Source organism: Cardinium endosymbiont of Oedothorax gibbosus (assembly GCF_936981045.1).
Classification (GTDB): Bacteria; Bacteroidota; Bacteroidia; order Cytophagales; family Amoebophilaceae; genus Cardinium.
Genome location: NZ_OW441264.1, coordinates 980,415 through 1,038,085, shown reverse-complemented (window position 1 = coordinate 1,038,085; position 57,671 = coordinate 980,415). Strand labels below are relative to the sequence as shown.

Genomic DNA, 57,671 nt, shown 5'->3' with positions numbered 1-57,671 from the left:
TCCCTATTTTGTAGTTGAGAACGTTCTTGCTGACATTCTACTACAATACCAGAGGGAAGATGCTTCACACGAACAGCTGTTTCTACTTTATTTACATTTTGCCCTCCGGCTCCACCAGACCGAAAAGTATCCCAGCTTAGATCTGCAGGATTTATTTCAATTTTTATGGAATCATCGATAACAGGCGCTGCATATATAGAAGCAAACGAAGTATGTCGTTTACCTGCAGCATCAAACGGAGAAAGACGGACCAGGCGATGAATACCCACCTCTGCTTTTATATATCCATATGCATAGGAACCGATTATTTCCAACGTAACAGCCTTAATGCCCGCACTATCTCCTGGTTGGTAGTGAACGGTTTTAACCGTATAACCCTTTTTGGTGGCCCACATCGTATACATACGCGCCAACATATAGGCCCAATCCTGGCTTTCTGTACCACCTGCACCCGGCTTTATATCTATGATGGCATTTAAATAATCCTCCTTGCTATCCAGTATTTTTTTTAATTCAACTTCCTCTAACAATTTAGCAAGAGATGAGGCTGCAAGCGCCAACTCATCTTGCACTGCAGCATCTTCTGAAAATAAGGCTTCTAATAAAAGGAGCTCTTCCCATTGAGCCTGTAGGGTATTGAATTGATCAATTGCTTCTTTTAAGATTTTAACTTTTTGGATGGTTTGTTGGGATTTTGCTGGATTAGACCAAAATGAAGGGGCTGCAACTGCTTCTTCTAATAGCTGTAGTTGTCTATTTTTACTAGCATAGTCAAAGACAGTCCTTTAAGGCCTCTATTCTTTCTTCTAGGTAAGCATATTTGGTTTTCATAAACTTATTTTAACAACAACTATTTATTTTACAAAATGCACACGATTCCCTATAGACTCTGTTATTTGATCGGGAGCGAAGACATAGTGAGCAATACGTATGGTCTTTCTATCCTTAGTGAGTTCGCTTAATGGATTGCTATAATCTTCAATTTCTTTATAGAAAGTATAGATAGTCGTATAAGTGGTTTCCTTAAAAAAGGAGGCCAAATCTAAACTTTTAACCAGACAGTTATCATATTGTTGGTAAAAGAGTATCTTTTGTGTGATGCCATTTACATCCTGACGAACAAAGAGCCCATCATCAAGACTAAAATAGGTAATTTTCAAAGGATCCAAACCTTTATTAATTTTTCGTATTGCTTTATTAAGTGCTTGAATAGTATTAAATCTAAACATTAGCTGGAAGCTAAGCATCTTCTCATCATAGCCGACTCGGATCTGGCTGATATCAGATATTTTTTCAAGACGTGCTTGGGCCTTACTAAAAGCCTTATAACCAATAGATTTAGTTATACCTTGATACTTATAATCTTTATTTAAGCATTTAATGACCGAAATCAACTTACTGGTCTTAGTTAAATCTACTTTAATGCTAAATTGACCAGATCCATCTTCCTTAAAATAGGCCCTTTCTATAAAATCTACACCTAAAGCAAGGCTACTAGAAACAGATTGAAAAAAAAACAGCAATACAAAAACTATAAACCCAACTTTTCTTGGCTGCATCAGCATAAGGATTAGAGCAATAAAATCAAAAAAAATATAGAATGAAGTCTTACATTCAAAACCTATTTTGCATTAACAATTGCATATAACGATATAATTTCTTTTAAACAATAGGTATATATAATTTCTTTTAAAATAAAGAGTTAGCACTTTTCTAATTTAGATGTAATCAAAAATGCAGGTATAACGTTTGATTGATTTAAGTGGCCGATGGGCCAAATTTATGAAATTTTTATTTTACTTATAAAATTTAATTAAGGGAATTTATATCATACTTTTTTCTTGATAAAAAAGTGTGCAAAAAATCAGGTTCTGTCGCGTTTATTCTAAAAAATGATTATTTTAGTATCGGTATTTAAAAAAGTAGTTATTATGTTTAATATTTCTCCCGAGTTATTACCATATTTTAAAGGTTATTGTTCTTCATCAGAAGTCATCCTGTTATTTGTATACATGAAGTGTCGTTTTTCCTTGAGCTATAGAGATTTGGAAGAGATGATGCGTATGAGAGGCGCAAGAGTTGATCATTCTACGCTACAGAGATGGGTTATTAAGTTTGTTCCTCTGATAGATAAAGCAGTAAGAAAAAGAAAACGACCAATTGGTAGTAGTTGGAAAATGGATGAAACCTATGTTAAACTAAACGGGAAGTGGATCTATTTATATAGAGCAGTAGATCGTTATGGTGATACAGTTGACTTTTTTCTATCTGATCATAGAGACAAGTCTTCAACGCTTTCTTTTTTTCGCAAGGCGATCACAGAAAATAATATTCCTAAGAAAGTAGTAATTGACAAAAGCGGTAGTAATAAAGCTGCCCTTGATGCGATCAATACAGATCTTGATCAAGATCATACCATTCAAATATTTCAAAACAAATATTTGAATAATAGAGTTGAACAAGATCATAGGTTTATCAAAAAACGGATAAAACCTATGCTGGGTTTTAAGAATTTTTATTCTGCTTCCATTACTATTTCAGGGATAGAAAACATTCGTATGATTCAAAAAGGACAAGTAAGAGGAGCTAAAAATCATCTTTCTACTTTTGAGAACTTTGCTATCTTAATGGCCGCATAATATCCAAAATTTGACTTAAACGAAAAACCTATACTAAGAAAACTATAGACGCGACAGAACCGCCTATCATTAGTTTTACCTGTGGTCAGTCGAAAATTCATGATTTCTCCTAAATAATTGACTATCAAGTGCAACTTTAATCCAAAAAACCAACCGGTGCTGGTTTTACCTTTAGTAGCAATCGATTTAAAAACCCTGTGCGTATAGGCTCTTTTGATATGGCAAACCTTGATGGCTGTTGCATCCATAAAATAACAACCTGTTTTTGTTTTAGAAAGACTTTGTGTAAAACAGTACAAGGGAACTAACGTTCTTTGGATCAGTTCTATAAATCTATTCTAGCTTACTAACTTTCCAAATTCACTAGAATGAAATTGCTGTAAATGAATATAATAAGACTTAAAATTTCTAAAACCAATCACATGAAAGGCAATAAGAACAGTCATTATTTCACTCAAAGTTAATGAACAAGTTCTAGTGGGTTTTCTTTTAGAGTTGGTTAACAGTTGTTTTTCCATATACGGCATAAACTTTATGAGAAATTCATCAACAGCATAATATATTTCAACTAACTTTTCTACATTCATAACTGGCTCCTTTGGATAATCTGGTTAGTATTTTTTTATCTCCAAATTTAAAACACAAAGGAGCTTTTTAAAGCCATTTTTTAACAAGCTAATCCCGAACTGAGGTTAACAAGGTTTTTGCATCAATTGCTACTAAAGGTAAAACCAGTACTGGTTGGTTTTTTGGCATCAAATTACATTTGATAGTCAACGATTTAGGCGAGGTTATGAACTTTCAACTCACTACAGGTAAAACTAATGATAGGCTTCCTGTAGAAAATTTGTGTAAACGCTTGATGGGTAAAATGTTTGCCGATAAAGGTTACATAAGCAAAGATTTATTTGAAAAACTGATGGAAAAAGGCGTGGAACTCATTACCCAGATCAGAAAAAATATGAAAAATGCTTTTATGCCACTCTGGGATAAACTGATGCTTAGAAAACGATCTATAATTGAAACTATTATAGATCAGCTCAAAAATATTAGCCAGATAGAACATGCCAGCCATAGAAGTATACCTAATTTTTTGGTCAATTTGATAGCTGGAATTACAGCTTATGCACTAAAAGAGAAAAAACCTTCCATAACTAATATATATATGACTGGTTCACAATACGTCTAATCCCAAATTCAGGTTAAGAATAAGTAGAAGAGCTATTCCTTAAGCCCCCACCATCGACCGAACGGATACTTTCCATTTAACGTATACTAGGACCAAGGGTGAAGTGATATTCAAAAGAACTTTTGATACTGCGAATATCCTTTACAGGATCCAATCTATAGCCGAAATCCAAGCCAAGCATTGGTACAATAGATATAGGCAAAATAAGACGAATGCCACCACCTATAGATTTTTTTATATTAGATAGGTTGAAATTTTCATAATGTAACCAACTATCCCCTATCTCTACAAAGCCCAATAGATAGCAACAAACCGGTGCCAGGATAAGCGGATAACGCAACTCTGAAACGAACTTATTAAATAAAACGCCCCCTTTTATCTTTTTTGTATAATCTTCCGGTGTAAGGCTATCATCTGGATAACCACGTAGTGAAACAAAATTCACGCCTAATAATTTAGTTAGTATACTTGATGTCCCGCCTAAATAAAATCGCTCAAAAGGTCCTATTGCATTTTTAGACAGGCTGTGTAAAAATCCAGCATGGCCACGAAAATGTAAGACCCAATTGCCTAGCAAACGTTTAAAGTAATAAACATCTGTCATAAACTTTCCAAATTCCTTAAAACGTGGTATAGCTGTTGCTGCAGAAGGAGCATAGCCCAACAAAGTGTAGGGAGGCGTTAAGGTTAAAAAGTTAGACCAAGAAGATCCACTAGTAGGATAATTTGGATTATTTATACTGGAATATATCAATGAAAGGTCTACAGTAAAATCATGCAAAAGTCCTGATCTTCTTTTGTGATCTTCTAATAGTTCATAATGCTGATAATCATGGCGATGGTAATCTATACCCAAATGGCCTTCCCAATATCTAGCAAGCTTTTTGCCTAGGCTTATTCGGCCACCACTTGAACAAATTCCTCCTTTTTTATCTTGTTTTGCAAATGGAAATGTAATTAAGTGCAGCCAATCGTCTAATGCATTCTTTTCAGTACAGGAGGCCTTTTCATGCGCAATATTGAAACCTATGGAAAATATATAACGGCTTTCCTTCAACCACAACCAAGGTTCTTGAAAGGAAAAACTAAAATTTTTGTGATTTTTACCATTCAATTCAGCTACTAAATGCAATTGCTGAGCAGCTCCTAGGGGAATTTTGCTTGTAAAGAGGTTTTGTAAAGAAACATTATTAGAACCCAGTTCAATCCCAGCCATTATCCTATTACTATAATGCGCATTTAGCTTAAAGTCGAACCGAGGTTGTTCTTCTACCGAATAAATAAGATCTACTTGACCTGTAGCTTCATCTGGATGTATATCTGGGATTAATTTTTCTGGCTTAAATAGGTTCAACATGGCTAATCTTCGTAAAGATTCCCGCAAAAGGCCTTGGTTATATTTCTCCCCAGGTAATGTCAGTAGTTCACGGCGAATAACGTAATCATGGGTTAATGTATTGCCTACAATATCTATCTGGCGGATAGTCACCTGCTTCCCCTCTTGAATTCTAATTTCTAGATCTACTTGGTTATCTTCTATACTAGTTTCAACAACTTCTGCACGGAAAAAAAGATATCCATTATTGGTATACAAGTCACTAATAGTTAAATCTGTAATCCCAGGACTCAATCGACTTTTAATATAGAGAGGGTCATATATCCTGTCTTCCTTCAAGTTTAACAACCTATTTAGGTCTTGATCACTATAGACATAATTACCAACCCATTTAATATGACGGATCATATATGGTTTGCCTTCGTTAATTTTTAAATAAATATCCAGTTTTCCATCAGTAGAAGGGTGCAAACGTTCTGCTGCAATATATGCATCTCGAAACCCATGTGACTGATAAAAAAGAATAAGATTTTCTTTAGCTTTTAAATATTTGTCTTCTGTGAAAACAGATGGGAAAAAGGAAACATGATTAAAAAAATAACGCTTGACCTCACCCATTTTTTTAGGCAACTGTAAAAATATACCGCCTTTGCGAATGGGTATCAGGGTGATACTTTTTTTGAAAATATCCTTGAAAAGTGTAAAATGAGGTGCTTCTTGTAGCTCTTTCATATTATATCTTAAGAGATCGGCATCCAAATAGTCATTCCCTTCAAAAATTATTTTTTGAACCCTACTTGTCTTGCCTTTATTTACTTTAATTTTTAGGGTAGCTTTATGATCCATTTTTTGATTTGGAATCAACTCTGTAGAAACCTGAACTTCCCTAAATCCTTTTTCTAAAAATATTTTTTTAATCTTAGCAGTTATTTTTTGAAGAAAAAGCGGCGATAGCGCAACATTATTATTATTATCTACGTTGACTTTGTCAAGCAGCGCTTGCAGCGCTTTTTCATCTTTTTTGGTTAAACTTTCTAAAAGACAACTGGCTAACTGGGGATATTCTTCTACCTGAATAACAAAAGTTGCCAAACCATTTACTTGATCAACCTCAGATAGGTAGACGGCAACAGATTTGATACCATCCTGTTTGGCTATTTTTCGAATAGCATTACGAATTTGTCCAGCGGATGGGTCAACACTTGCTCCTTCTTGTAAACCAGAAAGTGCAATCAGTAGGTCAGACGCTACCAAAACATTACCGACCACCTGAATCTTGCGTACAACGTAACCAGTTGCACCAAAGGTGGGCTGTGCCCATCCTATACATAGACAGAAAAGGCATAACAAACGTTTCACTTTTTTGATATTTGTATCTATCATTATTATAATAAATAGAATAAATTTATAGCTGGATAAGCTACTCCACATCCATCCAAAAAGAATGGAGCAACCATTGCACCCCTCCGATACGTAGCGCCTTTTCAAGCATTAAAAAATATAGCCTACATAGACGATACCTTTTTCCCAATATAGGAAAATATGAACGGTATAACCTACTGTTATGATCTATATAATCAACATAGAGTCGCCATATAAGAAAAATCGATAACGTTCCTTTATTGCTTCGGCATAAGCAGTTAAAACCAATTTCTCGCCTCCAAAAGCAGCTACACTGACCAAAGAGATAGAAGAGGGAAGATGCAATGTGGTCAACAATGCATTGCACACTTTGAAGGAACAAGAAGGTAAAATAAATTTATTGGTCCAGCCACTGGCTTCTTTTAATTCGCAAGAGACTGAAACAGAAGATTCCATAGCCCTTAAAACCGAAGTGCCTACGGCACAAACTTTTCTTTGATGATGTAGGCTGCGGTTTACTACCTTTGCAGTTTCTTGGGTAATCATAAAACGTTCAGAGGAAGCTCTTACCTTGGTTAGATCTTCCATATCAATCGTACTTAGTTCACCTAAACCAATATGCAATGTAACCGGCACAACAGAAATGTTCTGTAAGGCTAAATATTTCAACAAATAAGGAGTAAAATGCAACCCGGCAGCTGGTAATACAATACTACCTATGTTTTGCGCAAATAGGGTCTGATAGTATTCTCTATCTTCTGGCTTGGAAGGACGCCCTATTTGATGTGGCAAAGGCATATGGCCAATTTCGTTAATCAATGCATAGAATGCTTCTTCCGTTCTGTCAAACAATAATTTAAGGGTGCGACCTCTTGAAGTAGTATTATCTATAATTTCAGCCACCAATTCGCCATTGCCAAAATAAATTTTATTGCCTATTCGGATTTTACGTGCTGGCTCCACAATAGTATCCCACAAACCGTGCTCATCATTCAATTTTCGCACTAAAAGTACTTCTACTTGAGCATTTGTTTTTTCTTTACAGCCATAAAGCTTACAAGGCAACACTTTAGAGTCGTTGACCACTAAAGTATCCCCTTCACTAAAATAAGTAGGAAGATCTTTAAAAGTTTTATGCTCTATTTTGCCACTATCTTTATGGACAACCATTAAACGTGCCTCTTCTTTTACCTCCATCGGATATTGTGCAATGCTATGCTCTGGTAGCTCAAACTTAAAATTTGACAACTTCATAGTATATAATTAAAAAAAAGATTTGCCCCTTTTTGAAGACTGCTTGGGGAACAAGCCATTGGTTTTCCATCTACTATGTCTGGTATTCAGGTGTTTATTCTATATTTAGAACGACTCATATGCTATTAGAATAAACAACAGAGATCAAGGCAAACGAAATTATTATGACAATAACAGTTCATTGAATCATTATTTGGATCTTTTTTATACATTACGCCAGGCACATCCCAGCAATAACTTAACCCTACAAACAGGCTATTGGTTAGACTAAAATCATATTTTATGCCGCCACCTAAAAGGATAAAACAGCCCAACGGGCGTTTTGTTAAAAAAGGGGGTGCGCCTGAATGGAGTGGTGCAGTGGCTCTAAGAGGCAGATGGATAGAGGGTATGATACCTAGTTTACAATAGATACTGGTATCAATCATCACCTCACTGGTATACAATCTGCATAGGACAGGCACCCACACATAATCTAAAACATAGGCCTCATCTATAGCGGATACCGATTCACCAGCTTCACGAGCCAATGCAATACGGCCAAAGGCATAGGAAAGACCTAAGCTAAGACTACAGTGCTCCTGTAGCACAAAATGATAGGCACCACCAAAGTGTATCCTTATAGCACCTCCTTGATCATAGGGGGGCGGTTGCATTTGGTGGCTATACATCCTATTGGTAGCGTAAGAAGGGGAACATTCAACACTAAAACGACCAGGCAATGCCATAGCATTACTATGCCTGATTAAAAAATACAAAGCTAACATTACAACCCTCCTCATAGGGGACTAAGTTACAGTTATTTTATGGTAAAAATAAATTTATAGTTATCTAATTTGTTAAATTTTTATTTAAACTGTTGTATCTTTTGAGCGTTATAATAACGCCTAAAAGGTATCTGCTCAAATCAGTGGTAAAAAAGGAATTTTTACCGGTTCTGTCGCGTCTATAGTTTTCTTAGTATAGGTTTTTCGTTTAAGTCAAATTTTGGATATTATGCGGCCATTAAGATAGCAAAGTTCTCAAAAGTAGAAAGATGATTTTTAGCTCCTCTTACTTGTCTTTTTTGAATCATACGAATGTTTTCTATCCCTGAAATAGTAATGGAAGCAGAATAAAAATTCTTAAAACCCAGCATAGGTTTTATCCGTTTTTTGATAAACCTATGATCTTGTTCAACTCTATTATTCAAATATTTGTTTTGAAATATTTGAATGGTATGATCTTGATCAAGATCTGTATTGATCGCATCAAGGGCAGCTTTATTACTACCGCTTTTGTCAATTACTACTTTCTTAGGAATATTATTTTCTGTGATCGCCTTGCGAAAAAAAGAAAGCGTTGAAGACTTGTCTCTATGATCAGATAGAAAAAAGTCAACTGTATCACCATAACGATCTACTGCTCTATATAAATAGATCCACTTCCCGTTTAGTTTAACATAGGTTGGTTCTGTCGCTTCTATATTTTCGTTAGTAACGTCTTTTCTTTTAAGTGAAGTTTTGGATATATATTGGTTATTATTCGGCCATTAGCATAACAAAATTCTCAAAAGTAGAAAGATGATTTTTAGCTCCGATTACTTGTCCTTTTTGAATCATAGGAATGTTTTCTATCTCTACAATGGTCTAGAGTAAAGAAATGGTTGGACCACTTAAAATTAAGCATATCTATTGCTTCTGATTGCTCGCAATACAGTAGCTGACTAACTTGATTCTTCATTGTTTACCCATTCCCTTCTCATCCTAAGGTACGTTCAGTTTTCCCGAATAGGGCGGTCCGACAGTCTTCTTCATAAACTTTGCACAACTCTCTCAGGATACTTAATCATTCCACTACCAATGTACAACATCCCCATTGTATAGAGTTTGCTATTGGGATAGCTTTGCCACCCACACCCACGGCCTTTTCTTCTATGGGTTAAGTATCTGCGAAATCGGTTATTAATAAAGTCCTGCAATCTAACAAAAGCTTCACTCGCATTCGTATGTTTAAAATAGTTAACCCATCCTAACACTACTGGTTTTATTTGCTCGATGAATGTTTGAGGTTTGATTAGTGCTCTTCTACAAGTCAGGTATTTTAGTCTGTTACGGATGCTTTGTTGGGATTGTTTCGTTGGAAATACATAAATGCTATTTCTGCCACTTGTTGGACTCTTTCTTTTTACAAAGTAAAAACCTATGAAGTTAAAGCCTTCTTTCAGTTTCGTTATTCGTGTCTTTTGGTGGTTAATAATGAGCGATAACCTCTTTACTAATTCTGTGAATTTCTCCAGCGCTAAGCTAGCACTCTTACGACATACCAAAATTGCATCATCACAATACCTATGCAAGGTTGCGCTTAGCTTTTCTGGATACCCCCTTGAGTGCCACACTTGGTCTATAACATTTAGGTAGATTACTATACAACGGTGATATTGGTGATCCTTGCGGTACTCCAACTTTCTTGCATGTAATTTTACCTTGTTTTACTATTGACGTTGTTAGGGTTTGTTTAATTAGCTTCAACATACTGCCATCTGCTATCCTTTTACTAATAACCTGAGTTCGGGATTAGATTATTTTTTCATTTGATAATCAATATTAATAAAAATTCATAAAATTTGTTTTATAGACAGTTAAATAGGTAGTTGAATAACAAATAATTGTGATAATCAGTTTATTATATATATTATATTTATAAAATTAGATATAAAAACTTGTTAAATAGGTGCAAATATTAACTAAATAATTGATATTAAATTGTTGTAAATCAGTCAAATAAATCCCGAACTAAGGTTTATACAATAAAGTTTCCAGTGGCCTACTGGATTCATATCAGATCTCCCGGACTACGATGTGAAACATTCATAGCGTGCAACCCCTAACACCCCGGCACTTGTATGATGGTCATGGTCTATTTTTTCCATCCTACTATCAGCCTTCCTGTAGCCACTAGACAGTCGGCAAATGCGCTTAAACGGCTTAACGAGGCTAATTTGGGTTCACTTTTGTTGCAGCCCGCTATTTTGCAGATTCATTTAAAGGTAACTTAAACCTGTGAATCACCCCACAAATCCAACCTCCTGCTAGACTCCCGAAATAGACAAATTAGAGTCAGGGGACTTACACCCCATTTGTTGCACACCTGTGCCGGCGTGCAATGGCTGCAGACTTAAAACACTTAAAACTAAGCATAGGTTTTAGCCGTTTTTTGATAAACCTATGATCTTGTTCAACTCTATTATTCAAGTATTTGTTTTGAAATATTTGAATAGTATGATCTTGATCAAGTTCTGTATTGATCGTATCAAGGGCAGCTTTATTACTACCGCTTTTGTCAATTACTACTTTCTTAAGAATATTATTTTCTGTGATCGCCTTACGAAAAAAAGAAAAAGCTGCAGACTTGTCTCTATGCTCAGATAGAAAAAAGTAAACTGTATCACCATAACGATCTACTGCTCTATATAAATAGATCCACTTCCCGTTTAGTTTAACATTAGGTTTCATCCATTCTCCAACTACCACCAACTGGTCGTTTTCTTTTGCTTACTGCTTCATCTATTAAGAGGAACAAACTTAATAACCCATCTTTGTAGCGTAGAATGATCAACTCTTGCGCCTCTCATACGCATCATCTCTTCCAAATCTCTATAGCTCAAGGAAAAACGACACTTCATCTAGACAAATAACAGGATGACTTCTGCTGAAAAACAATAGCCCTTAAAATAAGGTAATAATTTGGGAGAAATATTAAACATAATAACTACTTTTTTAACTGCAGATACTAAAAACCTGAGTTCGGGATTTATTTGACTGATTTACAACAATTTAATATCAATTATTTAGTTAATATTTGCACCTATTTAACAAGTTTTTATATCTAATTCTATAAATATAATATATATAATAAACTGATTACCAGAATTATTTTTTATTCAACTACCTATTTAACTGTCTATAAAACAAATTTTATGAATTTTTATTAATATTGATTATCGAATGAAAAAATAATCTAATCCCGAACTCACGTTAAAATAATGATTTTTTAGAATAAACGCGACAGAACCCGGTCTCCTATTGATTAATAATACTTCAGGGACGACTAATTAAATAAAATCATAAACCTTAAATGCTCTAGGGGTAAAAAAGGTTATGATTTGCATAAATATGGAACTATAACCGTAGCAGAAAGTTATCAAAAAGGCGTAAACGCAGAAGCCAATTGAACTAAAAAAGGTGATAAACTATATTATGGCTATAAACGTTATATCCTCGTGTAAAGTCAAGAAGGTTTGGTGCTAACAGTCAGTATTACAAAAGCATCTAGCCATGATAGTGCGCATTTACAGGTCTTATTGGATAAAGTAAAGCTGCAACCAGGAGTAGGCTCTACGCAGATAAGTAGCATATAAACTCCTTTTATAGCTATCTATCTTCTAGGATGGTATTACTCTAAGTCTATAAGTTTTTTATACTTTTTAAATGCCCGTATTAGCTGTTCCATTCTTCTCTGTTGATCGCTGCTCCCAATCCACCCCTTACCATCCGGTTGTGGCAATAGATAATGGGCAGCGATCATAGCCAAGGCATTGGCTGCTAAAGGAATAATTTCTATATAAGGAATAATTTCTATATCACCTATATCTATTGCAGGTGTACCCCACTTTTCAAAAACCAAATAGACCAGTATACCTACAGTCATTCCAATCAAAGCTGTATAAGCACTGCCCCGAAAACCCAAAATAGCTAAGATAAAAGGAGGTATTACTGCAACCATAAAAAAAGATGTAAGATAGGTCCAAGCAAACTTGGTTAATTCAAATAGATCAGGATAGTAAACCGTTACGATCATAGCCAATAGGCCAAGTACTAATGCAGTTAATTTAGCCAGTCGAATCTGGTACATACAGGAGCCTGCTTTTACGCCTCGAATGCTTTCTACCACATCATGGCTGGCCATAACTGCAGCAGTGTGTAAGTTGGAATCAGCTGTGGACATGGTCATCCCTAATAAACCAATGACTACGCATCCTTTATAAGGAGGTGACATAGCAGCCAGGATGTATGGCCAAATTTCTGTTACTGATAGCGTTGGATCCCATACAAAAACAAGCAGGCCAATGGATATGATATACCCCACTATAATGACCCTAAAAAGCGTTACACGCAACAAAACCTTACGGGCTTGAATTGGGCCAGAAGCCATATATACCCTTTGTAGAAGTACAGGAGACAGCAAAAATGGAGTCAATAGAACCCACAAAACAAGTTTCAATAGCTTTTTATCAAATTGGAAGAGGGTACCGAACTGAAATTTTTCTTGCTTTTTTAAAAGCAATATAACTTCTAAAAATGATTTACCTGTTTTTACAAATACAAACTTAATAACGAGTGGAATAATAACAGTAAAGGTTGCGAATTGCAATATATCGGTAACAGTAATGGCACGAACACCCCCAAGCATAGCATAGGTAATAAGGATTAAGGTTGCCAGCACGGTCACAATACGAGGGTCAATCGAATCTATACACATGCCGATAGCAGAAGACATTACACTGATTTGAATAGCAACAACACCAATAGAAAAACAGATACCCAATAGAGCGGCAATAGCTCTTGGGTACTTGCCATATACACTACCTATCGTCTCTGCAACAGAAAGGTGCCCCATAAATGGACCCATACGCAGCCCCAGCAGACTGACTGTCCAAAAACCCACTGGTATCATTAATAAAGTGACTATGTGATGCAGGCCAAGGCTATAAATATTGGGCATCTCACGCATCAGGCTCCCTCCTCCAAAAACCGTAGCCAATGCTGTAACCACCAAGGTAGTCGTGCGAAACCGCTTATTACCCACAGCATATTCGCGAAATGTAGTTGCTTTTTGGTTAACGTAAAGGCCTGCCACTAGGGTCAATCCTAAAAAGGCCAATGCCATTAAAAGGGGAGTATTATATAGTATCATAGATAGAACAAGATTTGATAAGCGCTGTTCAGGGATTAAACGTATAATAAAAACAACCAATTTATATAAATGTATAAAAATATATGCATACAATTATTTCGTTTTTATACCATAAAAAATAATTGCTAAAAGCATCAGTGGATGGATAGCTTTATGCAATCGAGGATCCATTATAAAATATAATCGAGTAGCAAACGCACGTAAAAAATTCATATGATACATGCCAAAGAAGAGAAAGGGTCCCATTTTAAAACAATTTTTATTGTACGTACAAATAATTCAGCTGATGTCAAAAAAGATTATGCTTAATTTTTTATACTATTCAGGATTAGATCACTATCCACGGGGTCTTTTGTTTTAAGTGTGTAAATATTTTTTAGGATTTATCTTTACCTAAATCATAACACTTAAAACAATGAAAAGAAAAGAGACAGTTAAAGATGGGATAAGCAAGGCCATAGATGTACTGATAGAATCAGGTGTAGACCTTTCCAGACTTTTTGATCAAGACGGCTTACTCAAACAATTAAGTAAGCGTCTTGTAGAAAAAGCATTACAGTCAGAAATGGATGACCATTTAGGTTATAATAAGTATGCACGTAGTGATTCAGAGAATGCACGTAATGGATTATCCAGTAAGCAAGTTATTACTGATAATGGCGTTATATCGGTTGAAGTACCCAGAGGTAGAGCATCGACTTTTGAACCTATTTTATTGCCTAATCGTCAAACAAGAATTTCTGGTTTGGATGATAAGATCTTATCTTTATATGCTAAAGGTATGAGTCTGTCAGATATTCAGATTCAAATACAGGAATTATATGGCGCAGAAGTAAGTGAAAGCGGTTCTGTCGCGTTTATTCTAAAAAATGATTATTTTAGTATCGGTATTTAAAAAAGTAGTTATTATGTTTAATATTTCTCCCGAGTTATTACCATATTTTAAAGGTTATTGTTCTTCATCAGAAGTCATCCTGTTATTTGTATACATGAAGTGTCGTTTTTCCTTGAGCTATAGAGATTTGGAAGAGATGATGCGTATGAGAGGCGCAAAAGTTGATCATTCTACGCTACAGAGATGGGTTATTAAGTTTGTTCCTCTGATAGATAAAGCAGTAAGAAAAAGAAAACGACCAGTTGGTAGTAGTTGGAGAATGGATGAAACCTATGTTAAACTAAACGGGAAGTGGATCTATTTATATAGAGCATAGATCGTTATGGTGATACAGTTAACTTTTTTCTATCTGATCATAGAGACAAGTCTTCAACGCTTTCTTTTTTTCGCAAGGCGATCACAGAAAATAATATTCCTAAGAAAGTAGTAATTGACAAAAGCGGTAGTAATAAAGCTGCCCTTGATGCGATCAATACAGATCTTGATCAAGATCATACCATTCAAATATTTCAAAACAAATATTTGAATAATAGAGTTGAACAAGATCATAGGTTTATCAAAAAACGGATAAAACCTATGCTGGGTTTTAAGAATTTTTATTCTGCTTCCATTACTATTTCAGGGATAGAAAACATTCGTATGATTCAAAAAGGACAAGTAAGAGGAGCTAAAAATCATCTTTCTACTTTTGAGAACTTTGCTATCTTAATGGCCGCATAATATCCAAAATTTGACTTAAACGAAAAACCTATACTAAGAAAACTATAGACGCGACAAAACCAAACTATTTAGAAATGAGGGAAAATACCTATAAGCCTATTAAAAAACACACTTTATTTGGTCAGTTAGAAAAGAGATTACATTTAAATGGTATCTCTCTAAATACTCCTTATTACTTATCTTGTTTGTTTTATCTTTTATTTTTAGGCTTACTTTACATCTGGAATACACATTATCATGAAAAGATGTTGCATAAGATCCATCAACTTCAGCCCATAGTAGATGACCTTCGCGTAAAACACATGCGGTTGCAATCCAGTTATATGTTTGACAGTAAACAATCAGAAGTAGCTAAAAGGGTTGCCCAGTTAGCCATTTATGAAAGCAAGGTTCCTCCTTATATCATCAAATCTAACCAGTAAAGTGACCTTTACTAAGGCCATTTTATTACGTGCCAGAATAATTTTTCTTTCTGCTATATTTTTTGTAGCGCTTATTATATGGAAAATAGTTCACTTACAGTTTGTAGAAGTAGATAAATGGCGCAATTGTGCTAAAGTGGCACAGTTAGAATATAAACCTATTGTAGCATCCAGAGGTAATATTTATGCTTATGATGGTGCTTTATTGGCTACTTCTCTTCCCTTTTATAGGGTTGCTTTAGATCCTGTTGTGGCTTCAGATGCCTGCTTTAAAAAAGGAATAGATCCACTTAGTCAAGCATTATCTGACTTTTATAAAGATAATCCTCCTAAATACTACAAGAAGCGGATTATGGATGCGCGTGCTAAAAAACGGAGGTATCTATTGTTGCATGCAGGGTACATCACCTATGAAGACAAGAAAAAAATGAGTCATTGGCCCATTTTTAATCAAGGTAAATTTAAGGGAGGTGTGATTTTTGAAGCACAATATAAACGCTACAACCCCTTTAAGGAGTTAGCTAGACGTACCATTGGTATACATAGGGAAACATATGGATACGGGCTAGAATATGCTTTTAACAAAGCATTACAAGGAGTAGATGGAAAAGCACTTTACCAGAAAGTTGTAGGTGGCAATTGGAAAAAAGTTCCAGAAAGTACCATGATCCCTCCTATACATGGGTCTGATTTGTTTACCACACTGGATATCAACTTACAAGATGTAACCCAAAGTAGTTTGTTAACTGTTCTAGAGCAAACCAATGCGGAAAATGGTTGCGCTATTGTAATGGAAGTGGCTACTGGAGCCATTAAAGCAATTGCTAATTTAGCGCGTACAGAATCTGGAAAATATATAGAATCTTATAACTATTCTATTGGCAGCCAGGGTACTGTCGAACTAGGTTCTATTTTTAAGTTGGCATCCATGTTGGCTTTATTAGAAGAAACAGGATGGCCGCTTACTAAGCCAATAGATACTGGGCATGGTGCGATTCAGTTTTATAATAGATGGATGAGAGATGTAAAAAAAGGAGGTTATGGGGTGCTTACCTTGCAAGAGGTATTTGAGAAATCTTCTAATGTTGGTATCTCCATGGCTATTCAAGAAACCTTTGGTACAAACCCTCAAAGATTTATTAACTATATGGAGCAATTAGGCATGAACCAACCCTTAGGCGTTGAATTAGCTGGAGAAGGAAAACCCTATATGATCACGCCGAAAAGCAAAATGTGGAGTGGTGTGGCACTGCCATGGCTTTCTATTGGCTACAACTTGCAGATCACACCCCTTCAGATGTTGGTACTGTACAATGCAGTGGCCAATAATGGTAAAATGGTGAAGCCTATGTTTGTACAGCATATAAAATCAGCTAATGGTATGGTTAAAAGTTTTCCGACCACTATTTTAAAAGAAAAGATCTGTTCAGATGAAACTTTGTGTAAACTAAAAATGATGTTAGAAGGAACGGTAGAAAAGGGGTTGGCACAACGCATTAAGCATGGATTTTATAAAATAGCTGGAAAAACAGGTACTGCCCAAAAGTTGGTAAGTGGGAAATATACAGACCATCACCTTACTTCATTTGCTGGTTATTTTCCAGCAGATCATCCTCGCTATAGTTGTATTATTGTTGTAGACAGCCCACAAGGAGCAACTTTTCAGTTTGGTTCAGAAGTTTCTGCTCCCATATTTAAAGATATTGTCGATAGAATAGCTGGAAAAGATTTGCATGCAAGAAAACCCATTAATGGATGGTCTCATCCATCTAAACTTTCTAATGTTAGTAATACCAACGAATTAAAGTTTTTATATCAATGCCTTCAGCTCTCTATACCTGAAAGTGTAAATGTAGAAGAAAACTGGGGAAGTCTGGAAATCAGCTCTGAAGGAGAAAAATTTCAGCCATGTAAGCATCAGTCTTCAAAGGCAGTGCCGAGTGTATTGCATATGAAACTACGTGATGCGTTTTTTTATTAGAAAAAAATGGCCTAAGAGTTACGGTAGAGGGAAACATATATGGTGTGGTATCTACACAATCTAACGTAACTTCTGATCAGATTACTATCCTGTTAAAGTAATGATGAAAAATCTTCAAGCACTTCTAGTAGACATACCTGTACAAAAAGTATTGGGTCGAACTGATCTGCCTATACAAGTTCTTTGTTTTGATAGCCGTAAAGCAGTAGTCGATTCTTGTTTTGTTGCCATAAATGGTAGTCAGGTAGATGGACATCACTATATAGCAATGGCTATAGAAGCAGGTAGCAGCGTTATTGTATGTGAGCGCCTCCCTCACTCCATTCAGGCAGCTGTAACCTATATAGCGGTTGCCTCTACTCTTAGCGCACTGGGGATTATGGCTGCCAACTTTTATGACCAGCCTAGTAAAAAACTAAAAATAGTAGCAGTTACCGGTACAAATGGTAAAACTACTGTTGTACACCTACTGTATAACATGGTGATGAAGATGGGCTATAAGGTGGGTATGTTTTCTACTATATACAATAAAGTACTAGATCAAACCTATCCAGCTAGCCATACCACTCCAGATGCATTGCAGTTACAGTCACTTTTGCACCGTATGGTTGCAGTGGGTTGTAGGTATTGTTTTATGGAAGCAAGTTCGCATGCCATCGTTCAAGAACGATTGGCAGGTATAGATTTGACAGGTGCCATTTTTACCAATATCACCCATGAACATTTGGACTACCATCTTGATTTTAGGTGTTATATTCAGGCTAAAAAAAAACTCTTTGATGGCTTACCTGCTACAGCTTTTGCTCTTATGAACCAGCAAGATAGAAATAGTGCCATTTTGCTTCAAAATTGCAAGGCTAAAAAGTTTACTTTTTCACTTCAAGACGCTGCTGATTTTAGAGGAAAAATAATTACCAATACATTACATGGATTAGAATTGGAAATAGGTCATCAGTCGGTTTGGTTTCAGCTTATTGGTGCATTGAATGCCAGCAACCTATTGGCTGCTTATGGCGCCTCTCAGTTATTGGACTTGAATAACCAAAAAAGCTTGATATCGCTTTCAGCTATTCCCCCTATTCTAGGCAGAATTAATAGAGTGCGCCATGGAAAACCACAACAGGTGATTATAGATTATGCCCATACGCCGGATGCCATTCAAAAAGTAATTGCTACATTGCGTTCCATGCTTCCTGCTGGCAGTAGGCTGATTACCATTATGGGTTGTGGGGGCAATCGAGATCAACAAAAGCGGCCTATCATTGGGAAAATTCTATCTCAAAATAGTGACATGGCTATATTTACCAGTGATAATCCAAGAGATGAAGATCCACAGGAAATTATGCATTCTATGCAGCAAGGTGTACCTGAAACAGCATTGCCAAAGGTGTTGCATGTAGTAGATAGAGCTATGGCTATTAAAACAGCTTGTTTACTGGCTCATTCGAATGATCTCATTTTAATAGCAGGGAAGGGCCATCAACATTATGAAGAAATCAAAGGGATTAAACATTACTTTTGTGAGGAACAGATTGTTCAAGAAATCTTAGGTGATACAAAGGAAGGGTTCTGTCGCGTTTATTCTAAAAAATGATTATTTTGGTATCGGTATTTAAAAAAGTAGTTATTATGTTTAATATTTCTCCCGAGTTATTACCATATTTTAAAGGTTATTGTTCTTCATCAGAAGTCATCCTGTTATTTGTATACATGAAGTGTCGTTTTTCCTTGAGCTATAGAGATTTGGGAGAGATGATGCGTATGAGAGGCGCAAGAGTTGATCATTCTACGCTACAGAGATGGGTTATTAAGTTTGTTCCTCTGATAGATAAAGCAGTAAGAAAAAGAAAACGACCAATTGGTAGTAGTTGGAGAATGGATGAAACCTATGTTAAACTAAACGGGAAGTGGATCTATTTATATAGAGCAGTAGATCGTTATGGTGATACAGTTGACTTTTTTCTATCTGAGCATAGAGACAAGTCTTCAACGCTTTCTTTTTTTCGCAAGGCTATCACAGAAAATAATATTCCTAATGGTGATACAGTTGACTTTTTTCTATCTGATCATAGAGACAAGTCTTCAACGCTTTCTTTTTTTCGAAAGGCGATCACAGAAAATAATATTCCTAAGAAAGTAGTAATTGACAAAAGCGGTAGTAATAAAGCTGCCCTTGATGCGATCAATACAGATCTTGATCAAGATCATACCATTCAAATATTGCAAAACAAATATTTGAATAATAGAGTTGAACAAGATCATAGGTTTATCAAAAAACGGATAAAACCTATGCTGGGTTTTAAGAATTTTTATTCTGCTTCCATTACTATTTCAGGGATAGAAAACATTCGTATGATTCAAAAAGGACAAGTAAGAGGAGCTAAAAATCATCTTTCTACTTTTGAGAACTTTGCTATCTTAATGGCCGCATAATATCCAAAATTTGACTTAAACGAAAAACCTATACTAAGAAAACTATAGACGCGACAGAACCAGTTAGTCAGCTACTGTATTGCGAGCAATCAGAAGCAATAGATATGCTTAATTTTAAGTGGTCCAACCATTTCTTTACTCTAGACCATTGTAGAGATAGAAAACATTCCTATGATTCAAAAAGGACAAGTAATCGGAGCTAAAAATCATCTTTCTACTTTTGAGAATTTTGTTAACTTCACTTAAAAGAAAAGACGTTACTAACGAAAATATAGACGCGACAGAACCGATAAAAATGCCTTATTTACCGTTGCCCAAACAGATACCTAGCCTGAAGGCAAAAAAAAATCAGATGATCGGTTCGTTACCAATCACCTGATTTTTCCAATAGATAGCTATCAAGCAGCATTTTACATCATGCCACCCATTCCGCCACCCATTTGAGGCATAGGAGCAGCTTTCTCTTCCTCAGGCTCATCGGCTACTACACAAGCGGTAGTGAGTAAAAGAGAAGCAATAGAGGCCGCATTCTCTAGCGCTAGTCTAGTTACTTTAGTTGGATCAATGATTCCAGCTGTATAGAGATCTTCAAATGCATCTGTACGAGCATTATATCCAAAAGACGCTGTACCTTCTTTGACACGTTGTACCACTACAGACGCTTCACCACCTGCATTGGCTACAATGGTTCTTAAAGGAGACTCTAGTGCAAGCTTTAAGATTTTAACACCAGTCCACTCATCTTCATGCTCTACAGCTATGGTATCTAACGCCCCAGATGTAGCGGCACGTAACAAGGCCACACCACCACCTGGCACAATACCCTCTTGCACAGCCGCTCTTGTTGCATGTAATGCATCATCCACGCGGTCCTTTTTCTCTTTCATTTCTACTTCTGTAGCCGCACCAATATAAAGAATCGCCACACCACCAGATAGCTTGGCCAACCGTTCTTGCAGCTTTTCTTTATCATAATCAGAAGTAGCATGCGCTATTTGCGCTTTAACTTGGACCACTCTAGCTTCAATATCCTTCTTAGCTCCACCACCATTCACAATAACCGTATTATCTTTATCGATATTGACTTTTTCTGCCGTACCTAAACATTGTAAAGTAGCGGTTTCAAGCTTACAACCTTTTTCTTCAGAAATTACGGTGCCTCCTGTAAGCACAGCAATATCCTCCAGCATTGCTTTTCTTCTATCGCCAAATCCAGGTGCCTTTACAGCAGCTACACGCAACACGCCCCGGATTTTGTTCACAACAAGTGTAGCCAACGCTTCACCATCTACATCTTCAGCAATAATTACCAATGGCCTGCCACTTTGAGAAACAGCCTCTAAAATAGGGAGCAGATCCTTCATGATAGAAATCTTCTTATCACAAATCAGGATATAAGGATTGGAAAGCTCTACCTCCATTTTTTCTGTATTAGTGGCAAAGTAAGGAGATAAATAGCCTCGATCAAACTCCATGCCCTCCACTACCTTGACCTCTGTTTCCGTACCCTTAGCCTCCTCAACGGTAATCACACCATCTTTACCCACTTTTTCCATAGCATCTGCAATCATCTTACCGATTTTGCTATCGCTATTAGCGGAAATAGTGGCTACTTGTTCTATTTCTTTGGAATTATTAATCTTTTTAGAAGTTTCTTGTAATTTTTTAACAACTGCTGCTACACCTTTGTCTATACCACGTTTGATATCCATAGGATTGGCACCTGCAGCGACATTTTTAATACCATGTGTAAAAATAGATTGCGCCAAGAGTGTAGCGGTAGTTGTACCATCTCCAGCACTATCTGCTGTTTTAGAAGCCACTTCTTTCACCAGTTGCGCACCCATATTCTCCACAGGATCTTTTAGACTAATTTCTTTTGCTACCGATACACCATCCTTAGTGACACTAGGGGCACCAAATTTTTTATCTAAAATGACATTTCTACCTTTCGGGCCTAGCGTAACCTTCACAGCATTGGCCATGGTATCAATACCTCGTTTCAACTTTTCTCGTGCTTCTGCATCAAAAATTATATTCTTTGCCATAGTACATTATTTTATTATAAAGTTATAAGGATCTGATTCACTACTGCCATACTATTAAGCAATGGCATAAATATCGGATTCTTTCATAATAAGGCAGAGCTTACCATCTACATGTAACTCCGTACCACTATATTTCCCATAAAGCACCTTATCCCCTACTTTAACGGTCATAGGTTCATCTTTCTTCCCTGGACCTACTGCAATAACTTCTCCTTTTTGAGGTTTTTCTTTAGCACTGTCAGGAATAATAATCCCGCCTACTGTCTTTTCTTCAGCTTCTGCAGGCTCTACTAGAACCCTATCAGCTAATGGTTTTATATGAACTTTGCTCATAACTTATATTTTTATAACAATGGTTGATCGTATAAATCTAAATTAAAGTATGCACCAGACCATCACTTGGCCGCACAGCCTTTAACCTTGATCTGCATTACAGCAGATTTCATGCCAAACAGATTCATATCTTGAATATGCAAAGTATACGTGGACCTGTACTGACAATTAGTCAGTATCCATCCACCATACATTACTGCCATACCTATCTAAACCATTTTATACTGTGACTACTATGCAATGGCCATAGCAATGCCTTAAAAAGCATTTAAGTGTACATATTAAACAGATAATTTATAATTTAGTGTAGCTACTTGTATTATAAAAAACATATGTTAAAATCCTTACCCATTACGCCTACCGAAATACTGCATGACTATCGGATCGCCTGCGAAAGCAGAGCAGCAAGCCTGTTGGCACGCAAAGAGGTTTTTGCAGGAAAGGCTAAATTTGGGATTTTTGGAGATGGCAAAGAGGTTACGCAACTGGCTATGGCCAAATATTTCCAAGCTGGAGATTGGCGTTCTGGTTACTATAGAGACCAAACTTTTATGTTTTCGATTGGTGCTTTAACCTTGCAACAATACTTTGCTCAATTATACGCACACGCCTCAATAGAGGCTGACCCGGCTTCTGGGGGAAGAATGATGAACAGCCACTTTGCAACTAGATTTATCGATACCGAAGGCAATTGGTTAAATCAACTAACCAGCAAAAATGTTTCAGCTGACCTGTCATGTACGGCTTCACAAATGCCCAGATTATTGGGGCTAGCCTATGCTTCTAAACTGTATCGCACTACTGCTTTTCAAGAGATACAAAAAAATTTCTCTAATAAAGGGAATGAAGTTGCTTTTGGCACCATTGGTGATGCAAGTACCTCAGAGGGTATGTTTTTTGAAACGATTAATGCAGGAGGGGTATTACAAGTACCCATGTGTATTTCTATTTGGGATGATGGATATGGTATCTCTGTTCCTAAAAAATATCATACTACCAAAGGAGATATTTCTACCGTTTTAGCAGGCTTTAAACGGACGAAGCAACAACCTGGCTATGAAATATTTATTGCCAAGGGGTGGGACTATCTAGGCTTGTGCAACACCTACTACCAAGCAGTAACCATCTGTAGAACAGAACATATTCCTGTACTGATTCACGTTAAAGAACTTACCCAACCACAAGGCCATTCTACATCTGGCTCTCACGAACGCTATAAGTCAACAAAACGATTAAGATGGGAAGAGGCATATGATTGCCTACCCAAGATGGCAGCATGGATGGTAGAAAATGGCGTAGCCACACAGGAAATGCTAAAGAAAATTGCTTTAGAAGCAGATAAAAAAGTAAAAATAGCGCAGCAAACAGCCTGGAATAGATTAATAGAAGAAAATAACCAAGAAAAAAAAACGCTACTTGCTTTGCTAAACGATATCGTATTGCCCAAAGAGGCAGCAGACCATAACGAGCTTCCAGCTATTATTCATGAACTAGTTACCCTACCATATCCCCGCCACTTGGATGTAACCCAGGCTGCAACTAAAGCCCTCTATGTCTTACGGGAAGTACCTTATGTCCATAAAAAGGGTATACTCGCTTGGTGGCATAAAAATACAAGAAGCAATGAAAAAAGATTTAGCAGCCATCTTTATAGCAGCTCCAGAAGTGCTGCCTTATGCGTAAAAGGGAATCCGCCTATTTATGCAGAAAATCCGACACAGGTAGATGGCAGGGAAATATTATGCAGTTGTTTTAAATCGTTATTAGAGCGCGATGGTCGCGTTTTTGCTATTGGACAAGATTTAGGAATAGGTGATGTGAATCAAGGTTTTGCAGGTCTACAAACGCTATATGGGGAACTACGCGTGACAGATACCAGCATTCGAGAATGTACTATGATTGGTCAAGGGATTGGTGCAGCGATGCGTGGACTGAGGCCTATCGTTGAAATACAGTATTTAGATTATCTTCCCTATGCCCTACAAATTATACAAGATGATTTAGCAACGCTACACTATAGAACAAAAGGAGGACAAAAAGCACCTATGATCATTCGGACAAGAGGCCATCGCCTAGAAGGTATTTGGCATGCTGGTTCTTATATGGCAAGTATTATGCATGTGATAAGGGGTATATACCTACTAGTGCCTCGTAATATGACACAAGCAGCGGGTTTCTACAATACGATGATGCAATCAGATGATATTGCTTTAATCATTGAGTGTTTAAACGGCTACCGCTTAAAGGAGCCTATGCCTAGTAATGTGGCCACAATGACTATACCTATAGGTGTACCAGCACTACTTCGTGTAGGCAAACATGTTACCATTGTGACCTATGGTGCGATGTGCCGTATTATTTGTGAAGCAGCAGATAGGCTTTCTTCTTTAGGTATTGAATGTGAAGTAATGGATGTACAAACGTTATTACCTTTTGATATACATCATAGCATTGTAAAATCATTAGCGAAAACCAACCACATTGTTTTTGCAGATGAAGATGTGCCAGGCGGTACGACCGCCTATATGATGCAACAAGTATTGGAAGCACAACATGGCTATGCACTGCTGGAGGCAGCACCCATCACCATTAGTAGCAAACCCCATCGCCCCGCCTATGGAGATGATGGAAACTATTTTTCCAAACCTAACGTAGAAGAAGTAGTAGGTAAAATATATATGATGATGCATCAAGTGGATCCGCTACGCCACCCAGCTATTTTTTGATGATATATGGACACAACCGATAAAAAAGAGTCATTTTGGATGCACACACCACTAGACAAAATGACGCCGTCACAGTGGGAGTCTTTATGTGATGGCTGTGGTAAGTGTTGCTTGCTTAAAGTACAAGAAGCAGAAACCCAACAAGTGCGCACTACAAAGATTTGTTGCTGGCTACTCAATACCACCACCTGCCAATGCTCCAACTACAAAGAACGATTTCGTTATGTAGATAATTGCATCCAGTTAAAGCCTACAAATGTGGAGAGCATTACTTGGCTGCCCAAAAGTTGCGCCTACCGCTTAGTTAAAGAAAAAAAAGCATTACCTAACTGGCATCCATTGATTACAAAAGATCCGCAATCTACTGTCAAAAGCGGCAATTCAGTTAAAAGCTTTGTGGTGCACCCAGCATTGGTGAACAAAGCTATTATAACCTATTTACTAGAAGAAACGATCCACTAATGTCTATCCATTTAGCCAATAAAGATCAGTGATTACCATATATCTATTCAGCAATATGGCCATGCTACGAAAAAAACCGTCGCTTGTAAAAAGTTTCGATCAGAAAGTAGAGCTCACAACTGAACAGAAAAACAGTTGAAGTGGAAGCTGCAGAGTGGTTTCTATTCTTCCCGGTGTGCTTTCAGCAGCATATAAATGCCTTTTATCCTATCCTTTTTTCAAGGCACATCCGCAATGCTTCTTGAGCTTCCGTTTCCAATGCTTCTATTATGTCACTATCTAAATATCTCTTTGCCAAGAGAATATCTACTGTAAGGGTTTCTTTGGCCATATCTAATACTTGCACTTTATGTACATAACCATAGGCATGACGTAAGTCATAAAGCCGTTCGGCCAATTTAATACAAAGCACAAAAAGCTCATCTCGGTTCACCACCTTGTCACGCTGATTATCCACATAGAGCCCAGATGGCTCCATCCCTCGTCGGTCATATATGGATACAAGCGACTCTACAAAATAATAAATATCTAGGCTATAATTAGCTTTAATATAAGAAAGAGGTAAGTTGGTATAGATAACTAAATCATAGAGCAAAGCCGCATAGATTGGTTCAGGAACATAAGCTACCCAATCTGTTACGAATCGAGCAATGCCTACCGCACGAACATAGAACAATTCGCCTGATGCATGCCTTCTAAAAGAATAACAACGCCTCATCAACAGAAATATTTCATCCATTACACCCATACGGACATCACACATTTTGCAAACGTAGTCATTAAATTTCCTTAATACTACCATAGAAGCATCTATTTCACTTTTGCTTGCAAAACTATTTGAAGGAATTAAATTGGTGATCATCTCATCACGAATGACCGTTACATTATAAGGCAATGCTAATAGGGTGGCTTTGTGTTGGGAAGAGGCAAACTGTACATGACCATAGTGGGCACGAACGATCCTGTCTATGGGTTGCTTCTGCACATTTATCCGTTCTGTACCTACTTGGTTCATTTCTCCTACAAGTTCTATGCCCTCTGTAATATCCTCATAATGTGTACTAATAGGAGGCAATGTGGCCAAAGGTGTATCCGAATTACTCACCATTAAGGCTATAGCTGGAAAGGCTATTTCTGGAGGATGTTGTTGTTTAATGGAGTCATATTTATGGTATTTTAACTTCGTGGTATACAGTTGAATGCGTATAGATGCACCTTGATCTAGGTGAACAGCATGCAAAATAACAGCCACTAATAAATGGATTACCTGATCCACATCACATACGATCTTAGCATTCAAATCAACTTCTTTCTGCACTATGATCAGCTTTGGAGGAGATTCAACTGAATCATTTAAAGCAATTTCTAATTGTTGGATCAGTTCATTTAGTGCAATTTCAGTTGACAACAACGACAAATGCACTTTAGATTTAGTATATTGTTTTAAAAAGATAGACCACATGGCAAACTTATCCACAATAGTGTCGAAAGCTTCCTTATACAGGGGTTCATCTTCTAAAAACAAAGGAGACTCCATTACCTCTTCCACTACTTTCCGTAAAAAAGTGGCATCCCTTTCTGAGTAACCCTCCACAGCATGAATGTGCAAATGGCGGATCGTTTGTTTTAATTTTAATTGATAAGCTTTGCCTCGTTTCAGCTTTTCCTTACTTTCCAAGTAGCGATTATGCGCTCTATAATCAGTTAATTGGACTTTAACGTAAATAACCATGGTAAAAATCAATATGCTGAATCCAAATAGCGATATGATTTCATCTGTTAATTCTATTAAATTACCCAAAGAACAAAAGACATAAGTAATGGCTGATAGCACAATTGCCAGAATAATTATACTTAAAGACAAAGGAAATACAAATAAGATTACAGATAAATGTGCTAAAGACAACTTTAATAAAAATGGATAATCGGTCACACGCCACCAGTGCCAAAGCAAATTTATGGGGAGGCAAAACAAGGCACCTATTAGCCAAAATCGAGTAATTTCCCAAGATGGAACTTCTTTCTTGGAATCAATGGCATAACCTATCAGCCAAATAGCTGCAGCAAATTGGAGTGTATACCAATAGATAAGACCTTTACCTATGTAACTTAATATAGCAGTAGTGAGGATAACATAAAAACCGGTATACCCTATTACAGCGTTACTTGGTTGAAGCTTGGTTAATTTTTCTCTTGCATAAGAAGATCTCAGTAAGAAAAACGAGACTGCTATAAGGATAAGGATCAAAACTTGGAATGACAACATAAAAAATGTAATAAAAAACTATTTAATATATTAACTCGGAAATGGAGACTATGATAGGTATTTTCGGTTCTGTCGCGTCTATAGTTTTCTTAGTATAGGTTTTTCGTTTAAGTCAAATTTTGGATATTATGCGGCCATTAAAATAGCAAAGTTCTCAAAAGTAGAAAGATGATTTTTAGCTCCTCTTACTTGTCCTTTTTGAATCATACGAATGTTTTCTATCCCTGAAATAGTAATGGAAGCAGAATAAAAATTCTTAAAACCCAGCATAGGTTTGATCCGTTTTTTGATAAACCTATGATCTTGTTCAACTCTATTATTCAAATATTTGTTTTGCAATATTTGAATGGTATGATCTTGATCAAGATCTGTATTGATCGCATCAAGGGCAGCTTTATTACTACCGCTTTTGTCAATTACTACTTTCTTAGGAATATTATTTTCTGTGATCGCCTTTCGAAAAAAAGAAAGCGTTGAAGACTTGTCTCTATGATCAGATAGAAAAAAGTCAACTGTATCACCATAACGATCTACTGCTCTATATAAATAGATCCACTTCCCGTTTAGTTTAACATAGGTTTCATCCATTTTCCAACTACTACCAATTGGTCGTTTTCTTTTTCTTACTGCTTTATCTATCAGAGGAACAAACTTAATAACCCATCTCTGTAGCGTAGAATGATCAACTCTTGCGCCTCTCATACGCATCATCTCTTCCAAATCTCTATAGCTCAAGGAAAAACGACACTTCATGTATACAAATAACAGGATGACTTCTGATGAAGAACAATAACCTTTAAAATATGGTAATAACTCGGGAGAAATATTAAACATAATAACTACTTTTTTAAATACCGATACTAAAATAATCATTTTTTAGAATAAACGCGACAGAACCGGGTAAACCCACCTATTACATCTTTGCTCAACGATTTTCTTCCTGGGGCGGTTACGCTTCTTTTTGAAGCATGGCCATATATTAATAAAGATTTGATTTCCAAAACAAATTTAATTGGTATACGCATGCCAGATCACCCATTTATGATGCATGTTGTGCGATTTTGTAATGCAGCCATTGCGTTAACCAGTGCCAATAAAAGTAGTGCAACCAGTTGTTTACATGTCAAAGAATTTAAGCAACTTTGGCCTGATTTGGATGCCGTTTTTGATGGAGGTACTTTGGGTGCCATCGACCCGATGAGATTAGGTTCTACTATTGTTGATCTCTTTGTTGAAAACTCCTTTAGGATTATAAGAAATGGATGTGCGTTGGATGATGTAACAAAGATCTTATTGCAACTAGAGGGAAAAAAACACTTCGAATTTTTAGTGGATCTTTTTGGGAAGGGATTTGGGCTTTGTCCACTTAAGTGTGTAAATTATTTTTTTGGTTTTATTCAATTCTGTTTTCAAATTTAATTAAAAAATGTGCCATAGTCTCGCTCCAGTTATGAATAGAGGTGGTCCATTTTCTAGTCATGTAGTTAATAGTTAGATATAATGTTTTAAAAACAGCTAGATCGTTAGGGAACACTTTTTTATTTTTGGTAACTCTACGAAATTGGCTATTTACAGATTCCAAACATTTGTTGTGTAAATGACCTTACGTATGGCATTAGGGTACTGTAAAAATACCATCAGATTATCCCAGTTAGCATACCAAGATTGGGCTATTTGTGGGTATTGTTGATTCCACTTAGTAGCAAAAGCTTCTAAGGCCATCAATGCTTCTTGCTCGGTAACTGCTGTATAAATTGGTTTTAAATCAGCAACTAATACCTTTCTATGTTTATAAGAAACATACTGCAAACTACCCCTAATTGCATGAACAATACAGAGCTGATGTTCTGTTTTTGGGTATACAGCAGCAATGGCCTCAGACATGCCTGACAAATTATCTGTACATGCAATGAGCATATCGTTCATACCCCGATTTTTGAGTTCTGTTAAATTGCCTAACCAAAATTTAGCCTCTTCATTTTCACTCATCCAAAGCCCTAAAACATCCTTTATGCCAGATCTATCTATACCTAAAGCGACATAGACTGCCTTGTTGATGATGCGCTTATCTTGTCTAACTTTAACTACAAAGCAATCAAAAAAACAATAGAATAGACTGATTCTAAGGGACGATTTTGCCATATCTTAACATCTTCAATAACAGAGTCTGTGATGTTACTTATCAGGCTTTCACTTACTTCTGCGCCATATAATTCCTGTATTTGAATCTGAATATCTGACAGACTCATACCTTTAGCATATAAAGATAAGATCTTATCATCCAAACCAGGAATTCTTGTTTGACGATTAGGCAATAAAATAGGTTCAAAAGTCGATGCTCTATCTCTGGGTACTTCAACCGATATAACGCCATTATCAGTAATAACTTGCTTACTGCATAATCCATTACGTACATTCTCTGAATCACTACGTGCATACTTATTATAACCTAAATGGTCATCCATTTCTGACTGTAATGCTTTTTCTACAAGACGCTTACTTAATTGTTTGAGTAAGCCGTCTTGATCAAAAAGTCTGGAAAGGTCTACACCTGATTCTATCAGTACATCTATGGCCTTGCTTATCCCATCTTTAACTGTCTCTTTTCTTTTCATTGTTTTAAGTGTTATGATTTAAGTAAAGATAAATCCTAAAAAATATTTACACACTTAAAACAAAAGACCCGCTACGGATGATAGCTATAGTACTGGACTGATTTATTCGGACATTTTTTTCTTAATTTTATTTTCTATTTTTTCCCATTTGCTAGTCTACCAATTTTACATGGTTAAGATGGACGTTCATAGGTTTTTGATAGTTAATACTAGAATGAAACCTTTGGTAATTGTATTTAGTAATATACCTGTTAATTCCCTCTTTTAACACTTTAATATTTTTAAAATCATTGATAAATATGGAATTATATTTTAGGGTTGTAAAAAATCTTTCCATTACAATATTATCAATGCTTCTACCTCTGCCATTCATAGAAATTTGAATATTATGCCTTTTTAATAAGTCTGTATGCTTATGACTAGTATATTGACTGCCTTGATCACTATTAAAGCATTCTGGCGGAGGATATTTACTCAGTGCCTCTTGCAAGGTATCTATTACAAGCGTTGTATCCATAGTATTGGATACCTTATAACTCAATATGGCTTTACTGTGCCAATCTATAATAGCTGAGAGGTAGATAAACCCAATACTGGTGCGAATATAAGTAATATCCCCACTCCAAACTTGATTCGGTTTAGGTACATGCACCTGCTTTGTTGTACCAGCGTTGACCCAATATTTATCCAACAAGTAACTATATACGAACTATGTTAAAAAACAAATCTGATCGTAGAAATTTTTATAATTATTTGGTTCATTAATCTCAAACAAGAGCGCTTTAAGATGCTCCTAAAAGTCTTCTCTTAACTGCTAAGAAGTTACTTTCAGCTTAGAAAGGTACCCATCAATATAGCAAGTATGGTCCTTAAGAATAGCAAACACTTGTCTAATCAGTTTATTAGCGACAGCAATAAGCGCCACTTTCCCAGGTTTTCTTCTGGCTTTTAATCTCTCATAAAATGTTTTACACGCCTTATTAAACCGTATAGCAGACCAAGAAGCCATATAGAGCAAAGAACGCAGCTGGGAGTTCCCATGACGGTTGATATGCCCCTTCTTCCTTATGGAAGAGCCTGAATGCTCATAACTAGGAGCTAAGCCAATGAACTTAGAGAACTGTTTAGCCCTTTGAAAATGTTGCCCCCCTCCAGTGGAAACAATAAGCTCCAGAGCGGTTCTATCTCCAATGCCCTTAATAGAACTAATGCGCTTATAGAGCTCATTATAGCTCTCCTGGGTGATAGAAAGCATCTGTTGCTCCAGAAGCTCTATCTGTTCTTCCAGGCAGGCTATAGTTTCCTTGAGTGTTCTTAAGGCGAAGTCATCTGCTTGAGGCAACACATTAAAAGACTCTAGCAGATTATAGAACATAATAAGTTGTTTTTTTAGCTGAACAAGAAGCTTTTTTTGTTGATTTAACCCTTGTATATTTTGGGGAAGCATTCTGTAAGGGGCAGGCTGCATCTTTTCTCCATAAAGGGCAATAAGTTAGGCATCTACCTTATCGGTTTTGGTTATAACTAGCATCATCCGAGCAAAATGTTTGATTTTCTTGGGATTGACCATCGACACAACTATTTCATGCTCTGTAAGTATCTGCAGTAATAAAGCGCCATAGTTGCCTGTGGCTTCTAAGACACAGTGATGCGTTGTTTTATCAAGTTGAGCTAAAAAGGTTTCAATTCCTTTGGGATCATTCTTATAGGTGATAGTAGGTATCCTTTCTCTTGGGGAAAAGCTGCTACAAAGCTGCTTTTCCCTAGGTCAATGCCTATGTATTTCATAACTTATTATATATACTATATCAATTCATCTTTTAAACTAGCGTCGCATATACAGGCTTTAAGGCCTACCGAACTATTCAGTTTTTAAGATGAAAGACCTGGGGGCTCAACGTATTTAACGGTATTTAATAACCAACCTTGTGGCGGCCTTTTTCCAGGTCTTTTTTTCCTCTATAAACATATGACCTTATGCCTGAGCATTTCTACAAGAAATAGAGGGCTTCTTACGTGGATAAACAGCCGATATATTCAGTACACCCATATACTTAAGCACACGATCTTTGCCTACATTAAAGCCATCCTCTTGTAGCTGATTGTATATATAGCGATAACCATATTCCGGATGTTCCCTGTAGATTGAATCTATTTTGTTTAAAACAGATGTATTACAACCACTTAATTCCCTAGCTTTGTAATATATCAAAGAGCGATGTATCGATAATAATGCACATTGTCTTGCCTTGGATAAATTGGGAAGCTTGCATGTGACAAGACTTTGCTTATTTGGTAAATCCAAGCTCTTTAGCTTGCCCACTGCCCAATCTCGCTCAACGGTAGCCTTTCCTAAAGCCTTCGCAAGTGCATCGTTTTGATGCTTAAGTGTGCTAATTTCCTCTTTATACACACTAACAACCTTGGATGGATCAAAGGCTATAGAGGCATTCTCTAAAAATTGACGCTTCCAATTTTGAAGGGTTTTACTAGTGACGCCATATTTGGAAGACAGCTCAACCAGCGTTAAATCTTCTTTTAGTAAAGCGAATACTATCTTAGTTTTTTCTTCCGAACTAAAATGCCTAATCTTACTTTCTACCCATTTGATTAATTTATTGTATGACTCTAAAACTAAACGATACGGAAAATAAATTAAAATATTTTTGTCCGATTTTTTCAGTCCAGTATAGGTTTTAATAGAATCTATCTTCCAAATGCAAACCCTCAGTAACTTGTGCTTGCTTCCTAGAACAGCTACAACAACGCCATCCCTAGTTTAACGTGAGTTCGGGATTAGATTATTTTTTCATTTGATAATCAATATAAATGAAAATTTATAAAATTTGTTTTATTAGACAGTTAAATAGGTAGTTGAATAACAAATAATTCGAGGTTGTTGCAATAGAGTTTTAAGCTTTGTTATAAAAAGTGACTTTTAGTGTTATACAATGGTTAAATTAGGTTGATTCTTTAATCGTTTAAACTTAAGCTTTTTAATAGTATTGTTATGGCCATCAAAACAAATAATCAATTAAGTTTTGCAGATATTTCAGCCAGTCGACGTAAGTGTAAGCATACTTTTTTCGATCAGCTTAATAAGTTGATTACTTGGCAAGTAATAGAAAAAGAACTTTTCTTGTATTATCCTAAAGGTTTGTGTTTATCAGGAAAGGCAGCTTATAGCCCGCTTCTTTTATTTAAAATGCTGTTGCTTCAAACATGGTATGCTCTGAGTGACTATCAAGTAGAAGAAGAAGTAAATGATCGTATCACTTTCAGCAGATTTTGTCGTATTTCCATGGATAGTTCTGTTCCAGATCATAGCGTATTAAGCAGGTTTAGGACTGCGCTTACGGAGAAGCAGGTCCTAGAAAGGTTATTGAAAATAATTAACGATCAACTATCTAGTCATGGTGTATTAGTTCAACATGGTGCAGTTGTTGATGCCTCTATTACGCCTACCCCTAGGCGCCCTAAAGGTAAAAAAAGCTATGATCTCCATGAAGATGGCACTATAACTGTAGCCGAAAGTTATCAAAAAGGTGTAGATCCAGAAGCGAGTTGGACAAAAAAAGGAGATAATCTCTACTATGGGTATAAGCGTCACATCCTTGTGGAAAGTAAAGAAGGCTTAGTCCTAGCAGTCAGTACCACAAAAGCATCTAGTCATGATAGTGCTCATTTACAAGTCTTATTGGATAAAGTAGAGCTAAAAGTAGGTAGTAGGCTATATGCAGATAAGGGCTATAGCGGATCACCTAATGAAACCTTATTAAAGAATAAAGCCTTAAAATCAGCTATTCAGAAGAAAGCTACTAGAAATAATCCTTTATCACCTACTGCTAAACGGTTTAATACATTGGTAGCTAAAACCAGGTATAAAGTAGAACGTGTATTTGGAAGTATTAAAAGTTGGTTCCGAAGCTCAGGAGCTCGCTACATAGGACTTGCTAAAACTCATACGCAACACGTTATCGAAGCAATAGCCTATAACTTATACAGGTCGCCAAATATCATATTAAGAGGTCTTTAGGGGAATGGTCTGTCTAAAATGCAATAAAAGTACATGAAAATCAATAAATAATAAAATTAATACCACTTTAATACCAAAAATCAGTCTAAACAACCCTAAAAATATTATAATAGAAATCTATCACAACGGCCTCAATTCTGGTAATCAGTTTATTATATATATTATATTTATAAAATTAGATATAAAAACTTGTTAAATAAGTGCAAATATTAACTAAATAATTGATATTAAATTGTTGTAAATCAGTCAAATAAATCCCGAACCCACGTTAGTTTAAGTAATTAGGTAATCTTTTGTATATATCCAAGTGATTGAGCACACCGATGCATCTGAACAGATATGCTAACAGTTATCCCTTTATTGTGCAACTACAGTTCCGAGTTGTTTAGCGATGTGACACTCAGAATCTTTAAGTAATTGGTGGACCTGCAATAGATCTGCTTCCTCATCTGCAGACAATGCTTCTTTAAGTGCTTCTCTATTTTGTTCAATAAGCTCTTGTACCAAACGAATTTTTAGTCTAAGGATAACTTCTAAACTCATCTGGTATACATTTTGACGCTCTTCTATAGTATAAATGCCATATTTTTTGACCCAAGCTTCACTAATATCATGGGGAGAAGCGGTTAAATCGATAGCTATTTTTCTAATGGCTTCCTCCGTGCTATCTAAACAACACTCCATATCCACCAAGCCACCTTGCTTGAATACCGCTTTACAATACTCAAAAAGCACTTTGCAGTCAGTAGATCTAAAGACTACATCACCTAATTCTAAGAAAATATATTCATACAATTGTTTCTCTTCAGATAATTTCGTAGCACCATAGGTCAACAGAATACGCATAATTTCTCGCTCATAAGCTTCAATACTTGCCGTAAGTTTACTGGTCAAAGGAAGATTTTTTAGGTCTATATATGGATTATTTTTTTGCCTACTATGCTGTTTGGGAAATGTTTTTTTTTGCTGCCATACCGGAGTATTTTTATGACACAATGCATGATAGGTAGTAAAAAGCACCTCCTCTTCTATAGAAAAGAGCTTGCTACATTTTTTAAGAAATAGGGTACGCTCTATTGCATCTGGAATGGCTACAATGCTTTGCACAATCTCCCGTATCGCCTTTGCTTGTTCTACTGGACTCTGTTCAATAGACTGATTGAATAAAAAACTAGCTTTAAAGGTAATAAAGTCTTGGGCAGAATAATTGATATAATGCGTAAAAGCATCTACACCTACTTTATAAAGGTAACTATCTGGATCTTCTCCTGAAGGCAACAATATAACCTTTACTTCTAGTCCCTTTGTTAACAATTTATCTATACCACGGAAAGCAGCCTGAATACCAGCTTGATCCCCATCAAAAACCAATGTAACCTTAGCAGTAAAACGACACAGGGCGTCTATCTGTATTTCCGTAAGTGCGGTACCAGCAGAAGCAACTACCTGTTCTACACCTGCTCTATGAAAGGCCAATACATCGGTATACCCTTCTACCAGGTAACAATTGTTTACCTGTTTGATAGACTGCTTGGCAAAAGAAAGGCCATATAATAACCTACCCTTTTGGTAAACAAGGGTTTCAGATGAATTGACATACTTAGGGCTATCTACAGCAGCAACCATATGGCGTGCACCAAAGGCAACGACTTGTCCACTACTATTGTGAATAGGAAACATCAACCTTCCTCGAAAACGGTCATAAATCTTGGTGCCATTTTGGATCACCAACCCTGCCGCAACCAATTGTTCTAGACTTATTCCTTTTCCTATAGCAAATGTATAGAACCCATCCCAGCTATCGAGGCTATAGCCTAACTCAAACTTTTTTGCTATTCCAGATTGAATAGCCCGTTGGTCCAAATAGGGTAGGGCTACTTTAGCTGCTTCTGGATGATGCCACAACAGATCTGCGTAATAATTTTTAGCTAAATTCAATAGAATATAAAGACTTTCTTTTACTCGATAATCCTGCAAGTCATGCGTGCCATCTGCTGCTGATGTTATAGGTATACCATATCTTTGGGCAAGATAGGTAATCGCCTCCACAAAAGTAGATCCTTCTATTTGTTGTACAAAGGTTATGACATCTCCGGCAGCATCACATCCAAAACACTTATAAAACCCTTTTGTGGAAGATACCGAAAAGGAAGGGGTATGTTCATGATGAAAAGGGCAACAAGCCCAAAAATTTTGGCCTTTCTTTTTAAGAGGTAAAAAATCAGCAACCACCTCCTCAATACGCGCAACACGCTGAACGGTTTGAATGGTTTCTTGACTAACGATCATAGTAGGTGGGGTTCTGTCGCGTCTATAGTTTTCTTAGTATAGGTTTTTCGTTTAAGTCAAATTTTGGATATTATGCGGCCATTAAGATAGCAAAGTTCTCAAAAGTAGAAAGATGATTTTTAGCTCCTCTTACTTGTCCTTTTTGAATCATACGAATGTTTTCTATCCCTGAAATAGTAATGGAAGCAGAATAAAAATTCTTAAAACCCAGCATAGGTTTTATCCGTTTTTTGATAAACCTATGATCTTGTTCAACTCTATTATTCAAATATTTGTTTTGCAATATTTGAATGGTATGATCTTGATCAAGATCTGTATTGATCGCGTCAAGGGCAGCTTTATTACTACCGCTTTTGTCAATTACTACTTTCTTAGGAATATTATTTTCTGTGATCGCCTTTCGAAAAAAAGAAAGCGTTGAAGACTTGTCTCTATGCTCAGATAGAAAAAAGTCAACTGTATCACCATAACGATCTACTGCTCTATATAAATAGATCCACTTCCCGTTTAGTTTAACATAGGTTTCATCCATTCTCCAACTACTACCAATTGGTCGTTTTCTTTTTCTTACTGCTTTATCTATCAGAGGAACAAACTTAATAACCCATCTCTGTAGCGTAGAATGATCAACTCTTGCGCCTCTCATACGCATCATCTCTCCCAAATCTCTATAGCTCAAGGAAAAACGACACTTCATGTATACAAATAACAGGATGACTTCTGATGAAGAACAATAACCTTTAAAATATGGTAATAACTCGGGAGAAATATTAAACATAATAACTACTTTTTTAAATACCGATACCAAAATAATCATTTTTTAGAATAAACGCGACAGAACCCTGCTGGCTGATCATTTTTCGGCTTTGCCGCCTTTTTTCCGATCCTTGTTGTAACTTTTGTAAGTCTGTTAATCAATTTTTTTACCGAAAAACGCTTCGGCTGTTGCTCTTTTGATGTTTCATGAAGACGCTGATCACTCCCATTGTGATCTTTATTCGAACCATGTTCACCTTTAGAATTTTCATGTGTATCTCTTTCATCTTTATAAATCGGACCTGTTTGTTTTTTTTGTGTAGCTGTATCTACAGGTGTAGCTGCTGCTTCTGCTGTTATTATTGTCTCCTTGCTCTTTTTGTCAGTAAGCAGAACATTTTCTAGACTAGACTTTGTCTTATGACGGGACTGTTGCTCTTGCTTTGAATCAGGTACGCGGTTTTGGAAAATAGAAACAGTACTATTCTTTTTTTGCTTTGTTTGCTCTATGGGTTTTGGGTCTAGCGGTCTTAACGGTTTAAGCCTTTTAACACACCCCTCTGCTGTTGACAGAGGTACAAGTAATAGAATCATTAGTTTTTTGGTAGATGTTGACACAATAAGATAAGTTTAGACCGGTTAAGTTAACATAATGAAATATGGATTCCAGTAATGCATTGTTCTTGCTGCTATTGGACAGAACTTCCTCTTCCTATACTAAAAAAAGAAATAGCAGGCGCTATAGGTAATCCTACTAGCTTATATAGAAATGGATGACTCAGTTACTGGAATACCCTTAAAAAGAGATAATGGGTACTGACTACCCATTATTTGTATTTTGTATTGAAAAAGTAACATAGGCTTTTGTTTTTTGTTTTTTTTATAAGTTTATTGCTTGCACGCACCACAAAGGTTACCTGCCTAAATGAGCGGCTGGAGGCCATTTTTATGGCAGCAACGCTGTTGCTTGCGCGTTTACTAACCTTGATGGGCTTGCTCCATACTTAATGGTAATAAAAAAAATATATTGTTGCAATGTTTTTTCATACAATCGTGCTGCATGCATGGTTTGGGTTGTTAAAGCCTATAGCACTGCTCGATTAATAGGCCTGCTTTTCTACAATTTGCACTTTGGTTATGTCTATTATATACGCTTTATGTTATCTACTCTCTTTTTTACCGCTTCGGCTATTATACGCCATCTCAGACCTATGTTATATAGTGATATACTACCTAATAGGTTATAGGAAAAAAGTAGTAGTTCAAAATTTAGCCTATGCTTTTGCCAACAAAACGACCCAGCAACGCAAATCAATAGAAAAAGTCTTTTACCAACATCTATGTGACTTACTATTGGAGCATCTAAAGGCTTTAACCATAACTCCTCAACTGCTTTTGCAACAAGTCACCATTAACGATATAGAAGCTATAGAAAGGTTTTACAAGCAAGGGCAATCGATTATACTGGTTACTGGTCATTTTGGCAACTGGGAGTGGATTGCAGATGCGCTTGCATTGCAAACATCCTATACCATATGTGCAGGCTATCAACCCTTACACCATAAAGGCATAGACCGTATCGTACTGCACTTAAGAAGTCGTTTTCAACGAAAAGCCATTCCAATGGTTGCCTTGTTCAAGCATATGACAACCTACAAAGGACCTCCTCAGGCTACGACACTCTTAATAGACCAAGCTCCATTGCATAAGCGCAATGGTTACGCTACTATTTTTTTAAGCCAACCAACAACCGTTGCCTTAACAGCTGCCAAGCTAGCCCAAAAATGTAACCAACCTATTTTTTACATGCAAATAGATCGCATTACACGAGGAAAATACCAAGCAAAACCCATATTACTAGCAGAAAGGCCTGCCCAACTATCGATTCAAGAGATTGCAGAACGCTATAGCAGAAGACTGGAAACAAATATTTTACAAAATCCAGCCTTTTGGCTTTGGTCACATAGAAAATGGAAATAAACGCTGTTTAAAGTGATCTACAAAATGGTTGTAGCTACCCATCTACACTACGCCTACCTACAAATAGACCTAAAGAAAATTGATATAGGATATACCATAAATTTGGGTCATTATCAGAATTTACTTACTATACGATGGTGGAGCAATGCTTAAACGCAAGCTTACAGATACAATAAATCTGTATCAATGATCCTATTCAAAAACAAAACACAACAAACAGATGCGGTTCATAAAAAACAAAACAAACAATAGCGTAAAATGCTTACTAGTTAGCAGTGTGCTGATACTAAATACGTGCGTTTTGGATTAGAAAATAAAAAATGAGTTGCAAAAGCTCGTTTGTGTTTTAAATTTGGAGATAAAAAAATACTAACCACGTGAGTTCGGGATTAGATTATTTTTTCATTTGATAATCAATATCAATGAAAATTTATAAAATTTGTTTTATTAGATAGTTAAATAGGTAGTTGAATAACAAATAATTCTGGTAATCAGTTTATTATATATATTATATTTATAAAATTAGATATAAAAACTTGTTAAATAGGTGCAAATATTAACTAAATAATTGATATTAAATTGTTGTAAATCAGTCAAATAAATCCCGAACTCACGTTAAAATAATGATTTTTTAGAATAAACGCGACAGAATCCACAGTGATGCGTTGTTTTATCAAGTTGAGCTAAAAAGGTTTCAATTCCTTTGGGATCATTCTTATAGGTGATGGTACGGTATCCTTTCTCTTGGGGAAAAGCTGCTACAAAGCTGCTTTTTCCTAGGTCAATGCCTATGTATTTCATAACTTATTATATGTATACTATATTAATTCATCTTTTAAACTAGCGTCGCATATACAGGCTTTAAGACCTACCGAACTATTCAGTTTTTAAGATGAAAGACCTGGGGGCTCAACGTATTTAACGGTATCTAATAACCAACCTTGTGGCGGCCTTTTTCCAGGTATTTTTTTCCTCTATAAACATACGACAACTCAGCAGAGTGCATGGCAAGAATCCCATGAATTTACTTTCTAATTCAGCAACTTCTGTAGTTGCAATACCACTTCGAACGCTATCCGATCTATTGTGTCAAGCACTAACGTTGGCCATACCAAACCAACTAGAATGCCGTGCTATGATTCAACAATTGTTGAATGCCTATTTACAAGTTGATGCAACAGACTATATGCTAAATACATTGTGCACCATTCCACTTGCTATTCAAAAGAAGCTTTTAGATGCAGTAAGTAGATTACAAAAACATGAGCCCATTCAATACGTTATTGGCGCCACTTATTTTGCTGGTAACCTTTTTAAAGTAACGCCTGCGGTACTTATTCCACGGCCAGAAACAGAAGAATGGGTCACATTTTTAATGCACCATCTCACACATCCCACCTCCATATTAGACATAGGAACTGGTAGTGGTTGTATTGCAATTACACTCAAACAGCGATTCCCCCAGGCGGCCGTAGAGGCCATAGATATCAGTAAAGAGGCACTAGCAGTGGCTGCTTATAATGCAACGCAGTTAGGTGTAGCAGTGCGTTTTATAGAAGCTGATATGCTAACCGAGTCATTTCCTTTATCCAATTGGTCCTTAATCGTTAGCAATCCTCCCTATGTGCGCATGCAGGAGCAGTCTCTTATGCATGCAAATGTGTTAGACTATGAGCCCCATTTGGCTTTGTTCGTGGATGATGCTGATCCACTTCTATTCTATAGGCGGATTATTCAACTTGCGGCTCGTCATTTGAGCCTAAATGGTACACTCTGTTTAGAAATCAATGAAGCATTAGGTGAAAAGATTGTAGATTTACTACATCGTGCAAATTTTAAGCAAGTATGCTTATATAAGGATATACATCAAAAAGAAAGATGGGTCATGGCCGTGCTTGAGGACAAGCATGATGGCTGAGTTTACACTTAAATATTGGTATTTTAGCTATGCAGTGTGCATTAAAAATAAGAATCTTACTCATTATCGTTGTCCATATATGGTTTGGTGTTACAGTCATTGGGGCAAATCCACACAATGATGTTCTAGTGAGTAGGCTCCTTCAAAAAGAAGCAGCAGCTCCTGCTCCGGAAGTAGCCCATGTACCTTTAGAAAAAGACGGTCTTCAAAAAAAAGCTTTGCCATTGGTCAAAGTGGCACATAGAAATGCTATGGACCTTTTGCATCTCTTTTTTGTTTCTAAACCCATGCATATACCTAGTTATACGCCTCTTGTACAGCAGGTTGGGGTAAGAATAAACTGGTTAGAACTCTTACGGAATTTGTGGTCCAAGGAACAAAAGCGTTTTGAAGGAGGGATTGACCTTCATCTCCGTGGCCCTATACAGTTATCTGTTGATTTCGGATATCTATTTGATCAATCTAAAGATATAGTCTATGGTAAGCAACTCAACTATAGGTCACAAGGTCGATATGTTTTAGGAGCCCTTCTATATGTAATTCACCCCAAACATTTTACCAATGCTTATTTTGGCATCGCTTATGGGCAGAGTCGATTTGATCTTATTACGTTTTGTAATGGTGATATACCTTCTGCCTCCAAGCCCTTTAGAGCAGGTTGGATAAAGTTCATTGGGGGGTCTGAGCGTAGATTGTTGCCCCAACTTTATGGAGGTATGCAACTTGGGATAGCCCATCTTGTGCACTGCACAAAAAATGAAGATGGTCAGGTATCGAACTACACTATTCCAGGCTATGGAAAAATAGCAAACAAGATCATGCTTGATATGACATTATATCTAAAATGGAGTGTCTCTTTCTTAGAGAAGAAAATAGTTATTTAGATCATGTTCAACACAATAAGCAATAGAACAGCTTTTTAATTTTAATAAAATGTCAAAATTAGCTGTTATTGATTTAGGTACGAATGTTATAAATGTTTTAGTAGGAGCAGTTGACCAGGAAAAGTATACAGTGCTTTATGAAGAAAAAATTACAAAAGCTATGGTTCAACAGCCTTTGTATGCGATGCATATCTCATTAGAGGAACAAAAAAATATTGTAGATACGCTAGTATCTATTAAAAGAAAGTTGGATATAAATGGTATTCGCTTTATTGTTGCCAAGGCTACAAGTCTCTTACGGGATGCACCTAATGCAGTTGAGATCATTGAAGCTATTCGTTCTGCAACCGATATTGAAGTAGAAATCATTTCTGGCATAGAGGAGGCTACGTTAATTTATCATGGTATTAGCGCTTGCTTTACATTAACAGATGGGTATGGTTTAATTATAGACATAGGAGGTGGGAGTGTGGAGTGTATTATTTTTGACTATGTAAAACCATTATGGCAAAGAAGTTTTGCATTGGGCATACGGCGTGTTGCCGCTCAATTTTCCTATAGTGATCCTATCACACCCCTCCAAGTAGACCTTTTAGAAGACTATTACCGCACTGCCTTAGCACCGCTTTTTGTTGAAACAAAACGCTATAGGCCTAGACAACTCATTGGAAGCTCTGGTGCTTTTCGCACATTAATGATGTTATATACATGCCACTATAATTTTTCAGCTACTAAAGCAAATAGTAGCATAAAAAGAATCTCTGCGGAGCAGTTTTTTGAACTTTATCAAGTTATACTAACGACGCCTGTATATGTTTGGCAAAAAAAGCTTTCTATTGAATCTGTTTTTTTAAAACTACTTCCATTATCAGCTATCCTTATTAAGGTGATTCTTAAAACATGTAATCTAGAAGAGATCATTATTTCAGATAGTTCTCTAAGAACAGGCTTGTTTATTCGAGAATGGAATCGTTTAAAACAAGAAGAACTAATTTAAGGTTAACTGCTTGCAAAAATTTATCTCGTAATCAGTACTACATAAAAATTATTGAATTCTAAATAAGCCACTTCCCCCTATACAATGCTATCTAGATGGGTCTTTTGTTTTAAGTGTGTAAATATTTTTTAGGATTTATCTTTACCTAAATCATAACACTTAAAACAATGAAAAGAAAAGAGACAGTTAAAGATGGGATAAGCAAGGCCATAGATGTACTGATAGAATCAGGTGTAGACCTTTCCAGACTTTTTGATCAAGACGGCTTACTCAAACAATTAAGTAAGCGTCTTGTAGAAAAAGCATTACAGTCAGAAATGGATGACCATTTAGGTTATAATAAGTATGCACGTAGTGATTCAGAGAATGTACGTAATGGATTATGCAGTAAGCAAGTTATTACTGATAATGGCGTTATATCGGTTGAAGTACCCAGAGGTAGAGCATCGACTTTTGAACCTATTTTATTGCCTAAGCGTCAAACAAGAATTCCTAGTTTGGATGATAAGATCTTATCTTTATATACTAAAGGTATGAGTCTGTCAGATATTCAGATTCAAATACAGGAATTATATGGCGCAGAAGTAAGTGAAAGCCTGATAAGTAACATCACAGATTCTGTTATTGAAGATGTTAAGATATGGCAAAATCGTCCCTTAGAATCAGTCTATTCTATTGTTTTTTTTGATTGCTTTGTAGTTAAAGTTAGACAAGATAAGCGCATCATCAACAAGGCAGTCTATGTCGCTTTAGGTATAGATAGATCTGGCATAAAGGATGTTTTAGGGCTTTGGATGAGTGAAAATGAAGGGGCTAAATTTTGGTTAGGCAATTTAACAGAACTCAAAAATCGGGGTATGAACGATATGCTCATTGCATGTACAGATAATTTGTCAGGCATGTCTGAGGCCATTGCTGCTGTATACCCAAAAACGGAACATCAGCTCTGTATTGTTCATGCAATTAGGGGTAGTTTGCAGTATGTTTCTTATAAACATAGAAAGGTATTAGTTGCTGATTTAAAACCAATTTATACAGCAGTTACCGAGCAAGAAGCATTGATGGCCTTAGAAGCTTTTGCTACTAAGTGGAATCAACAATACCCACAAATAGCCCAATCTTGGTATGCTAACTGGGATAATCTGATGGTATTTTTACAGTACCCTAATGCCATACGTAAGGTCATTTACACAACAAATGTTTGGAATCCGTAAATAGCCAATTTCGTAGAGTTACCAAAAATAAAAAAGTGTTCCCTAACGATCTAGCTGTTTTTAAAACATTATATCTAACTATTAACTACATGACTAGAAAATGGACCACCTCTATTCATAACTGGAGCGAGACTATGGCACATTTTTTAATTAAATTTGAAAACAGAATTGAATAAAACCAAAAAAATAATTTACACACTTAAGTGGACAAAGCCGCCAACCCATTGCTTTGGAAATCATTTTTTATGCCATAAAGATGAAATAAATCTATATTTTCTATTATTTTATGCTTGGTCATCACAATATGTAGCCATACCAAATGGTTGGTTAGCCTGTACATTTACACGGGGTTAAATCTACCTAGAACATGCGCTTGTATACAAAAAAAACAAGAACAGCTATTAACGTTTATCTATTCTTATTTTTGTTTTGCCCCCCTTTAGGGGGTACTGCTGCGGCAAAATATAAAGTGCGTTTAGGTATGTCAGATCGACATGCAAAGCTTCTATTGGCGCAATATGAAACAGCCAAGAAAGTGTACAAAGCAAAAGATTATGCTGAGGCTAAATCGTTATTTGATGGACTTAGAAAAATACACCATTCCTCCGCCTTGTCCCCCTACATTGATTTTTACCATGCATTAGCAGCTTATCACAATGGAGAAAAAGCAACCGCCAGACAAGCTTTTTTAGAGATACAGGCACAGTTTCCAGTTTGGAACAAACGCAATGAAATCCATTATTGGTGTGCGCAATGTAGTTTTGAAGCGGGAGATTATGCAGAGGCTTTAGCCTCTCTTGCTTTGATTGAAGATAAGTGTATGGAACAGCCGATTCTGCAAATGAAAAAATATTTCCTTAAACAAATAGAAAATGATGGCGTTTTGCAAGAACTGATCAAAAGATTTCCAGATGATCCTATTATCAAAGATATATTACATAAAAAAGTCGCCCGACAGGCTTATCTTACCCAATACTTTTCTCTATTACATAGGTTAAAGCAGCAATATAATTTTTCAGACTACATATACGATCCTTTGAAACACTTGACCTCTAAGCACAAAACTGCTTATAATGTAGCTGTTTTGCTTCCCTTCTTTGTAGACGAATTGAATTATGCAGCATGTACAGATCAATTTGTTATTGAGCTATATCAGGGCATACAATTGGCTATAGAAAGGCTTGCTCAAGAGGGTATTGTTGTGAACCTTTTTGCGTTTGATACCAAAAGAGATGTATCGGTTACAAAAGCATTGCTGGCACAAGAAGCTATGCCCTATATGGATCTCATCATAGGCCCCCTCTATCCTGATACGATTCCGTTAGTTGCTGCATTTGCTAAAAAACACAAGATTAATCTTGTGAATCCTATTTCAAATAATTCTGCGGTAACCCAAGGAAACCCATTTTCTTTTCTTTTTCAGCCTGATTTAGAAACTTATGCCCAAAGAGCAGCAGCACTTACACTAAGTGATATATATGGTAAGGCAACAACGGAACCTTCTATAGGCGTCTTTTATGGTACGGACCCGAAAGAGGTGTTGCAAGCAACCCTATATAAACATAGGGTTGAGCAGCAATTAGGTAAGCCCATAGATCTGTTTGTACAACTTTCTAGTGCAACGGTTAAAAACTTTTTTAAGCAAGCTAGTAATCAAGAAGAAGAAAAACTTGAAAGTACGAAACAAGATAGATTGGATTACACAAAACTAACCCATATCTATGTTCCATCTCAACATGAGTTGTTCATCTCTAACGTAATCAGTCTCTGCTTAAAGCTTGGTATTAAACCACAAATTATAGGCCATGAGCAATGGATCAAAAAGGAGATATTAAATGTATATCAACTGAAAAGGTTACCTATTTTATTCTTATCCCCCAATTACATCGACTATAGTAGGCCTGCTTTAAGTGCGTTTCGAAAGAAGTTTTTTGAAAAAAATGGTACGCACCCCAATGAAAAAAGCTACATTGGTTATGAAATGATGCTATTTTTTGGTAGAATGCTAGGACGTTATGGTACTTATTTTCAAAAAGAATGGGAAAATATGCACTACAGTAGCCTTATTTTTCAGGGCGTATCTTATGGCAAACAGCATTCTAATCAGCATATCCCAGTCCTACGCTTCGCTAAAGATAAATTTGTAGTGGACGCTTTGCCATGAAGGATAAAAACAGCTTAAATGGATCAAGAAAGTTTTGCCTACTTTTTGTATTGATTACAAAGTAGGCAAAAAATCAAGGGGTGTTTTTATGCTTTTTCTATAACATAGCCAGATGGCTGAGGAGCTAGCTTAGCAGCGGGTTCTGTCGCGTCTATATTTTCTGAGGCCGTTGCAATAGAGTTTTAAGCTTTGGTATAAAAAGTGACTTTTAGTGTTATAAAATGGTTAAATTATGTTACTTCTTTAATCGTTTAACGTGAGTTCGGGATTATATTATTTTTTCATTTGATAATCAATATTAATAAAAATTTATAAAATTTGTTTTATAAACAGTTAAATAGGTAGTTGAATAACAAATAATTCTGATAATCAGTTTATTATATATATCATATTTATAAAATTAGATATAAAAACTTGTTAAATAGGTGCAAATATTAACTAAATAATTGATATTAAATTGTTGTAAATCAGTCAAATAAATCCCGAACTCACGTGTTTATACTTAAGCTTTTTAATAACGTCAGTTCGGGATTAAATGTTTATAAATTGTGTTAAAAAAGCCCCTTTGTGTTTTAAATTTGGAGATCAAGTTTGTAGCAAAATTAACAAAGGAGCCAGTTATGAATGTAGCAAAATTAGTAGAAATATATTATGCTGTTGATGAGTTTTTAAAAAAATTTATGCCCTATATGGAAAAACAGCTCTTACCCACTTCAGCAAGAAAACCCACTAGAACCTGTTCATTAACTTTAAGTGAAATAATGACTATAATTATTGCCTTTCACGTGATTGGTTTTAGAAATTTTAAGGCTTATTATCTTCATTTACAGCAGTTTCATTCTAATGAGTTTAAAACATTAGTAAGCTATAATAGGTTCATCGAACTGGTTCAAAGAACCTTGATTCCCTTTTACTTTTTTACCAAAAGTCTTTCTAAAACCCAAACAGGCTGTTACTTTATGGATGCTACGGCTGTCAAAGTTTGTAACATCAAAAGAGCCCATTCTAACAAGGTTTTTGCATCAATTGCTACTAAAGGTAAAACCAGTACTGGTTGGTTTTTTGGCATCAAATTACATTTGATAGTCAACGATTTAGGCGAGGTTATGAACTTTCAACTCACTACAGGTAAAACTAATGATAGGCTTCCTGTAGAAGATTTGTGTAAACGCTTGATGGGTAAAATGTTTGCCGATAAAGGTTACATAAGCAAAGATTTGTTTGAAAAACTGATGGAAAAAGGCGTGGAACTCATTACCCAGATCAGAAAAAATATGAAAAATGCTTTTATGCCACTCTGGGATAAACTGATGCTTAGAAAACGATCTATAATTGAAACCATTATAGATCAGCTCAAAAATATTAGCCAGATAGAACATTCCAGCCATAGAAGTATACCTAATTTTTTAGTCAATTTGATAGATTCTGTCGCTTCTATATTTTCGTTAGTAACGTCTTTTCTTTTAAGTGAAGTTTTGGATATATATTGGGTATTATTCGGCCATTAGCATAACAAAATTCTCAAAAGTAGAAAGATGATTTTTAGCTCCGATTACTTGTCCTTATGACTACGTTGGCTTAGTAGATTACAAATTTCTAGAGGCAAATATTTTATCCTCTATCCGTTTAAGTAAGCCTTTAACAGGCAAAGGTGGTGCTTTAACGCCTCTGATAAAAAAGCTTCTAGAGGCAAGTCTAGAAGGTGAAATGGCATACCATTTATCTAGTGATTCACGAGAAAATAATAGAAGAAATGGCAAAAGCTCTAAAACTTTTCGTACAAGCTCTGGTTCATTTGATTTAGTAACCCCTAGGGATAGGACAGGTAGTTTCGATCTGCAAATAGTTAAAAAGCGTCAAACAAGTTTACATCCTGAGCTGGAAACCAAGATCTTAAACATGTTTTCTAGTGGTATGAGGTATAATTCTATAGCGTCTCATGTTGAAGAAATTTATGATCATAAAGTGCCAGCTGCTGAAATATCGGCTATTACAGATAGCTTATTACCGGTAATAAATGAGTGGCGTAACCGTCCTCTTCAATCAGTTTATCCAATAGTTTTTATGGATGGCATGTTTTTTAAGGTGAAAGAAGATGGAAAATGTGTAAGTAAATGCATGTATACCTTATTAACGTGAGTTCGGGATTAGATTATTTTTTCATTTGATAATCAATATCAATGAAAATTTATAAAATTTGTTTTATAGACAGTTAAATAGGTAGTTGAATAACAAATAATTCTGATAATCAGTTTATTATATATATTATATTTATAAAATTAGATATAAAAACTTGTTAAATAGGTGCAAATATTAACTAAATAATTGATATTAAATTGTTGTAAATCAGTCAAATAAATCAGGAACTCACGTTATTAAGCATAGATCAGGAGGGGAAAAAAGAAGTATTAGGCTTCTATTTGTCTGAAAGTGAAGGTGCTAACTTCTGGCTAGGTGTACTTAACGAACTTAAGGAAAGGGGTGTAGAAGATATCCTTATTGCCTGCGTTGATGGCCTAAAAAGCTTCCCTTCAGCCATAAATACCACTTTTCCTAATAACGTGAGTTCGTGATTTATTTGACTGATTTACAACAATTTAATATCAATTATTTAGTTAATATTTGCACCTATTTTAACAAGTTTTTATATCTAATTTTATAAATATAATATATATAATAAACTGATTATCAGAATTATTTATTATTCAACTACCTATTTAACTGTCTATAAAACAAATTTTATAAATTTTCATTGATATTGATTATCAAATGAAAAAATAATCTAATCCCGAACTCACGTTAATAAGACAAAGGGGGCATTTACCAGTATAAATTCCTTGTATAAATTAGTATATTGTGCCATAAAAAAGATGGAAGAAAAGTGGACTATGCCCGTGCGAGAATGGGCATTAACGATATCTCAGCTCGACATCTTTTTTCCCAGTAGGTTAAAGTTCGAGTTGAGATAGAGCGGCACTGTGACACAGTTCATTGAACACTTCCCATGATCAAATTCTGTATTGATCGCATCAAGGGCAGCTTTATTACTACCGCTTTTGTCAATTACTACTTTCTTAGGAATATTATTTTCTGTGATCGCCTTACAAAAAAAAGAAAAAGCTGCAGACTTGTCTCTATGCTCAGATAGAAAAAAGTCAACTGTATCACCATAACGATCTACTGCTCTATATAAATAGATCCACTTCCCGTTTAGTTTAACATAGGTTTCATCCATTCTCCAACTACCACCAACTGGTCGTTTTCTTTTGCTTACTGCTTCATCTATAAGAGGAACAAACTTAATAACCCATCTTTGTAGCGTAGAATGATCAACTCTTGCGCCTCTCATACGCATCATATCTTCCAAATCTCTATAGCTCAAGGAAAAACGACACTTCATCTAGACAAATAACAGGATGACTTCTGCTGAAGAACAATAGCCCTTAAAATAAGGTAATAATTTGGGCGAAATATTAAACATAATAACTACTTTTTTAACTACAGATACTAAAATAATCATTTTTTAGAATAAACGCGACAGAACCATATATTATATTATGCTCACAGGGGAACTCAACGGCAAAAGCAACTAGGTTATCTTATTTTGGACCATTATTTTGTATCTTACTTTATGGCAGAGTAAATTTACTTGAAAAAATTTAAAGCAACGTACCGATATGAAAATTGGTCTACTTTCAGATACCCATGGATGGCTGGATCCTAAAATTTTTGATCACTTTGAAAAGTGTGATGAGGTATGGCATGCAGGAGACATTGGTAATCCCGAATTGCTACCCACATTCGATCGTTTTAACTATTTTAAAGCCGTACATGGTAATATTGATGACCGTACAATAAGGAAAAAATACCCTGATTTTCAAGAATTTCAATGTGAACAAGTGCATGTATGGCTCACACATATAGCGGGTGCTCCTCCTTTGTATACACCGCACATACAGGCTAAATTGCGCCAAGCACAACCTGATATTTTGGTTTGTGGCCATACACATATCTTGCGTGTGATACATGACAAAAAACATCCTCCGCTGCTTTATCTTAACCCTGGTGCTGCTGGACGCCATGGTGTGCATCATATGCGTACCCTATTGCGTTTTGAAATCAATGATAAAAAGATTCACAATATAGAGGTTATAGAACTCGGCGCCAGGGCAGCATTAGTAGACAACCACTAACTATTGATGGATTATGCAATTTATTGATACCCATGCACATATATATGATCTTGAATTACCACTGGTTTTAGAAAGCGCGCAAAAAAACCATATAAAAAAAATCTATATGCCCAATATAGATGAAGAAACCATCGCAAGGATGATGGATATGGCAGCACTATATCCTTGCCTACCTATGATGGGCATCCATCCTTGTCACATTAGAAAAGATTTCACCAAACAATTATACTTGGTAGAGGAATGGCTTGATAAAGGTGGGTTTATAGCAGTGGGTGAAATTGGTATAGATCTATACCACGATACTACTTTATTAGCGGAACAACGGGAAGGATTTAGGGTGCAACTTTCTTTAGCCAAGCGCTATCATCTGCCTGTATCTATTCACTGCAGAAATGCTTTTAAGGAAGTGATCTACCTATTGGAAAAAGAACAAGATGGTAGCCTAAGAGGGGTGATTCACTGCTTTACAGGCAGTTTACAAGAAGCAGAAAAATGTATAGCGCTGGGCTTTTCGCTAGGAATTGGCGGGATTATTACCATACCGAAAAGTGGATTAGCCGCAACAGCAGCCGCTATAGATCTCAAATATTTGGTCTTAGAAACAGATAGCCCTTATTTAGCACCTACACCTTATCGGGGCAAACGTAATGAGCCAAGCTACTTACGCTACACAGCAGAAAAACTTGCAGCGGTCAAACAGGTAACCTTAGCAGAAGTGGCATCGATAACCACCCAAAATGCTGAAGCAATTTTTGAACCAACACAATAAGATGCATTACACTTTTTAGTTATCTGTTCAGACCAGTGGTAAATAAGGCATTTTATATCATACTTTTTGCTCGATAAAAAAGTATACTGGACTGAAAAAATCGGACAAGAATATTTTAATTTATTTTCCGTATCGTTTAGTTTTAGAGTCATACAATAAATTAATCAGGTGAGTAGAAATAAGATTAGGCATTTTAGTTCGGAAGAAAAAACTAAGATAATATTAGCTTTACTAAAAGAAGATTTAACGCTAGTTGAGCTATCGTCCAAATATGGCGTTACTAGTAAAACCCTTCAAAATTGGAAGCGTCAATTTTTAGAGAAGGTTCTGTCGCGTCTATATTTTCGTTAGTAAAGGCTTTTCTTTTAAGTGAAGTTTTGGATATATATTGGGTATTATTTGGCCATTAGCATAACAAAATTCTCAAAAGTGGCTTTATCCACTTAAGTGTGTAAATTATTTTTTTGATTTTATTCAATTCTGTTTTCAAATTTAATTAAAAAATATGCCATAGCCTCGCTCCAGTTATGAATAAAGGTGGTCCATTTTCTAGTCATGCAGTTAATAGTTAGATATAATGTTTTAAAAACAGCTAGATCATTAGGGAACACTCTTTTATTTTTGGTAACTCTACGAAATTGGCTATTTACAGATTCCAAACATTTGTTGTGTAAATGACCTTACGTATGGCATTAGGGTACTGTAAAAATACCATCAGATTATCCCAGTTAGCATACCAAGATTGGGCTATTTGTGGGTATTGTTGATTCCACTTAGTAGCAAAAGCTTCTAAGGCCATCAATGCTTCTTGCTCGGTAACTGCTGTATAAATTGGTTTTAAATCAGCAACTAATACCTTTCTATGTTTATAAGAAACATACTGCAAACTACCCCTAATTGCATGAACAATACAGAGCTGATGTTCCGTTTTTGGGTATACAGCAGCAATGGCCTCAGACATGCCTGACAAATTATCTGTACATGCAATGAGCACATCGTTCATACCCCGATTTTTGAGTTCTGTTAAATTGCCTAACCAAAATTTAGCCTCTTCATTTTCACTCATCCAAAGCCCTAAAACATCCTTTATGCTAGATCTATCTATACCTAAAGCGACATAGACTGCCTTGTTGATGATGCGCTTATCTTGTCTAACTTTAACTACAAAGCAATCAAAAAAAACAATAGAATAGACTGATTCTAAGGGATGATTTTGCCATATCTTAACATCTTCAATAATAGAGTCTGTGATGTTACTTATCAGGCTTTCACTTACTTCTGCGCCATATAATTCCTGTATTTGAATCTGAATATCTGACAGACTCATACCTTTAGCATATAAAGATAAGATCTTATCATCCAAACCAGGAATTCTTGTTTGACGCTTAGGCAATAAAATAGGTTCAAAAGTCGATGCTCTATCTCTGGGTACTTCAACCGATATAACGCCATTATCAGTAATAACTTGCTTACTGGATAATCTATTACGTGCATTCTCTGAATCACTACGTGCATACTTATTATAACCTAAATGGTCATCCATTTCTGACTGTAATGCTTTTTCTACAAGACGCTTACTTAATTGTTTGAGTAAGCCGTCTTGATCAAAAAGTCTGGAAAGGTCTACACCTGATTCTATCAGTACATCTATGGCCTTGCTTATCCCATCTTTCTGTCTCTTTTCTTTTCATTGTTTTAAGTGTTATGATTTAGGTAAAGATAAATCCTAAAAAATATTTATAAAGTGAGTTCGGGATTTATTTGACCGATTTACAACAATTTAATATCAATTATTTAGTTAATATTTGCACCTATTTAACAAGTTTTTATATCTAATTTTATAAATATAATATATATAATAAACTGATTATCAGAATTATTTGTTATTCAACTACCTATTTAACTGTCTAATAAAACAAATTTTATAAATTTTTATTAATATTGATTATCAAATGAAAAAATAATCTAATCCCGAATTCACGTTAATAAGAAATTTATTAAAATTTTCGTAAAATTTACTTTTAACGTGAGTTCGGGATTTATTTGACTGATTTACAACAATCTAATATCAATTATTTAGTTAATATTTGCACCTATTTAACAAGTTTTTATATCTAATTTTATAAATATAATATATATAATAAACTGATTACCGGAATTATTTGTTATTCAACTACCTGTTTAACTGTCTATAAAACAAATTTTATAAATTTTTATTAATATTGATTATCAAATGAAAAAATAATCTAATCCCGAACTCAGGTATTTAAGTAAGATGGGTAATTTAGAAGGCATTACCGTTGGAATAAAAACTACTTTCTCTCCTAAAAATGGGACACACAGCTCTACATCAGGTTTTAACCTATTATTTTCTTATCTCTATATCGGTTATTTGTTATAAATGCCTTATTTACCACTGATTTGAACAGATACTTTTCTTTTTTATATTCGTTCGGCCAATAGCGTTAACGTATAAAAAGTGCATCCGATTAAATAATGGGATACCTAGGCAAAGATGGGCTAGTGAAACGAGCAAATGCCTTTAACTGATATTTATAATAAGCCGTAATGGCTACCATAGCTGCATTATCTGTACAATAGGTTATAGCAGGTATAAAAGTGGTCCAACGATGTTTCTGAGCCAATTGCTTGAGCTGCTGCCGCAAATAGCTATTAACCGCTACGCCTCCGGCCAATGCAATGGTGCTGATACCACTCTTTTGAGCTGCTTTAACCAACTTATCCAATAACATACGCACCAAAATGGCTTGAATACTGGCACAGATATCAGCTCGATTGGTTCGGATATATTCAGGAGTCTTATTTTGAATAAATAGCGAAAAAGCTGTCTTGATACCGCTAAATGAAAAATCAAAATCGGGCATATGAGCAGCTGGAAAATCAAAAGCTTGGGGATTACCCTCTTGAGCATAGCGATCTATTAAAGCACCACCTGGATAGCCAAAACCCATTAAATGGGCTATTTTATCAAAGGCCTCTCCTGCGGCATCATCTTGGGTTGCTCCTAAAACCTCCATAGAAAAATAATCTTTTACCAAAATAATTTGGGTATGTCCTCCACTAACGGTCAAACAGAGAAAAGGGAAGGTAGGTTTAGGGTCATCGATAAAATTAGCCAATACATGTGCTTGAATATGATGGACACCTATTAGCGGTATACCAAGCGAAAAAGCTAACGATTTGGCAAAACAACCACCCACTAAAAGCGGACCTAGTAACCCTGGACCTTGCGTAAATCCAATGCCATCTAATGCACTCTTTTGAATGGCTGCTTCTTCTAGTGCAGCGGTTACAACTGGCATAATGTTGGTTTCATGTGCTCTTGCTGCAAGCTCTGGGACAACGCCACCATATTTTTGATGCATCAATTGGCTCGTAACCACACTGCTTACTATTTTGCCACCATGGATTACAGAAGCAGCTGTTTCGTCACAAGAAGATTCAATACCAAGAATAGTTAATGGATGATTCATTTTAAATGATATACATCTTAACTACTATCGTGTATCATTTTCATACAACTTACTACTAAGATATAAATAAGATAAAAATGCCTTTACCCCTCCTGAAATGCCTCTATAAGTTTTTTTTGCCTTAAACACTTCATCGTAAAATATAACGCAACAGAGAGGGTACCCAGTATCAGTAGATTGGGGCATAAAATGACTTTCCAATGGCTATAAATGGGCACGTAACGCATATAGTAGAGTGCTGGTTCAAGTGTAATACACCTATAGTGCACTTGCAAAACACACAATCCTATACCTAGGATGTTTCCATATACCATGCCCAAACATAGGGTACGTAGACTATTATAGAGCAAAATGGAATCTATTTGCCAAGCATAAGCCCCTAAAACTTTTAACACGCCTACCATATAGCTACGCTCCATCAGTTGAATCATAATGGTAGCCACCATAGTGCATCCTGCCACCAATAGGATAAAAACAATAAAAATAATGGTATTCTTTTGAATAATAGCCAGCCAATCATAAAAACGCGTGTACTTACATTGGGTGCTCATAAGACGCAAATCGTAGTCTATAAGACGTAAAATAGTGTTTCGTAATGCTTTTGTTGGGGACACATGATCTTTCAAAAAAATGGTATACCCATTTACGGTTTCTGAAGGCCAATTATTCAACCGTTGCATAAGGCGCATATCACAAAAAGCCAAATTTTCATCTATATCACTTAAATAAGTGCGATAGATACCCACAATCTTTAACTTCCGGTAGCGTGCTGTAGGGTCTACCGTATGGACCACTACTGTATCACCTAATTGAATGGAGAGTTTTTGGGCAAGGTGATGGCTAATAGATAATTCATTTTGATACGTTACCTTGGTTAAATCAGGCAGCCTACCTGCTATTAAATAATCTTCCAATGTTTTATGAGTTACCATAGGATCGATGCCCTTGCACAATATACCCTCTACGCCTACCTTAGTATGGATCAGCATAAGCTTTTGGTTAAATGCGGTTACTTTTTCAATGAAACTAGGTAAATCAGTGATGAGGCGGCTCACTTGTGAAACTTGCACGAGTGTGGGCTCATAAGGGTTCTGGACACCGCTATATTTGGTAATTTCGAAGTCTCCAGCAAAATCGGTTATTTTTTTTGTAATTTCTTTCTGAAATCCAATCATTACCATTGAAGCGATCAATATAGAAGCGGTGCCTATGGTAATGCTTAAAGTGACTATTTTGTCTATAGAAGCAGAAAAAGCACCACTGCTACGTTGCCGCACTCGGTTTGCAACCAATCTAATCCAGCAAATGGTCTGAAAAGATAACATAGATAGGGTTAATAGGCCTGCGCAAAAACCACCCGCCTTTTAGACGGTTTGCCTGAATAGATACAGTAGCCCGGCTCCTCGCTTCCATCTAATGGTATACAACGGATAGTAGCTTTTGTTTCAGCTTTAATTTTTTCTTCTGTTGCTGTAGTTCCATCCCAATGGGCCATCAAAAAGCCTCCTTTGCTAGCGATAAGCCTTTTAAAAGTAGCATAATCATCCACCAATAGGGTACGTTGTTGGTGTAATGCAAAGGCCCGCTGATAGATATGCACCTGAATCGTTTCTAACCAATCCATAACTTGTTGGGTCAAATGGTCTATAGGAATGGTTACCTTTTCCTTTGTATCCCTACGTGCCAATTCAACCGTTTTATTTTGCACATCATTAGGCCCTAACGCTACACGAATAGGAACACCCTTTTGTTCATATTCTGCAAATTTATAACCTGGCTTACGGATATCTCTATCATCTAGCTGAACACGCACCCTTTGGGTGATTAATAGTTTTTGCAAATCCGACAATTGGGCAACCACTGCCGCACGTTCTGCCTCTGTTTTATAAATCGGCACCATTACTACCTGTATGGGGGCAATTTTGGGAGGCAGGACCAAGCCATCATCATCCGAATGGATCATAATCAATGCGCCCATCAACCGTGTAGTAATACCCCAGGAAGTACCCCATACATAGTCACGTATACCCGCTTGATTGGTAAAAGTTACGTCAAAGGCTTTAGCAAACCGTTGGCCTAGGTAATGTGCCGTACCAGCTTGTAGGGCCTTGCCATCCTGCATAAGGGCTTCAATGGTATAGGTCGTTTCCGCACCAGCAAAGCGCTCACTTACAGTTTTAATACCCTTTACTAAGGGTATAGCCATATAGTCTCTAATAATGCGCTCATACAAATGTAACATTTGTAAAGCTTCCGCTTCAGCTTCTGCCTGAGTACCATGGGCAGTATGTCCTTCTTGCCATAAAAACTCTGTAGTACGCAAAAAGAGCTTCGTACGCAT

45 protein-coding genes and 13 pseudogenes (2 of these 58 cut by a window edge) are annotated in these 57,671 nt (G+C 36.1%); 26 read left to right on the top strand and 32 right to left on the bottom strand.

What is annotated here, in order from left to right:
• Both prfB and NBW36_RS04880 read right to left on the bottom strand, forming a co-directional pair.
• Positions 1-831, bottom strand: a protein-coding gene (prfB, locus tag NBW36_RS04885; RefSeq protein ID WP_250238150.1) for a peptide chain release factor 2 whose coding sequence is annotated in 2 segments (ribosomal slippage) — positions 1-773 and positions 775-831 — 1,089 coding nt in all; it reaches 259 nt to the left of the window's first position. Because the reading frame shifts where the segments join, the coding sequence is not laid out codon by codon here.
• A gap of 23 nt (positions 832-854) precedes the next feature.
• Complete coding sequence (locus tag NBW36_RS04880; RefSeq protein WP_250238148.1) at positions 855-1,559, bottom strand: hypothetical protein; 705 nt, start codon at positions 1,557-1,559, stop codon at positions 855-857.
• Positions 1,560-1,931: 372 nt separating this feature from the next.
• On the opposite strand from NBW36_RS04880, the gene NBW36_RS04875 reads away from it, so the two are divergent.
• A complete protein-coding gene (locus tag NBW36_RS04875) occupies positions 1,932-2,639 on the top strand; it encodes an IS6 family transposase (protein WP_250239135.1) in 708 nt (235 codons plus the stop codon).
• 62 nt (positions 2,640-2,701) lie between these two features.
• Here NBW36_RS04875 and NBW36_RS04870 read toward each other — a convergent pair.
• Positions 2,702-3,226, bottom strand: a pseudogene (locus tag NBW36_RS04870) (IS982 family transposase); the annotation flags it as partial.
• A gap of 95 nt (positions 3,227-3,321) precedes the next feature.
• Here NBW36_RS04870 and NBW36_RS04865 point away from each other — a divergent pair.
• Positions 3,322-3,828, top strand: a pseudogene (locus NBW36_RS04865) (IS982 family transposase); the annotation flags it as partial.
• Positions 3,829-3,904: 76 nt separating this feature from the next.
• On the opposite strand, the gene NBW36_RS04860 reads toward NBW36_RS04865, so the two are convergent.
• The 7 genes from NBW36_RS04860 to NBW36_RS04830 form a co-directional block, all read right to left on the bottom strand.
• Positions 3,905-6,547: a BamA/OMP85 family outer membrane protein gene (locus NBW36_RS04860; protein ID WP_250238146.1), complete on the bottom strand. Its 2,643-nt coding sequence runs from the start codon at positions 6,545-6,547 to the stop codon at positions 3,905-3,907.
• Between the two features lie 186 nt (positions 6,548-6,733).
• Positions 6,734-7,780, bottom strand: a complete 1,047-nt coding sequence (gene queA, locus NBW36_RS04855) for a tRNA preQ1(34) S-adenosylmethionine ribosyltransferase-isomerase QueA (RefSeq protein WP_250238138.1) — start codon at positions 7,778-7,780, stop codon at positions 6,734-6,736.
• A 125-nt stretch (positions 7,781-7,905) separates the two neighbouring features.
• On the bottom strand, positions 7,906-8,508 hold the full coding sequence (locus NBW36_RS04850; protein WP_250238136.1) for a hypothetical protein: 603 nt from the start codon (positions 8,506-8,508) through the stop codon (positions 7,906-7,908).
• Positions 8,509-8,774: 266 nt separating this feature from the next.
• A complete protein-coding gene (locus NBW36_RS04845) occupies positions 8,775-9,290 on the bottom strand; it encodes an IS6 family transposase (RefSeq protein ID WP_256465615.1) in 516 nt (171 codons plus the stop codon).
• A gap of 59 nt (positions 9,291-9,349) precedes the next feature.
• A complete protein-coding gene (locus NBW36_RS05750) occupies positions 9,350-9,502 on the bottom strand; it encodes a hypothetical protein (protein ID WP_439099467.1) in 153 nt (50 codons plus the stop codon).
• 70 nt (positions 9,503-9,572) lie between these two features.
• Complete coding sequence (locus tag NBW36_RS04835) at positions 9,573-10,157, bottom strand: group II intron maturase-specific domain-containing protein (protein ID WP_250238134.1); 585 nt, start codon at positions 10,155-10,157, stop codon at positions 9,573-9,575.
• Positions 10,108-10,293 carry a hypothetical protein gene (locus NBW36_RS04830; protein ID WP_250238132.1) on the bottom strand — a complete coding sequence of 62 codons (186 nt, stop codon included), beginning with the start codon at positions 10,291-10,293 and terminating at the stop codon, positions 10,108-10,110. The genes NBW36_RS04835 and NBW36_RS04830 overlap by 50 nt, the downstream gene beginning before the upstream one ends.
• Positions 10,294-10,673: 380 nt before the next feature.
• On the opposite strand from NBW36_RS04830, the gene NBW36_RS04825 reads away from it, so the two are divergent.
• Positions 10,674-10,817, top strand: coding sequence for a hypothetical protein (locus tag NBW36_RS04825; protein ID WP_250238130.1), 144 nt, complete (start codon positions 10,674-10,676; stop codon positions 10,815-10,817).
• Between the two features lie 106 nt (positions 10,818-10,923).
• Here NBW36_RS04825 and NBW36_RS04820 read toward each other — a convergent pair.
• Positions 10,924-11,525: pseudogene (locus tag NBW36_RS04820) on the bottom strand (IS6 family transposase); the annotation flags it as partial.
• A 378-nt stretch (positions 11,526-11,903) separates the two neighbouring features.
• Between NBW36_RS04820 and NBW36_RS04815 the strand changes: the two are divergent.
• Positions 11,904-12,169 (top strand): annotated as a pseudogene (locus tag NBW36_RS04815) (transposase); the annotation flags it as partial.
• 45 nt (positions 12,170-12,214) lie between these two features.
• Here the strand turns inward: NBW36_RS04815 and NBW36_RS04810 are convergent.
• Positions 12,215-13,708, bottom strand: coding sequence for a sodium:solute symporter family protein (locus tag NBW36_RS04810; RefSeq protein WP_250238129.1), 1,494 nt, complete (start codon positions 13,706-13,708; stop codon positions 12,215-12,217).
• A 442-nt stretch (positions 13,709-14,150) separates the two neighbouring features.
• Here NBW36_RS04810 and NBW36_RS04805 point away from each other — a divergent pair, with 442 nt between their 5' ends.
• The 6 genes and pseudogenes from NBW36_RS04805 (at position 14,151) to NBW36_RS04780 (ending at position 20,186) form a co-directional block, all read left to right on the top strand.
• Positions 14,151-14,630 (top strand): transposase, encoded by a 480-nt coding sequence (locus NBW36_RS04805; RefSeq protein ID WP_250238128.1) that lies wholly within the window; start codon positions 14,151-14,153, stop codon positions 14,628-14,630.
• Between the two features lie 13 nt (positions 14,631-14,643).
• Positions 14,644-15,350 (top strand): annotated as a pseudogene (locus NBW36_RS04800) (IS6 family transposase).
• Between the two features lie 74 nt (positions 15,351-15,424).
• Positions 15,425-15,772, top strand: a complete 348-nt coding sequence (locus tag NBW36_RS04795) for an FtsL-like putative cell division protein (RefSeq protein WP_250238127.1) — start codon at positions 15,425-15,427, stop codon at positions 15,770-15,772.
• 1 nt (position 15,773) lies between these two features.
• Positions 15,774-17,753, top strand: a complete 1,980-nt coding sequence (locus NBW36_RS04790; protein WP_250238126.1) for a peptidoglycan D,D-transpeptidase FtsI family protein — start codon at positions 15,774-15,776, stop codon at positions 17,751-17,753.
• Between the two features lie 100 nt (positions 17,754-17,853).
• Entirely contained in the window at positions 17,854-19,347 is a 1,494-nt protein-coding gene (locus NBW36_RS04785; RefSeq protein WP_320412871.1) for a UDP-N-acetylmuramoyl-L-alanyl-D-glutamate--2,6-diaminopimelate ligase, read from the top strand.
• Between the two features lie 35 nt (positions 19,348-19,382).
• On the top strand, positions 19,383-20,186 hold the full coding sequence (locus NBW36_RS04780; RefSeq protein ID WP_250239169.1) for an IS6 family transposase: 804 nt from the start codon (positions 19,383-19,385) through the stop codon (positions 20,184-20,186).
• Between the two features lie 410 nt (positions 20,187-20,596).
• Here the strand turns inward: NBW36_RS04780 and groL are convergent, their stop codons facing one another.
• Complete coding sequence (gene groL, locus NBW36_RS04775) at positions 20,597-22,234, bottom strand: chaperonin GroEL (RefSeq protein WP_250238125.1); 1,638 nt, start codon at positions 22,232-22,234, stop codon at positions 20,597-20,599.
• A 54-nt stretch (positions 22,235-22,288) separates the two neighbouring features.
• Positions 22,289-22,567, bottom strand: a complete 279-nt coding sequence (locus NBW36_RS04770; protein WP_250238124.1) for a co-chaperone GroES — start codon at positions 22,565-22,567, stop codon at positions 22,289-22,291.
• 332 nt (positions 22,568-22,899) lie between these two features.
• Here NBW36_RS04770 and NBW36_RS04765 point away from each other — a divergent pair, with 332 nt between their 5' ends.
• Both NBW36_RS04765 and NBW36_RS04760 read left to right on the top strand, forming a co-directional pair.
• A complete protein-coding gene (locus tag NBW36_RS04765; protein WP_250238123.1) occupies positions 22,900-25,293 on the top strand; it encodes an alpha-ketoacid dehydrogenase subunit alpha/beta in 2,394 nt (797 codons plus the stop codon).
• 6 nt (positions 25,294-25,299) lie between these two features.
• A complete protein-coding gene (locus NBW36_RS04760) occupies positions 25,300-25,755 on the top strand; it encodes a YcgN family cysteine cluster protein (RefSeq protein WP_256465576.1) in 456 nt (151 codons plus the stop codon).
• 202 nt (positions 25,756-25,957) lie between these two features.
• On the opposite strand, the gene NBW36_RS04755 is transcribed toward NBW36_RS04760, so the two are convergent.
• The gene (locus NBW36_RS04755; RefSeq protein WP_250238120.1) at positions 25,958-28,003 is read right to left on the bottom strand and encodes an HD domain-containing protein; all 2,046 of its coding nucleotides are present in this window, start codon (positions 28,001-28,003) and stop codon (positions 25,958-25,960) included.
• Positions 28,004-28,147: 144 nt separating this feature from the next.
• Positions 28,148-28,855, bottom strand: a complete 708-nt coding sequence (locus NBW36_RS04750; RefSeq protein ID WP_250239160.1) for an IS6 family transposase — start codon at positions 28,853-28,855, stop codon at positions 28,148-28,150.
• A gap of 87 nt (positions 28,856-28,942) precedes the next feature.
• On the opposite strand from NBW36_RS04750, the gene NBW36_RS04745 reads away from it, so the two are divergent.
• A complete protein-coding gene (locus NBW36_RS04745) occupies positions 28,943-29,440 on the top strand; it encodes an L-threonylcarbamoyladenylate synthase (RefSeq protein ID WP_250238119.1) in 498 nt (165 codons plus the stop codon).
• Here the strand turns inward: NBW36_RS04745 and NBW36_RS04740 are convergent.
• From NBW36_RS04740 to NBW36_RS05745, 6 genes and pseudogenes are all read right to left on the bottom strand, one after another.
• Positions 29,415-30,636: pseudogene (locus tag NBW36_RS04740) on the bottom strand (IS256 family transposase). The gene NBW36_RS04745 and the pseudogene NBW36_RS04740 sit on opposite strands and share 26 nt — an antisense overlap.
• Positions 30,637-30,787: 151 nt before the next feature.
• Positions 30,788-31,342, bottom strand: a pseudogene (locus NBW36_RS04735) (IS3 family transposase); the annotation flags it as partial.
• Positions 31,343-31,450: 108 nt separating this feature from the next.
• A complete protein-coding gene (locus NBW36_RS04730; RefSeq protein WP_250238118.1) occupies positions 31,451-32,104 on the bottom strand; it encodes a transposase in 654 nt (217 codons plus the stop codon).
• A 24-nt stretch (positions 32,105-32,128) separates the two neighbouring features.
• Positions 32,129-32,323: an IS110 family transposase gene (locus NBW36_RS04725; RefSeq protein WP_250239168.1), complete on the bottom strand. Its 195-nt coding sequence runs from the start codon at positions 32,321-32,323 to the stop codon at positions 32,129-32,131.
• Between the two features lie 288 nt (positions 32,324-32,611).
• Entirely contained in the window at positions 32,612-33,049 is a 438-nt protein-coding gene (locus NBW36_RS04720) for an IS3 family transposase (RefSeq protein WP_250238117.1), read from the bottom strand.
• Between the two features lie 21 nt (positions 33,050-33,070).
• Positions 33,071-33,193 (bottom strand): annotated as a pseudogene (locus NBW36_RS05745) (transposase); the annotation flags it as partial.
• A gap of 453 nt (positions 33,194-33,646) precedes the next feature.
• Here NBW36_RS05745 and NBW36_RS04710 point away from each other — a divergent pair.
• Positions 33,647-34,672, top strand: coding sequence for an IS5 family transposase (locus tag NBW36_RS04710; protein WP_250237574.1), 1,026 nt, complete (start codon positions 33,647-33,649; stop codon positions 34,670-34,672).
• Positions 34,673-35,029: 357 nt separating this feature from the next.
• Here NBW36_RS04710 and dnaG read toward each other — a convergent pair whose 3' ends face one another.
• From dnaG to NBW36_RS04695, 3 genes are all read right to left on the bottom strand, one after another.
• Positions 35,030-36,961 (bottom strand): DNA primase, encoded by a 1,932-nt coding sequence (gene dnaG / locus NBW36_RS04705; protein ID WP_250238116.1) that lies wholly within the window; start codon positions 36,959-36,961, stop codon positions 35,030-35,032.
• A gap of 70 nt (positions 36,962-37,031) precedes the next feature.
• The gene (locus NBW36_RS04700) at positions 37,032-37,739 is read right to left on the bottom strand and encodes an IS6 family transposase (protein ID WP_250239166.1); all 708 of its coding nucleotides are present in this window, start codon (positions 37,737-37,739) and stop codon (positions 37,032-37,034) included.
• A gap of 35 nt (positions 37,740-37,774) precedes the next feature.
• The gene (locus tag NBW36_RS04695; protein ID WP_250238114.1) at positions 37,775-38,335 is read right to left on the bottom strand and encodes a hypothetical protein; all 561 of its coding nucleotides are present in this window, start codon (positions 38,333-38,335) and stop codon (positions 37,775-37,777) included.
• A 519-nt stretch (positions 38,336-38,854) separates the two neighbouring features.
• On the opposite strand from NBW36_RS04695, the gene NBW36_RS04690 reads away from it, so the two are divergent.
• A complete protein-coding gene (locus tag NBW36_RS04690) occupies positions 38,855-39,697 on the top strand; it encodes a lysophospholipid acyltransferase family protein (RefSeq protein WP_250238113.1) in 843 nt (280 codons plus the stop codon).
• 615 nt (positions 39,698-40,312) lie between these two features.
• Here NBW36_RS04690 and NBW36_RS04685 read toward each other — a convergent pair.
• Positions 40,313-40,498: a hypothetical protein gene (locus tag NBW36_RS04685; protein ID WP_250238111.1), complete on the bottom strand. Its 186-nt coding sequence runs from the start codon at positions 40,496-40,498 to the stop codon at positions 40,313-40,315.
• A gap of 199 nt (positions 40,499-40,697) precedes the next feature.
• On the opposite strand from NBW36_RS04685, the gene prmC reads away from it, so the two are divergent.
• The 4 genes and pseudogenes from prmC (at position 40,698) to NBW36_RS04665 (ending at position 44,886) form a co-directional block, all read left to right on the top strand.
• The gene (gene prmC, locus NBW36_RS04680) at positions 40,698-41,615 is read left to right on the top strand and encodes a peptide chain release factor N(5)-glutamine methyltransferase (protein ID WP_250238109.1); all 918 of its coding nucleotides are present in this window, start codon (positions 40,698-40,700) and stop codon (positions 41,613-41,615) included.
• A 29-nt stretch (positions 41,616-41,644) separates the two neighbouring features.
• Positions 41,645-42,499: a hypothetical protein gene (locus NBW36_RS04675; protein WP_250238107.1), complete on the top strand. Its 855-nt coding sequence runs from the start codon at positions 41,645-41,647 to the stop codon at positions 42,497-42,499.
• 49 nt (positions 42,500-42,548) lie between these two features.
• Positions 42,549-43,496, top strand: a complete 948-nt coding sequence (locus NBW36_RS04670; RefSeq protein WP_250238105.1) for a Ppx/GppA phosphatase family protein — start codon at positions 42,549-42,551, stop codon at positions 43,494-43,496.
• A 167-nt stretch (positions 43,497-43,663) separates the two neighbouring features.
• Positions 43,664-44,886, top strand: a pseudogene (locus NBW36_RS04665) (IS256 family transposase).
• Between the two features lie 23 nt (positions 44,887-44,909).
• Here the strand turns inward: NBW36_RS04665 and NBW36_RS04660 are convergent.
• Positions 44,910-45,050 (bottom strand): hypothetical protein, encoded by a 141-nt coding sequence (locus tag NBW36_RS04660; protein ID WP_250238103.1) that lies wholly within the window; start codon positions 45,048-45,050, stop codon positions 44,910-44,912.
• A gap of 141 nt (positions 45,051-45,191) precedes the next feature.
• Between NBW36_RS04660 and NBW36_RS04655 the strand changes: the two genes are divergently transcribed.
• From NBW36_RS04655 to NBW36_RS04640, 4 genes and pseudogenes are all read left to right on the top strand, one after another.
• Positions 45,192-46,874 (top strand): tetratricopeptide repeat protein, encoded by a 1,683-nt coding sequence (locus tag NBW36_RS04655; protein WP_250238101.1) that lies wholly within the window; start codon positions 45,192-45,194, stop codon positions 46,872-46,874.
• Positions 46,875-47,494: 620 nt separating this feature from the next.
• Positions 47,495-48,382, top strand: a complete 888-nt coding sequence (locus NBW36_RS04650; protein ID WP_439099466.1) for an IS982 family transposase — start codon at positions 47,495-47,497, stop codon at positions 48,380-48,382.
• Positions 48,383-48,425: 43 nt separating this feature from the next.
• A pseudogene (locus NBW36_RS04645) lies at positions 48,426-49,007 on the top strand (transposase); the annotation flags it as partial.
• A 251-nt stretch (positions 49,008-49,258) separates the two neighbouring features.
• A pseudogene (locus NBW36_RS04640) lies at positions 49,259-49,429 on the top strand (transposase); the annotation flags it as partial.
• A 392-nt stretch (positions 49,430-49,821) separates the two neighbouring features.
• Here NBW36_RS04640 and NBW36_RS04635 read toward each other — a convergent pair.
• Positions 49,822-50,355, bottom strand: a pseudogene (locus tag NBW36_RS04635) (IS6 family transposase); the annotation flags it as partial.
• Positions 50,356-50,551: 196 nt separating this feature from the next.
• On the opposite strand from NBW36_RS04635, the gene NBW36_RS04630 reads away from it, so the two are divergent.
• The 3 genes from NBW36_RS04630 to NBW36_RS04620 all read left to right on the top strand — a co-directional run bounded on the left by NBW36_RS04630 (position 50,552) and on the right by NBW36_RS04620 (position 52,187).
• Positions 50,552-51,067 (top strand): metallophosphoesterase family protein, encoded by a 516-nt coding sequence (locus tag NBW36_RS04630; RefSeq protein ID WP_250238089.1) that lies wholly within the window; start codon positions 50,552-50,554, stop codon positions 51,065-51,067.
• A 13-nt stretch (positions 51,068-51,080) separates the two neighbouring features.
• The gene (locus NBW36_RS04625; protein ID WP_250238088.1) at positions 51,081-51,836 is read left to right on the top strand and encodes a TatD family hydrolase; all 756 of its coding nucleotides are present in this window, start codon (positions 51,081-51,083) and stop codon (positions 51,834-51,836) included.
• Between the two features lie 168 nt (positions 51,837-52,004).
• Positions 52,005-52,187: a transposase gene (locus NBW36_RS04620; RefSeq protein WP_250238087.1), complete on the top strand. Its 183-nt coding sequence runs from the start codon at positions 52,005-52,007 to the stop codon at positions 52,185-52,187.
• Between the two features lie 119 nt (positions 52,188-52,306).
• Here the strand turns inward: NBW36_RS04620 and NBW36_RS04615 are convergent.
• The 4 genes and pseudogenes from NBW36_RS04615 to proS all read right to left on the bottom strand — a co-directional run.
• Positions 52,307-53,499: pseudogene (locus tag NBW36_RS04615) on the bottom strand (IS256 family transposase).
• Positions 53,500-54,325: 826 nt separating this feature from the next.
• Entirely contained in the window at positions 54,326-55,330 is a 1,005-nt protein-coding gene (tsaD, locus tag NBW36_RS04610; RefSeq protein ID WP_250238086.1) for a tRNA (adenosine(37)-N6)-threonylcarbamoyltransferase complex transferase subunit TsaD, read from the bottom strand.
• 83 nt (positions 55,331-55,413) lie between these two features.
• Complete coding sequence (locus tag NBW36_RS04605; RefSeq protein ID WP_250238085.1) at positions 55,414-56,655, bottom strand: ABC transporter permease; 1,242 nt, start codon at positions 56,653-56,655, stop codon at positions 55,414-55,416.
• A gap of 8 nt (positions 56,656-56,663) precedes the next feature.
• On the bottom strand, positions 56,664-57,671 hold the 3' portion of the coding sequence (gene proS, locus NBW36_RS04600) for a proline--tRNA ligase (RefSeq protein WP_250238084.1). 465 nt of this gene lie beyond the right edge of the window; 1,008 of the gene's 1,473 nt are visible here — the last part of the coding sequence; its start codon lies beyond the right edge, outside the window; it ends in the stop codon at positions 56,664-56,666.

What these genes read in the sequence shown, in the direction of transcription:
- NBW36_RS04880 (WP_250238148.1), bottom strand. Translation starts at nt 1,559, where the DNA reads ATGCAGCCAAGAAAAGTTGGGTTTATAGTTTTTGTATTGCTGTTTTTT.
- NBW36_RS04875 (WP_250239135.1), top strand. Translation starts at nt 1,932, where the DNA reads ATGTTTAATATTTCTCCCGAGTTATTACCATATTTTAAAGGTTATTGT.
- NBW36_RS04860 (WP_250238146.1), bottom strand. Translation starts at nt 6,547, where the DNA reads ATGATAGATACAAATATCAAAAAAGTGAAACGTTTGTTATGCCTTTTC.
- queA (WP_250238138.1), bottom strand. Translation starts at nt 7,780, where the DNA reads ATGAAGTTGTCAAATTTTAAGTTTGAGCTACCAGAGCATAGCATTGCA.
- NBW36_RS04850 (WP_250238136.1), bottom strand. Translation starts at nt 8,508, where the DNA reads ATGGCATTGCCTGGTCGTTTTAGTGTTGAATGTTCCCCTTCTTACGCT.
- NBW36_RS05750 (WP_439099467.1), bottom strand. Translation starts at nt 9,502, where the DNA reads ATGAAGAATCAAGTTAGTCAGCTACTGTATTGCGAGCAATCAGAAGCA.
- NBW36_RS04830 (WP_250238132.1), bottom strand. Translation starts at nt 10,293, where the DNA reads ATGTTGAAGCTAATTAAACAAACCCTAACAACGTCAATAGTAAAACAA.
- NBW36_RS04825 (WP_250238130.1), top strand. Translation starts at nt 10,674, where the DNA reads ATGGTCTATTTTTTCCATCCTACTATCAGCCTTCCTGTAGCCACTAGA.
- NBW36_RS04810 (WP_250238129.1), bottom strand. Translation starts at nt 13,708, where the DNA reads ATGGCATTGGCCTTTTTAGGATTGACCCTAGTGGCAGGCCTTTACGTT.
- NBW36_RS04805 (WP_250238128.1), top strand. Translation starts at nt 14,151, where the DNA reads ATGAAAAGAAAAGAGACAGTTAAAGATGGGATAAGCAAGGCCATAGAT.
- NBW36_RS04795 (WP_250238127.1), top strand. Translation starts at nt 15,425, where the DNA reads ATGAGGGAAAATACCTATAAGCCTATTAAAAAACACACTTTATTTGGT.
- NBW36_RS04785 (WP_320412871.1), top strand. Translation starts at nt 17,854, where the DNA reads ATGATGAAAAATCTTCAAGCACTTCTAGTAGACATACCTGTACAAAAA.
- NBW36_RS04780 (WP_250239169.1), top strand. Translation starts at nt 19,383, where the DNA reads ATGTTTAATATTTCTCCCGAGTTATTACCATATTTTAAAGGTTATTGT.
- groL (WP_250238125.1), bottom strand. Translation starts at nt 22,234, where the DNA reads ATGGCAAAGAATATAATTTTTGATGCAGAAGCACGAGAAAAGTTGAAA.
- NBW36_RS04770 (WP_250238124.1), bottom strand. Translation starts at nt 22,567, where the DNA reads ATGAGCAAAGTTCATATAAAACCATTAGCTGATAGGGTTCTAGTAGAG.
- NBW36_RS04765 (WP_250238123.1), top strand. Translation starts at nt 22,900, where the DNA reads ATGTTAAAATCCTTACCCATTACGCCTACCGAAATACTGCATGACTAT.
- NBW36_RS04760 (WP_256465576.1), top strand. Translation starts at nt 25,300, where the DNA reads ATGGACACAACCGATAAAAAAGAGTCATTTTGGATGCACACACCACTA.
- NBW36_RS04750 (WP_250239160.1), bottom strand. Translation starts at nt 28,855, where the DNA reads ATGTTTAATATTTCTCCCGAGTTATTACCATATTTTAAAGGTTATTGT.
- NBW36_RS04730 (WP_250238118.1), bottom strand. Translation starts at nt 32,104, where the DNA reads ATGCAGCCTGCCCCTTACAGAATGCTTCCCCAAAATATACAAGGGTTA.
- NBW36_RS04710 (WP_250237574.1), top strand. Translation starts at nt 33,647, where the DNA reads ATGGCCATCAAAACAAATAATCAATTAAGTTTTGCAGATATTTCAGCC.
- dnaG (WP_250238116.1), bottom strand. Translation starts at nt 36,961, where the DNA reads ATGATCGTTAGTCAAGAAACCATTCAAACCGTTCAGCGTGTTGCGCGT.
- NBW36_RS04700 (WP_250239166.1), bottom strand. Translation starts at nt 37,739, where the DNA reads ATGTTTAATATTTCTCCCGAGTTATTACCATATTTTAAAGGTTATTGT.
- NBW36_RS04690 (WP_250238113.1), top strand. Translation starts at nt 38,855, where the DNA reads ATGTCTATTATATACGCTTTATGTTATCTACTCTCTTTTTTACCGCTT.
- NBW36_RS04685 (WP_250238111.1), bottom strand. Translation starts at nt 40,498, where the DNA reads ATGAAATACATAGGCATTGACCTAGGAAAAAGCAGCTTTGTAGCAGCT.
- NBW36_RS04675 (WP_250238107.1), top strand. Translation starts at nt 41,645, where the DNA reads ATGCAGTGTGCATTAAAAATAAGAATCTTACTCATTATCGTTGTCCAT.
- NBW36_RS04670 (WP_250238105.1), top strand. Translation starts at nt 42,549, where the DNA reads ATGTCAAAATTAGCTGTTATTGATTTAGGTACGAATGTTATAAATGTT.
- NBW36_RS04660 (WP_250238103.1), bottom strand. Translation starts at nt 45,050, where the DNA reads ATGTACAGGCTAACCAACCATTTGGTATGGCTACATATTGTGATGACC.
- NBW36_RS04655 (WP_250238101.1), top strand. Translation starts at nt 45,192, where the DNA reads ATGTCAGATCGACATGCAAAGCTTCTATTGGCGCAATATGAAACAGCC.
- NBW36_RS04650 (WP_439099466.1), top strand. Translation starts at nt 47,495, where the DNA reads ATGAATGTAGCAAAATTAGTAGAAATATATTATGCTGTTGATGAGTTT.
- NBW36_RS04630 (WP_250238089.1), top strand. Translation starts at nt 50,552, where the DNA reads ATGAAAATTGGTCTACTTTCAGATACCCATGGATGGCTGGATCCTAAA.
- NBW36_RS04625 (WP_250238088.1), top strand. Translation starts at nt 51,081, where the DNA reads ATGCAATTTATTGATACCCATGCACATATATATGATCTTGAATTACCA.
- tsaD (WP_250238086.1), bottom strand. Translation starts at nt 55,330, where the DNA reads ATGAATCATCCATTAACTATTCTTGGTATTGAATCTTCTTGTGACGAA.
- NBW36_RS04605 (WP_250238085.1), bottom strand. Translation starts at nt 56,655, where the DNA reads ATGTTATCTTTTCAGACCATTTGCTGGATTAGATTGGTTGCAAACCGA.